Source organism: Pseudomonas entomophila (assembly GCF_013523125.1).
GTDB lineage: Bacteria > Pseudomonadota > Gammaproteobacteria > Pseudomonadales > Pseudomonadaceae > Aquipseudomonas > Aquipseudomonas entomophila_B.
Window position 1 is genome coordinate 1 of record NZ_JAAMQJ010000017.1, and the last position, 57,671, is coordinate 57,671.

At 57.6% G+C, this 57,671-nt stretch carries 42 protein-coding genes, 1 rRNA gene and 5 pseudogenes (1 of these 48 running past the window's edge); 27 read left to right on the top strand and 21 right to left on the bottom strand.

Going from position 1 to position 57,671, the window contains the following annotated elements:
- The first annotated feature begins 152 nt into the window (after positions 1-152).
- The 5 genes from rrf (at position 153) to G7007_RS10980 (ending at position 9,951) form a co-directional block, all read left to right on the top strand.
- Positions 153-268 (top strand): 5S ribosomal RNA (rrf, locus tag G7007_RS10960).
- A gap of 126 nt (positions 269-394) precedes the next feature.
- Positions 395-3,874, top strand: a complete 3,480-nt coding sequence (recC, locus tag G7007_RS10965) for an exodeoxyribonuclease V subunit gamma (protein ID WP_258198551.1) — start codon at positions 395-397, stop codon at positions 3,872-3,874.
- Positions 3,871-7,551 carry an exodeoxyribonuclease V subunit beta gene (gene recB, locus G7007_RS10970; RefSeq protein ID WP_181101730.1) on the top strand — a complete coding sequence of 1,227 codons (3,681 nt, stop codon included), beginning with the start codon at positions 3,871-3,873 and terminating at the stop codon, positions 7,549-7,551. Before recC ends, recB begins: the two co-directional genes overlap by 4 nt.
- A complete protein-coding gene (gene recD / locus G7007_RS10975; protein ID WP_181101733.1) occupies positions 7,548-9,623 on the top strand; it encodes an exodeoxyribonuclease V subunit alpha in 2,076 nt (691 codons plus the stop codon). The genes recB and recD overlap by 4 nt, the downstream gene beginning before the upstream one ends.
- Before the next feature lie 25 nt (positions 9,624-9,648).
- Positions 9,649-9,951 (top strand): transcriptional regulator, encoded by a 303-nt coding sequence (locus G7007_RS10980; protein ID WP_181101735.1) that lies wholly within the window; start codon positions 9,649-9,651, stop codon positions 9,949-9,951.
- 48 nt (positions 9,952-9,999) lie between these two features.
- On the opposite strand, the gene G7007_RS10985 is transcribed toward G7007_RS10980, so the two are convergent.
- Complete coding sequence (locus tag G7007_RS10985) at positions 10,000-10,950, bottom strand: LysR family transcriptional regulator (RefSeq protein ID WP_181101736.1); 951 nt, start codon at positions 10,948-10,950, stop codon at positions 10,000-10,002.
- Between the two features lie 134 nt (positions 10,951-11,084).
- On the opposite strand from G7007_RS10985, the gene G7007_RS10990 reads away from it, so the two are divergent.
- Both G7007_RS10990 and mmsB read left to right on the top strand, forming a co-directional pair.
- Positions 11,085-12,608, top strand: a complete 1,524-nt coding sequence (locus tag G7007_RS10990; protein ID WP_181101739.1) for a CoA-acylating methylmalonate-semialdehyde dehydrogenase — start codon at positions 11,085-11,087, stop codon at positions 12,606-12,608.
- Between the two features lie 10 nt (positions 12,609-12,618).
- Positions 12,619-13,506 carry a 3-hydroxyisobutyrate dehydrogenase gene (gene mmsB, locus G7007_RS10995; protein ID WP_181101741.1) on the top strand — a complete coding sequence of 296 codons (888 nt, stop codon included), beginning with the start codon at positions 12,619-12,621 and terminating at the stop codon, positions 13,504-13,506.
- Positions 13,507-13,546: 40 nt separating this feature from the next.
- Here mmsB and G7007_RS11000 read toward each other — a convergent pair.
- Positions 13,547-13,690 (bottom strand): annotated as a pseudogene (locus G7007_RS11000) (cupin domain-containing protein); the annotation flags it as partial.
- Positions 13,691-13,804: 114 nt separating this feature from the next.
- Here G7007_RS11000 and gmtY point away from each other — a divergent pair.
- Positions 13,805-15,166: a gamma-mobile-trio recombinase GmtY gene (gmtY, locus tag G7007_RS11005; protein ID WP_128611063.1), complete on the top strand. Its 1,362-nt coding sequence runs from the start codon at positions 13,805-13,807 to the stop codon at positions 15,164-15,166.
- Positions 15,167-15,240: 74 nt separating this feature from the next.
- Here the strand turns inward: gmtY and G7007_RS22510 are convergent.
- The 4 genes and pseudogenes from G7007_RS22510 to G7007_RS11020 form a co-directional block, all read right to left on the bottom strand.
- A pseudogene (locus G7007_RS22510) lies at positions 15,241-15,390 on the bottom strand (IS3 family transposase); the annotation flags it as partial.
- On the bottom strand, positions 15,391-15,990 hold the full coding sequence (locus G7007_RS11010) for a DUF6088 family protein (protein ID WP_080992912.1): 600 nt from the start codon (positions 15,988-15,990) through the stop codon (positions 15,391-15,393). It abuts the pseudogene before it with no gap.
- Between the two features lie 58 nt (positions 15,991-16,048).
- On the bottom strand, positions 16,049-16,315 hold the full coding sequence (locus G7007_RS22515) for an antitoxin Xre/MbcA/ParS toxin-binding domain-containing protein (protein ID WP_080992911.1): 267 nt from the start codon (positions 16,313-16,315) through the stop codon (positions 16,049-16,051).
- A 321-nt stretch (positions 16,316-16,636) separates the two neighbouring features.
- A complete protein-coding gene (locus tag G7007_RS11020; RefSeq protein WP_049696551.1) occupies positions 16,637-16,924 on the bottom strand; it encodes a helix-turn-helix domain-containing protein in 288 nt (95 codons plus the stop codon).
- A gap of 85 nt (positions 16,925-17,009) precedes the next feature.
- Here G7007_RS11020 and G7007_RS11025 point away from each other — a divergent pair, with 85 nt between their 5' ends.
- Positions 17,010-17,462: a hypothetical protein gene (locus G7007_RS11025; protein WP_049696550.1), complete on the top strand. Its 453-nt coding sequence runs from the start codon at positions 17,010-17,012 to the stop codon at positions 17,460-17,462.
- 268 nt (positions 17,463-17,730) lie between these two features.
- Here the strand turns inward: G7007_RS11025 and G7007_RS11030 are convergent.
- The 3 genes and pseudogenes from G7007_RS11030 to G7007_RS11040 all read right to left on the bottom strand — a co-directional run.
- Positions 17,731-18,129: pseudogene (locus G7007_RS11030) on the bottom strand (IS66 family transposase); the annotation flags it as partial.
- A gap of 170 nt (positions 18,130-18,299) precedes the next feature.
- A complete protein-coding gene (locus tag G7007_RS11035; protein WP_128611064.1) occupies positions 18,300-20,774 on the bottom strand; it encodes a S8 family peptidase in 2,475 nt (824 codons plus the stop codon).
- The gene (locus G7007_RS11040) at positions 20,738-21,781 is read right to left on the bottom strand and encodes an AAA family ATPase (RefSeq protein WP_049696548.1); all 1,044 of its coding nucleotides are present in this window, start codon (positions 21,779-21,781) and stop codon (positions 20,738-20,740) included. The genes G7007_RS11035 and G7007_RS11040 overlap by 37 nt, the downstream gene beginning before the upstream one ends.
- Before the next feature lie 314 nt (positions 21,782-22,095).
- On the opposite strand from G7007_RS11040, the gene G7007_RS11045 reads away from it, so the two are divergent.
- The 3 genes from G7007_RS11045 to G7007_RS11055 all read left to right on the top strand — a co-directional run bounded on the left by G7007_RS11045 (position 22,096) and on the right by G7007_RS11055 (position 24,705).
- Positions 22,096-22,497, top strand: coding sequence for a hypothetical protein (locus tag G7007_RS11045; RefSeq protein WP_177413055.1), 402 nt, complete (start codon positions 22,096-22,098; stop codon positions 22,495-22,497).
- An 80-nt stretch (positions 22,498-22,577) separates the two neighbouring features.
- Positions 22,578-23,975: a hypothetical protein gene (locus G7007_RS11050; RefSeq protein WP_165919289.1), complete on the top strand. Its 1,398-nt coding sequence runs from the start codon at positions 22,578-22,580 to the stop codon at positions 23,973-23,975.
- A gap of 187 nt (positions 23,976-24,162) precedes the next feature.
- Positions 24,163-24,705, top strand: a complete 543-nt coding sequence (locus G7007_RS11055; RefSeq protein WP_049696546.1) for a hypothetical protein — start codon at positions 24,163-24,165, stop codon at positions 24,703-24,705.
- Between the two features lie 236 nt (positions 24,706-24,941).
- Here the strand turns inward: G7007_RS11055 and G7007_RS11060 are convergent, their stop codons facing one another.
- Both G7007_RS11060 and G7007_RS11065 read right to left on the bottom strand, forming a co-directional pair.
- The gene (locus tag G7007_RS11060; RefSeq protein ID WP_003253420.1) at positions 24,942-25,616 is read right to left on the bottom strand and encodes a heavy metal response regulator transcription factor; all 675 of its coding nucleotides are present in this window, start codon (positions 25,614-25,616) and stop codon (positions 24,942-24,944) included.
- A gap of 488 nt (positions 25,617-26,104) precedes the next feature.
- Complete coding sequence (locus G7007_RS11065; RefSeq protein WP_049696545.1) at positions 26,105-27,448, bottom strand: OprD family porin; 1,344 nt, start codon at positions 27,446-27,448, stop codon at positions 26,105-26,107.
- 404 nt (positions 27,449-27,852) lie between these two features.
- Between G7007_RS11065 and G7007_RS11070 the strand changes: the two genes are divergently transcribed.
- The 5 genes from G7007_RS11070 to G7007_RS11090 all read left to right on the top strand — a co-directional run bounded on the left by G7007_RS11070 (position 27,853) and on the right by G7007_RS11090 (position 36,315).
- The gene (locus G7007_RS11070; RefSeq protein WP_132579171.1) at positions 27,853-29,124 is read left to right on the top strand and encodes a TolC family protein; all 1,272 of its coding nucleotides are present in this window, start codon (positions 27,853-27,855) and stop codon (positions 29,122-29,124) included.
- Between the two features lie 68 nt (positions 29,125-29,192).
- A complete protein-coding gene (locus tag G7007_RS11075; RefSeq protein ID WP_049696543.1) occupies positions 29,193-30,443 on the top strand; it encodes an efflux RND transporter periplasmic adaptor subunit in 1,251 nt (416 codons plus the stop codon).
- Positions 30,444-30,467: 24 nt separating this feature from the next.
- Complete coding sequence (locus G7007_RS11080; protein ID WP_049696542.1) at positions 30,468-33,629, top strand: CusA/CzcA family heavy metal efflux RND transporter; 3,162 nt, start codon at positions 30,468-30,470, stop codon at positions 33,627-33,629.
- A gap of 162 nt (positions 33,630-33,791) precedes the next feature.
- Entirely contained in the window at positions 33,792-34,115 is a 324-nt protein-coding gene (locus G7007_RS11085; RefSeq protein WP_049696541.1) for a DUF2790 domain-containing protein, read from the top strand.
- A gap of 202 nt (positions 34,116-34,317) precedes the next feature.
- Complete coding sequence (locus G7007_RS11090) at positions 34,318-36,315, top strand: heavy metal translocating P-type ATPase (RefSeq protein WP_049696540.1); 1,998 nt, start codon at positions 34,318-34,320, stop codon at positions 36,313-36,315.
- A 155-nt stretch (positions 36,316-36,470) separates the two neighbouring features.
- Here the strand turns inward: G7007_RS11090 and G7007_RS11095 are convergent, their stop codons facing one another.
- The gene (locus G7007_RS11095) at positions 36,471-38,591 is read right to left on the bottom strand and encodes an aconitate hydratase (RefSeq protein ID WP_230382524.1); all 2,121 of its coding nucleotides are present in this window, start codon (positions 38,589-38,591) and stop codon (positions 36,471-36,473) included.
- 33 nt (positions 38,592-38,624) lie between these two features.
- Here G7007_RS11095 and G7007_RS11100 point away from each other — a divergent pair.
- Positions 38,625-39,431 (top strand): annotated as a pseudogene (locus G7007_RS11100) (phospholipid carrier-dependent glycosyltransferase); the annotation flags it as partial.
- A gap of 82 nt (positions 39,432-39,513) precedes the next feature.
- Here the strand turns inward: G7007_RS11100 and G7007_RS11105 are convergent.
- Positions 39,514-39,735 (bottom strand): hypothetical protein, encoded by a 222-nt coding sequence (locus G7007_RS11105; protein WP_003253450.1) that lies wholly within the window; start codon positions 39,733-39,735, stop codon positions 39,514-39,516.
- Positions 39,736-40,001: 266 nt separating this feature from the next.
- Between G7007_RS11105 and G7007_RS11110 the strand changes: the two genes are divergently transcribed.
- A complete protein-coding gene (locus G7007_RS11110; RefSeq protein ID WP_049696539.1) occupies positions 40,002-40,589 on the top strand; it encodes a hypothetical protein in 588 nt (195 codons plus the stop codon).
- 58 nt (positions 40,590-40,647) lie between these two features.
- On the opposite strand, the gene G7007_RS11115 is transcribed toward G7007_RS11110, so the two are convergent.
- Together G7007_RS11115 and G7007_RS11120 are read right to left on the bottom strand one after the other, a co-directional pair.
- Positions 40,648-42,066 (bottom strand): heavy metal sensor histidine kinase, encoded by a 1,419-nt coding sequence (locus G7007_RS11115; RefSeq protein WP_049696538.1) that lies wholly within the window; start codon positions 42,064-42,066, stop codon positions 40,648-40,650.
- Entirely contained in the window at positions 42,063-42,737 is a 675-nt protein-coding gene (locus G7007_RS11120) for a heavy metal response regulator transcription factor (protein ID WP_128611065.1), read from the bottom strand. The genes G7007_RS11115 and G7007_RS11120 overlap by 4 nt, the downstream gene beginning before the upstream one ends.
- A gap of 689 nt (positions 42,738-43,426) precedes the next feature.
- Between G7007_RS11120 and G7007_RS11125 the strand changes: the two genes are divergently transcribed.
- Complete coding sequence (locus G7007_RS11125) at positions 43,427-43,753, top strand: DUF2790 domain-containing protein (protein WP_049696537.1); 327 nt, start codon at positions 43,427-43,429, stop codon at positions 43,751-43,753.
- A 32-nt stretch (positions 43,754-43,785) separates the two neighbouring features.
- On the opposite strand, the gene G7007_RS11130 is transcribed toward G7007_RS11125, so the two are convergent.
- The 3 genes from G7007_RS11130 to G7007_RS11140 form a co-directional block, all read right to left on the bottom strand.
- Positions 43,786-44,136 (bottom strand): DUF3147 family protein, encoded by a 351-nt coding sequence (locus G7007_RS11130; protein WP_049696536.1) that lies wholly within the window; start codon positions 44,134-44,136, stop codon positions 43,786-43,788.
- 158 nt (positions 44,137-44,294) lie between these two features.
- On the bottom strand, positions 44,295-45,200 hold the full coding sequence (locus G7007_RS11135; RefSeq protein ID WP_049696535.1) for a cation diffusion facilitator family transporter: 906 nt from the start codon (positions 45,198-45,200) through the stop codon (positions 44,295-44,297).
- Between the two features lie 54 nt (positions 45,201-45,254).
- Positions 45,255-45,593 (bottom strand): zinc ribbon domain-containing protein, encoded by a 339-nt coding sequence (locus G7007_RS11140; RefSeq protein ID WP_080992907.1) that lies wholly within the window; start codon positions 45,591-45,593, stop codon positions 45,255-45,257.
- Between the two features lie 490 nt (positions 45,594-46,083).
- On the opposite strand from G7007_RS11140, the gene G7007_RS11145 reads away from it, so the two are divergent.
- The 3 genes from G7007_RS11145 to G7007_RS22210 all read left to right on the top strand — a co-directional run bounded on the left by G7007_RS11145 (position 46,084) and on the right by G7007_RS22210 (position 48,548).
- The gene (locus G7007_RS11145) at positions 46,084-47,781 is read left to right on the top strand and encodes a phosphoethanolamine transferase (RefSeq protein ID WP_049696533.1); all 1,698 of its coding nucleotides are present in this window, start codon (positions 46,084-46,086) and stop codon (positions 47,779-47,781) included.
- Between the two features lie 122 nt (positions 47,782-47,903).
- Positions 47,904-48,032 carry a hypothetical protein gene (locus tag G7007_RS22205; RefSeq protein WP_003253468.1) on the top strand — a complete coding sequence of 43 codons (129 nt, stop codon included), beginning with the start codon at positions 47,904-47,906 and terminating at the stop codon, positions 48,030-48,032.
- 252 nt (positions 48,033-48,284) lie between these two features.
- Positions 48,285-48,548: a hypothetical protein gene (locus tag G7007_RS22210; protein WP_049696532.1), complete on the top strand. Its 264-nt coding sequence runs from the start codon at positions 48,285-48,287 to the stop codon at positions 48,546-48,548.
- Between the two features lie 273 nt (positions 48,549-48,821).
- Here the strand turns inward: G7007_RS22210 and G7007_RS11150 are convergent, their stop codons facing one another.
- Positions 48,822-49,166, bottom strand: coding sequence for a cupin domain-containing protein (locus G7007_RS11150; RefSeq protein ID WP_080992906.1), 345 nt, complete (start codon positions 49,164-49,166; stop codon positions 48,822-48,824).
- A gap of 280 nt (positions 49,167-49,446) precedes the next feature.
- On the opposite strand from G7007_RS11150, the gene G7007_RS11155 reads away from it, so the two are divergent.
- Positions 49,447-53,091 carry a VPA1269 family protein gene (locus G7007_RS11155; protein ID WP_165919227.1) on the top strand — a complete coding sequence of 1,215 codons (3,645 nt, stop codon included), beginning with the start codon at positions 49,447-49,449 and terminating at the stop codon, positions 53,089-53,091.
- Positions 53,081-53,713 carry a gamma-mobile-trio protein GmtX gene (gmtX, locus tag G7007_RS11160; protein WP_049696531.1) on the top strand — a complete coding sequence of 211 codons (633 nt, stop codon included), beginning with the start codon at positions 53,081-53,083 and terminating at the stop codon, positions 53,711-53,713. The genes G7007_RS11155 and gmtX overlap by 11 nt, the downstream gene beginning before the upstream one ends.
- 136 nt (positions 53,714-53,849) lie before the next feature.
- Here gmtX and G7007_RS11165 read toward each other — a convergent pair.
- A pseudogene (locus tag G7007_RS11165) lies at positions 53,850-54,056 on the bottom strand (cupin domain-containing protein); the annotation flags it as partial.
- A gap of 170 nt (positions 54,057-54,226) precedes the next feature.
- Here G7007_RS11165 and G7007_RS11170 point away from each other — a divergent pair.
- Both G7007_RS11170 and ggt read left to right on the top strand, forming a co-directional pair.
- Positions 54,227-54,991 (top strand): sulfite exporter TauE/SafE family protein, encoded by a 765-nt coding sequence (locus tag G7007_RS11170; protein ID WP_181101743.1) that lies wholly within the window; start codon positions 54,227-54,229, stop codon positions 54,989-54,991.
- Between the two features lie 129 nt (positions 54,992-55,120).
- The gene (ggt, locus tag G7007_RS11175) at positions 55,121-56,788 is read left to right on the top strand and encodes a gamma-glutamyltransferase (RefSeq protein WP_181101793.1); all 1,668 of its coding nucleotides are present in this window, start codon (positions 55,121-55,123) and stop codon (positions 56,786-56,788) included.
- Between the two features lie 271 nt (positions 56,789-57,059).
- On the opposite strand, the gene G7007_RS11180 is transcribed toward ggt, so the two are convergent.
- A protein-coding gene (locus tag G7007_RS11180; RefSeq protein ID WP_181101744.1) for a methyl-accepting chemotaxis protein crosses the window boundary here: on the bottom strand, positions 57,060-57,671 show its 3' end. The gene runs 1,308 nt beyond the window's last position; the window shows 612 of its 1,920 coding nt (coding positions 1,309-1,920); the start codon falls outside the window, past its right edge — the gene reads right to left on this strand; it ends in the stop codon at positions 57,060-57,062.

Genomic DNA, 57,671 nt, shown 5'->3' on the forward strand with positions numbered 1-57,671 from the left:
TAATTGCCCGTGAGGCTTGACCATATAACACCCAAGCAATCTGCCAGGCGCAGGTTGGGTGTGAAGACACACGAACCGAAAGTTCGCGAACACACAAAGATCACATATCCGAATCTGCTGGCCTGTCATACGACGGTCCGGCTACCGAATTTCTTGGCGACCATAGAGCATTGGAACCACCTGATCCCTTCCCGAACTCAGCAGTGAAACGATGCATCGCCGATGGTAGTGTGGGGTTTCCCCATGTGAGAGTAGGTCATCGCCAAGATTCATTTCGCAAAACCCCTATCTGCGCATGCAGGTAGGGGTTTTGTCTTTGCGCGTGTAGAAAAAATGCACGCTGTCCCCATGGTAAGGTTTCTCTTTCGCCCGTCTGCTTCACCAGGATGACCCGATGCCCACCACCGTCCGCCCGCAACCTGGCTTCATGATCGTCCACGGCAACCGGCTGGACGACTTGCGCAGCCTGGTCGTCAGCTGGATGCGCCGGATGCCGCTCGCTCCCCTGGAAAACGAAATTGCCCTGGTGCAAAGCAACGGCATCGCCCAGTGGCTGAAGCTGGCCCTGGCCGAAGACCCCTTGGACGACGACCAGGGCGGCTGTGGCATCGCTGCCGCCATCGATGTTCAACTGCCGGGCAGCTTCATCTGGCAGTTGTACCGCAAGGTCATGGGTCGCGAAGAGATCCCGGAGGTGTCGCTGCTCGACAAGGGACCGCTCACCTGGCGGCTCATGCGCCTGTTGCCCGCCTTGATCGAGCGCCCGCATTTCGAGCCGCTGCGGCGTTTCCTGACCGACGACGATGACCTGCGCAAGCGTTATCAACTGGCCGAACGGCTGGCCGACCTGTTCGACCAGTACCAGGTCTACCGGGCCGACTGGCTCGACGATTGGTCTCAAGGCAAACACGTTCTGCACTCCGCACGTGACGAGCGCAAACCGCTGCCGCCGGGTAATTGCTGGCAAGCCGAACTGTGGAAGGCGCTGCTCGACGATGTGGGCGAGCAGGGCATGGCGCAGAGCCGTGCCGGGGTGCATCTGCGGTTCATGCGGCGCATGGAGGCTCTGGAGGCCCCCCCCAAGGGGTTGCCGTCACGGGTCATCGTGTTCGGCATCTCTTCCTTGCCCGCCCAGGTACTCGAAGCGCTCGCGGCGCTCTCGCGGTTCAGCCAGGTGCTGCTGTGCGTGCACAATCCCTGCCGCCACCACTGGGCCGACATCGTCGCCGACAAGGACCTGCTACGGCATCACTACAAACGCCAACAGCGCAAGCAGGGCATGCCCCAGGATCTCGACCCCGAGGCCATGCACCAGCATGCGCATCCTTTGCTCGCGGCCTGGGGCAAGCAAGGGCGCGACTACATCAGCCTGCTCGACAGCCACGATGATCCCAGCGTCTATCAGGGCATCTTCAGCGAAGGTCGCATCGATCTGTTCAGCGAGGCAGGCACCCAGACGTTGTTGAATCAATTGCAGGACGACATCCTCGAACTGCGCCCCCTGACGGAGACCCGGGACCTCTGGCCAGCCGTCGACCCGCGCACGGATGCCTCCATCCGCTTTCACGTGGCCCACAGCCCCCAGCGCGAAGTGGAGATCCTGCATGATCAACTGCTGGATGCCTTCAGTCACGACCCCACACTGCGCCCGCGCGACATCATCGTCATGCTGCCGGACATCAACACCTACGCGCCCCACGTACGCGCAGTCTTCGGCCAGATCGACCGTACGGATCCGCGCTACATCCCCTTCACCCTGACCGACCAGGGCCAGCGCGGCCGCGACCCGTTGCTGATCGCCCTCGAACACCTGCTCAAGCTGCCCGACAGCCGCTTTGCGGTCAGCGAAGTGCTGGACCTGCTGGACGTACCGGCGCTGCGCGCGCGTTTCGGTATCCAGGAGGGCGACCTGCCCACCTTGCATCGCTGGATCGAAGGCGCCGGCATCCGCTGGGGGCTGGACGCCGTACAGCGCGCCTCGCTCGGTCTGCCGGAAGGGTTGGAGCAGAACAGTTGGCGTTTCGGCCTGCGGCGCATGTTGCTGGGTTACGCGGTAGGCAATGGCGAAGGCTGGGACGACATCGAGCCGTTCGATGAAATCGGTGGGCTCGACGCCACCCTGATCGGCCCGCTGGTGGCCTTGCTCGACGCGTTGGATGTCGCCTTGTACAGCCTCTCGCAACCTGCCACCGCCACCGAGTGGGGCGAGCGCTTGAACGCCTTGCTGCAGGTGTTCTTCCTGGCCCAGGACGAACACGACGATTACCTGCTGGTGCAGTTGCAGACCCTGCGCGAAACCTGGCTGCAGACCTGCGAATCGGTCGGCCTGCAGGATGAGCTGCCCTTGACCGTCGTGCGCGAAGCCTGGTTGGCCGGGCTCGACGACGGCAAGCTGTCGCAGCGGTTCCTGGCCGGCTCGGTGAATTTCTGCACGCTCATGCCCATGCGCGCGATTCCGTTCCGTATCGTCTGCCTGTTGGGCATGAACGATGGCGATTACCCACGTGCACAACCGCCGCTGGATTTCGACCTGATGGCCTCGGACTACCGACCCGGTGACCGTTCGCGCCGCGAGGACGATCGCTACCTGCTGCTCGAAGCCTTGCTCTCGGCTCAGGAGCGCTTGTACGTCAGTTGGGTCGGGCGCAGCATCCGCGACAACAGCGAGCGGCCGTCCTCGGTATTGATCGGCCAGCTGCGTGACCACCTGGCCAGCGGCTGGCGACTGGCATCGTCCGCGCCGGACGCGCTCGAGGACAGCGGCACCCAACTGGTCGAGGCGTTGACCCAGGAACATCCGTTGCAGCCGTTCAGTCGGCGCTACTACCAGAAGGACGGCGCGCTGTTCAGCTTCGCCCAGGAATGGCACGCGCTGCATCAGGCCGAGACCGTCGCCTTGCCCAGGGCGGACGCACTCCAGGCCCACGTCAGCGACGAACCCTTGAGCCTGGCGCAACTGCAGGATTTCCTGCGCCACCCGGTCCGGCACTTCTTCAGTCAACGGCTGAAGGTGTTCTTCGAGACCTTCGAGGATCCCATCGCCGACGAGGAACCCTTCACCCTGGACGGTCTGCAACGCTATGTGCTCAGCGAAACCCTCCTGAACGCGGCGCTGGTCGAGCCGGCGCGCGCCGAGCAGGTCCTCGAGCGCGGTGCCAAGCGGCTGCAAGCCAGCGGTCTGCTGCCCCTGGCCGGTTTCGGCGAATGCCTGCAAGCCGAACTGGTCGAGCCGCTGCCGGGTATCCTGCACCGCTACCGGCAGTTGCTGCAGCGTTGGCCCGACGACCTCCAGCAGGCCTTGCCGCTGCGCTTCGCCCACGCCGGGCTGCGTCTCGAGGGCTGGCTGGGACGTGCCTACCAAGCCATGGACGGCAGCCTGCTGAGCATCAGCACGGTGCCCAACACCTTGCAGGCGGGCAAGGCCAGCCTGAAATGGCACCGTCTCATCGCCACCTGGACGCTCCACCTGGCCGCAGCGGCCTCGGGGCTGCGGCTGCACAGCGCCGTGGTGGCCGCCGATGTCACCTTGCTGCTGGCGCCCTTGCCGGTCGACGAAGCGCGCGAGCGGCTCGGCGAACTGTTGCTGGCGCGCCAGGCTGGCATGAGCGCGCCGCTGCCGGTCGCGGCCAAGACCGCCTTCGCCTGGCTGTCCCAGGACGACCCGGACAAGGCTTGGGCGGCGGCCGCCAAGGCGTACGAAGGCGATGGTCAGAACAGTGCGGGCGAGCGCGCCGAGCACCTGGCGCTGTCACGGCAGTTCCCGGATTTTGCCGCGCTGGCTGAGGACGAGACCTTCACCGGCTGGTGCGAAACCTTGTACCGACCGCTCTACACCGCGGATTGGCAGACCTTCGGCAAGGACGACATGGCATGACTCAGGTGCGTCCCCTGGCCCTGCGCTTTCCTCTGCACGGCAGCCAACTGATCGAAGCGAGCGCCGGGACCGGCAAGACCTTCACCATTTCCGCGCTCTACCTGCGCCTGGTCCTGGGTCATGGTGGCGAGCAAGGGTTCACTGGCGAGCTATTGCCGCCGCAGATCCTCGTGGTGACCTTCACCGATGCGGCGACCAAGGAGTTGCGCGAGCGCATCCGCACCCGGCTGGCCGAAGCGGCGCGGTTCTTCCGCGGCGATGTGCAAGAGGCCGACCCGCTGCTGCGCCAGTTGCGCGACGACTACCCGGCCGAGGCCTGGCCGCGCTGCGCCAGCCGCCTGGATATCGCCGTGCAGTGGATGGACGAAGCGGCCATCTCGACGATCCATGGCTGGTGCCAACGCATGCTGCGCGAGCATGCCTTCGACAGCGGCAGCCTGTTCACCCAGAACCTGGAGACCGACCACAGCGAACTGCTGGCCCAGGTGATGCGCGATTACTGGCGTCGCTTCTGCTATGCCATGAGCGGCGAGGCCCTGGCCTGGGTGCGCGGCCATTGGGGCAGCCCGGATGCGCTGCTGGGCAAGGTCCGCCCGCTGTTCGGCCGACGCAGCATCGACAGCCGCGAGGAGGAACCGCAGCAACTGATCGACGCCGTCCTGCGCCAGCGTGCCGAACAACTGGCGGCGCTCAAGGCACCGTGGCGGCAATGGGCCGACGAACTGCTGCAGATCTGCCGCGACGCCACCGCCGCCAAGCAGGTCAACGGCAAGCTGCTGCAGGCCCGCTACTTCGAGCCCTGGTTCGAGAGGCTCAAGCAGTGGGCTGGCGACGAGCACGCCGTGGAGCTGGACCTCAAGACCGGTTTCACCCGGCTGACCCGCGACGGCCTGGCCGAAGCCTGGAAGAGCGGCATGCCGCCGGAGCACCCTGGCCTGGAGGCCATGGAGACCCTGGCCGCCCAGCTCGAACGTCTGCCGGCGCCCGATGCCTGTCTGCTGGAGCATGCCGCCGCCTGGGTGATCCAGCGCTTCGAGGCGGAGAAGCGCCGACGTGCCGAAATGGGCTTCGACGACATGCTGCTGCGCCTGCGCCAGGCCTTGCAGGGCGAGGCCGGCGAGCGCCTGGCGACGCTGATCCGCGAGCAGTTCCCGGTGGCCATGATCGACGAGTTCCAGGACACCGATCCGGTGCAGTACGGCATCTTCGAGCGCATCTACCACATCGCCGACAACCGCCCGGCCACCGGCCTGTTCATGATCGGCGACCCCAAGCAGGCGATCTACGCCTTTCGCGGTGCCGACATCCACACCTACCTGGCCGCGCGCCTGGCCACGGCCGGCCGGTTGCACAGCCTGGACACCAACTTTCGCTCCAGCCAGGCGATGGTCAGCGCGGTCAATCGGGTGTTCCAGCAAGCCGAGCAGCGCGAGCAGGGGCGCGGCGCCTTCCTGTTCCGCCGCGGCGCGTACAACCCGCTGCCCTTCCTCGAGGTCAACGCCAAGGGGCGCGACGAGCGCCTGCTGATCGACGGGGAGGGCACGCCCGCCCTGCAGGTGTGGCACCTCGGCAGCGACGAGCCGGTGTCGGGCACCCAGTACCGTCAGGCCATGGCGGCCAGCTGCGCCAGCCATGTGGTGTCGCTGCTGACCGGCGCCCTGGCCGGACGTACCGGCTTCGAGACGGCCGATGGCACGCTCAGGCCCTGTCAGCCGTCGGACATCGCCATCCTGGTGCGCGACGGGCGCGAAGCGCAGATCGTGCGCGAACACCTGGCCGCGCGCGATGTGCGCAGCGTCTACCTGTCGGACAAGGATTCGGTGTTCGCCGCCCAGGAGGCGCGTGACCTGCTGGCCTGGCTCAAGGCCTGCGCCGAGCCGGACGTGGAGCGCCTGCTCAAGGCCGCCCTCGCCAGCCCGACCCTGAACCTGGGCCTGGACGCCCTGGAAGCGCTCAACCGTGACGAACGGATCTGGGAGCGCTGGGTCATGCAGTTCCGCCAGTACCGTCACCTGTGGCGCCTGCAAGGCGTGCTGCCGATGCTGCGCCGGCTGTTGCACGACTTCGCCCTGCCGCGCACGCTGTTCGGGCGCAGCGACGGCGAGCGGGTGTTGACCAACCTGCTGCACCTGGCCGAGCTGCTGCAGCAGGCGGCCACCGAGCTGGACGGCGAGCAGGCGTTGATTCGTCATCTTGCCGAGCAGCTGGTCAACTCGGGCCAGGCCGGCGAAGAGCAGATCCTGCGGCTGGAAAGCGACGAGCACCTAGTCAAGGTGGTGACCATCCACAAGTCCAAAGGGCTGGAGTACCCGCTGGTCTACCTGCCTTTCGTCTGCACCAGCAAGCCGGTGGACGGCCAGCGCCTGCCGCTGATCTGGCATGACGACGAAGGTCAGGCGCACCTGACCCTGACCCCGGATCGCGAACAGATCGCCCGCGCCGACGACGAGCGTCTGGCCGAAGACCTGCGCCTGCTCTACGTGGCGCTGACCCGTGCCCAGCATGCCTGCTGGCTGGGGGTCGCCGACCTCAAGCGCGGCGCCAGCAAGGCGTCGCGCCTGCACCTATCGGGGGTCGGCTACCTGCTGGGTGGCGGCGAGCCTTTGCCATCCTCCGCGGCGTTGGGCGACTGGCTGGCAAACCTGCGCGGCGAGACCGAGGCGCTCGCCGTCATGGCACCGCCCGAGGCCGATGCCCGGCGCTATGCCGGTCGGGCCGAACGCAGCGAGGTGAGCGCCGCCCGCCGTCCGCGCCGGTCTGCGGCCGAGGCCTGGTGGATCGCCTCCTACAGCGCCTTGCGCGTCGGCACCCAGGCGCTCGAGCTGACCGCCGACACCTCGCTCGCCCAGCAACTGCTCGACGATGAACGCGCCGACGTGCAGCCGCGCAGCGTGGCGGCTGACAGTGGCGACATTCACCGTTTCCCGCGAGGGCCCAACCCTGGCACCTTCCTCCACGGCTTGCTGGAGTGGGCCGGCCGCCAGGGCTTCGCCGAGGTCAGTGCCGATCCCGAGCAGATCGGGCGCACCGTCGGCCAGCGCTGCAACCGCCGCGACTGGACCGGCTGGATCCCGACCCTGACCCAGTGGTTGCAGCGCCTACTGGTCCAGCCCATGCCGCTGGCGCCCGACCAGCCGCCCGTGGCCCTGAGCGCGCTGAGTCAGTACCAGATCGAGATGGAATTCTGGTTCGCCAGCCACCAGGTCGAGGTGTCCACCCTCGATTACCTGGTCGGCCAGCACGTGCATGCCGGCAGGCCGCGCCTGGCCATCGAGTCGTCACGGCTCAACGGCATGTTCAAAGGCTTCATCGACCTGGCCTTCGAGCACGAGGGCCAGTACTACGTGGTCGACTACAAGTCCAACTGGCTCGGCCCCGACGACGCCGCCTACAGCCAGGCGGCCATGGAGCAGGTCGTGCTCGAGCACCGCTACGACCTGCAGTACGTGCTCTACCTGCTGGCCCTGCACCGTCAGCTGCGCGCGCGATTGCCGGATTACGACTACGACCGGGACGTCGGCGGTGCGATCTTCCTGTTCCTGCGCGGCCTGGACGCGCCAAGCCAGGGCGTGTATTTCGTCAAGCCGCCGCGCGCGCTGATCGAGCAGCTGGACGCCTTGTTCCAGGGGATCTATCGCCCGCACCAGACCGATCTGTTCCAGGATGACCTGCCATGAAGCGCACCTTGAGTGACCTGCTCCCCACGCCGCTGCAGGCCTCGCACCTGGCCGCCCTGGCGCCCTTGCAGCGCAGCGAAGACCTGCAGGTGCTGCTCGATCGCTGGGTCGAGCGCGGCTGGCTGCGGCCCCTGGACCGTGCCTTCGTCGGCTTTCTGGCCACCCTGGAGCCCGGCTGCGACCCGCTGGTGCTGCTGGCCGCTGCCCTGGCCAGCCACCAGCTGGGCCATGGGCATGTCTGCCTGGACCTGCCCCAGACCCTCGAAGAGCCGGACTTCGCCCTGTCGCTGCCACCGGAAGGTGATGCCTTGGCCGGGCCCCTGCTGCTGCCGTCGCAACTGCTCGGCACGCTGGATGCAGCGACCTGGCTGCAGCGCTTGCGCGACAGCACCCTGGTGGCCGACGGCGACGCCCCCACGCACCGCGAGCGTCCGCTGGTGGTGCGTCACCAGCGCTTGTACCTGCGCCGTTACTGGCATTACGAGCGGCGTATCGACCAGGCCCTGCGCGAGCGCCTGCGTGTGGAGGAGCACCTGCCACCGGGGCTGGCGACGGACCTGGCGCGGCTGTTCGCCGACGGCGCGCCCTCCGGGCAGATCGACTGGCAGAAACTGGCCTGCGCCCTGGCTACCCGGGCCGCGTTCAGCATCATCACCGGCGGCCCCGGTACTGGCAAGACCACCACGGTGGTGCGTCTGCTGGCGCTGCTGCAAGCCCCGGCGGTGGAGCAGGGCCGCCCGCTGCGCATCCGCCTGGCCGCACCGACCGGCAAGGCGGCCGCCCGCCTGACCGAGTCCATCGGCCAGCAGGTCGAACGCCTGGACGTGGACGCCGCGGTGCGCGAGCACATTCCCACCGACGTCAGCACCGTGCACCGGTTGCTCGGCAGTCGACCAGGGTCGCGGCATTTCCGGCACCACGCCGGCAACCGTCTGCCGCTGGACGTGCTGGTGGTCGACGAAGCCTCGATGATCGACCTGGAAATGATGGCCAACCTGCTCGACGCCATGCCGCCCCAGGCTCGCCTGGTGCTGCTCGGGGACAAGGACCAGCTCGCTTCGGTGGAAGCCGGCGCGGTGCTGGGCGATCTGTGCCGGGAGGCCGAGGAGGGCTTCTATTCGCCCGCGACCCTCGACTGGCTGCACCGGGTCAGTGGCGAGGCCCTGAGTGAAGCCGGCTTGCAGGTCGGTAGCGCCGAGCGGCATCCGCTGGCGCAGCAGTTGGTCATGCTGCGCCATTCCCGGCGCTTCGGCGAAGGCAGCGGCATCGGCCAACTGGCCCGGTGCGTCAACCGCCAGCAGGCCGGGCCGGCACGCGCGCTGCTCACCCAGGGCGCACACGACCTGTTCTGCCTGACCGTGCGCGGCGAACAGGACCGCGCCTTCGACCGCTTGCTGCTCGACGGGCTCGAGCAAGGCCCGGACGGGCCGCAGGGTTACCGGCTGTACCTGAACCAGCTGGGCCGCCGTCGCCCGCCGCCGCACACGCCCTGGGACGATCCCCGCTGGACCGCCTGGGCCGGCGAAGTGCTGCGCCAGTTCGAGAGCTTCCAGTTGCTGTGCGCGGTCAGGCGCGGCCCCTGGGGTGTCGAAGGCCTCAACCAGCGCGTCGCGGCGGTGCTGCACCGCGCCGGCCTGATCGACAACCAGCAGCTCTGGTACGAAGGGCGGCCCGTGCTGGTGACCCGCAACGACTACGGCCTGGGCCTGATGAACGGCGACATCGGCATCGCCCTGCGCCTGCCCGATGAGCAGGGCGAACCCATCCTGCGCGTGGCCTTCGCCCGCAACGACGGGCAGGGCGGCATCCGCTTCGTGCTGCCCAGCCGCCTCAACGACGTCGAGACCGTGTTCGCCATGACCGTGCACAAGTCCCAGGGCTCGGAGTTCGTCCACACCGCCCTGGTGCTGCCCGACGTGCTCAACCCGGTGCTGACCAAGGAACTGGTCTATACCGGTATCACCCGGGCCAAGCAGTGCTTCAGCTTGATCGAACCGCGCCAGGGCATCTTCGAAGAGGCCGTGACCCGCAAGGTCAGGCGCATTTCCGGACTGATGCTGGAGCAGTGCTGACGCCATGACGCAGGAGTCTCAGACGATGACCGAACGCCTTCACCCGTACGACCCTGCCGAAGCGCTGGAGACCCCCGAGGCCCTGGCTGCATTTCTGTCCGATGCGTTGGAGACCGAGGACATCGGCCACCTGATCCAGGCCCTGGACGTGGCGGCGCGGGCCAAGGCCCGCCAGAGCGACCCGTCGGCGGCCGAGGCCGTGACCGCAGCCCTGGCGCATGTGCCGGCTCACGCCGAGCTACCGTTGGACACCTTCCTGGCCGTGCTGCGTCGCCTGGGCATGACCTTGACGGTCTCTACCGGCAAGCAAGCACAGGGTCTGACGTAAGAGGGCGCCCGTCGCCCGGTGATCGGAACAGCGAGCGATCCGGCAGGCTTACCCCTCGGCAACGCGCATCTCACGCGTCTCCCCCCGCAACAGCGGCGCATTCAACTCCGTCACCTGCCGGATGTAGTCCCACAGCAGCGTGATCCGCTTGAGCTTCCTCAAGTCCTCCCGGCAATACATCCAGAACTGCCGGTCGATCACCACCTCGTCCGGCAACAGCGCCACCAGCCGTGGATCCTGCGCCGCCAGGAAGCACGGCAGGATCGCCAGGCCGTGCCCCTGCAGCGTCGCGGTGTACTGGGCCACCACGCTGGTGCTGCGCAGGTGCACGTTGGCATCGGGAATCAGGTGGTTCAGGTACAGCAGCTCGGCACTGAAGGCCAGGTCATCGACGTAGCTGATGAAGCGGTGCCGGGCCAGGTCCGCGACGCAAGTGATCGGTGCATGGGCGTCCAAGTAGGCCTGGGTCGCGTACAGCCGCAGCCGGTAGTCGCACAACCGACAGCAGACGTAAGGACCATGCTCCGGGCGTTCGAGGGCGATGACCAGGTCGGCCTCGCGCTTGGACAGGCTGATGAAGTGCGGCAGCGGCAGGATGTCCACCGAAATGGCCGGATACTGCTCGACGAAATGGCTCAGTTGCGGGGTGACGAAGAAACTGCCGAAGCCTTCGGTGCAGCCCATGCGAATGTGGCCGGACAACGCCATGCCGGACCCTGAGACTTGCTCGCAGGCCGCATGCAGCGTGCTTTCCAGGGTTTCGGCGAAGCCCAGCAGGCGTTGCCCTTCGGCGGTGAGGGTAAAGCCGTTGGCGCGGGACTTCTCGTACAGCAAGGTGCCCAGGCTGCGCTCCAGCGAGGCGATGCGCCGGGAGACGGTGGTGTAGTCGACCCCCAGGCGCTGCGCGGCGCGGCTGGCCTTGCGGGTGCGCGCCACCTCGAGGAAGAACTTCAGGTCGTCCCAGTTCAAGGTGCCGAGGGCAGTAGGGTCTTTTTGCATGATCGACCGGCTTTTTTGTCAGGGCATGTCGGATATTTGCCTATCTATACTCCAATCCACCCCAGGCCCCAAGCGTTCGTGCACTGCCCGACGCCGGCCATCACGCGCCCAGAACAACACCAAGGAGAGCGCCCATGAATGCACCCCTGACCGCCGAGCGGACCCAGGTCCACCAGGCCCGTCTGCTGATCGAAGGCCGCTGGGTCGAGTCCCAGGCGAGCGAATGGCACGACGTGGTCAACCCGGCCACCCAGCAGGTCCTGGCCCGCGTGCCGTTCGCCACGCCCGACGAAGTCGACGCGGCCATCGATGCGGCCCAGCGCGCCTATGCCGGCTGGCGCGACACGCCGATCGGCGCGCGCACGCGCATCATGCTCAAGCTGCAGGCGCTGATCCGCGAGCACAGCCCGCGCATCGCCGCGACCCTCAGTGCCGAGCAGGGCAAGACCCTGGCCGATGCCGAAGGCGACATCTTCCGCGGGCTGGAGGTGGTGGAACATGCCGCCTCGATCGGCTCGCTGCAGATGGGCGAATTCGCCGAGAACGTCGCCGGTGGCGTGGACACCTACACGCTGCGTCAGCCCATCGGCGTCTGTGTCGGCATCACGCCGTTCAACTTTCCGGCGATGATCCCGCTGTGGATGTTTCCGATGGCGATCGTCTGCGGCAACACCTTCGTGCTCAAGCCTTCCGAGCAGGACCCGCTGTCCACGCTGATGCTGGTCGAGCTGGCGCTGGAGGCCGGTGTGCCGCCAGGGGTGCTCAACGTGGTGCACGGTGGCAAGCAGGTGGTGGACCGGTTGTGCACCCACCCAAGCGTCAAGGCGGTGTCGTTCGTCGGCTCCACGGCCGTCGGCACCCACGTGTACGATCTGGCGGGCCGTCACGGCAAGCGGGTGCAGTCGATGATGGGCGCGAAGAACCACGCCGTGGTGTTGCCCGACGCCAACCGCCAGCAGACTGTCAATGCACTGGTCGGTGCGGCCTTCGGCGCTGCCGGGCAGCGCTGCATGGCCACCTCGGTGGTGGTACTGGTCGGCTCGGCTCGCGACTGGCTGCCGGACCTGGTCGCGGCGGCGCGCCAGCTCACGGTCAATGCCGGCAGCGAGCCGGGCACCGATGTCGGCCCGCTGATCTCGCGCAAGGCCAAGGCCCGTGTGCTGAGCCTGATCGAAAGCGGCCTGGACGAGGGCGCCGTGCTCGAACTCGACGGTCGCCACGTCGAGGTGCCAGGCTACGAGGACGGCAACTTCGTCGGCCCGACGCTGTTCTCTGGCGTGACCACCGACATGCGCATCTACACCGAAGAAATCTTCGGCCCGGTGCTGGTGGTGCTGGAGGTCGACACCCTCAAGGAGGCCATCGCGCTGGTCAACCGCAACCCGTTCGGCAACGGCACCGGGCTGTTCACCCAGAGCGGCGCGGCGGCGCGGACGTTCCAGAACCGTATCGACGTCGGCCAGGTGGGCATCAACATCCCGATTCCGGTCCCCGTGCCGTTCTTCAGTTTCACCGGCTCGCGCGGCTCGAAGCTGGGCGACCTGGGGCCGTATGGCAAGCAGGTGGTGCAGTTCTACACCCAGACCAAGACGGTCACCGCCCGCTGGTTCGACGACGACAGCGTGAGCGGCGTCAACACCACCATCAGCCTGCGTTGAGGAGTTCATCATGCGTATCGCATTCATCGGCTTGGGCAACATGGGCGCGCCCATGGCCCGCAACCTGCTGGCCGCGGGGCACGCGCTGATGCTGTTCGACCTCAATCGGCAGGTGCTGGACGCATTGGCCGAATTCGGCGGCCAGGTAAGCGCCTCGCCCAAGGCGGCGGCCTCGACCGCCGAGCTGGTCATCACCATGCTGCCGGCCGCGGCGCATGTGCGCAGCGTCTACCTGGGCGAAGACGGCGTGCTGGCCGGCATCCGTCCGGGCACACCGGCGCTCGATTGCAGCACCATCGACCCGCAGACCGCGCGCGAAGTGTCCAAGGCCGCTGCTGCCCAAGGCGTCGAGCTGGGCGATGCGCCCGTGTCCGGCGGTACCGGCGGGGCTGCGGCGGGCACCTTGACCTTCATGGTCGGTGCCAGTCCGGCCTTGTTCGACACCCTCAAGCCAGTGCTGGCGGTAATGGGGCGCAACGTGGTGCACTGTGGCGAGGTCGGCACTGGGCAGATCGCCAAGATCTGCAACAACCTGCTGCTGGGCATTTCCATGATCGGCGTGTCGGAAGCCATGGCGCTGGGCAGCGCGCTGGGGATCGACCTGCAGGTGCTGGCCGGGATCATCAACAGCTCCACCGGGCGCTGCTGGAGTTCCGAGGCGTACAACCCGTGGCCCGGCATCGTCGAGACCGCGCCGGCATCGCGTGGCTATACCGGTGGCTTCGGCGCCGACCTGATGCTCAAGGACCTGGGCCTGGCGACCGAGGCGGCCCGGCAGGCCCGGCAACCGGTGATGATGGGCGCGCTGGCGCAGCAGCTGTACCAGGCCATGAGCCAGCGCGGGGAGGGCGGCAAGGACTTCTCCGCGATCATCGAAAGCTATCGCGCGTCGTCCTGAGGCCGAGCGGGTCGCTCGTGCGTACGACCCGCCGACTCGATCAGGCGAAGACGAAGTACTTGCGCACGGTCTCGACCACTTCCCAGGTGCCTTTCATCCCCGGCTCGATGACGAACACGTCACCGGCCTTGAGGTGCTTGGGCGCCTCGCCTTCGGGCGTGATGATGCAGTAGCCGTCGAGGAAGGTTAACCCAAGCTATAGTCCCAAAAAAATTTGGCCTACCTCTCTGCTGGACCGAGCTCAGCTATGCTGTGAAAACGAAAGTCGCCAACTGCATTGATCTCCGGAGTCAGCAAAATGCCTGTTTTCTTCGAACGATCCCATCGTGAGTACAGAGTGCTGAGATTGGATGCAACTGGTTTTCGACCGGTGTTGCCTGTAATCATTACAGACGAAGGGATACTTAAGGATTTTGCTCACTATATGTACTTGAATGGGCGTAAGAGCAGGTCATGGCAAGATAGTGCGACCTTTGCTGTGCAGCTGTTGTTGGAATATGTAGAAGCTAATCATCAGTTTTTTGATTCTCCCCAAATGCTGTTTAGATCGTTTTCCAATTCACTGTATAGTGGTACCGTGGAGCGGGGGTGCGATCCGTCTGAGTTGTGGTGGGAGCCAAGACAGCCAGATGATGCCTCCAAGATTATTTCCGCGATTACTCAATTTTCAGACTGGCTGGCTGCGCTAAATGAAGATTCTGGACTGGTTTTAAATACTTGGCGCAAAGCGAATCGTGCTGAGGAAAAACTTAATTGGGCAGCTTACGTCCATCGGAAGAATAATGCTTTTCTTTCGCATCTTTGGATAAAGCCACCTGATTTTTCAATGAGTAGGGAGGTCAGGTCTACTTCAATGATAGGCTTTGATCTAGAGCCTGCAAAAGATTTTCCCGAAGAATCGATTGATGCCTTTCTTGCGCAGGGGTTCAAGCTTCGGAAAAATGTATACAGTATTAGAGATATCTTAATCACTATGCTCATGCATTATGGCGGGCTAAGGTTATCTGAGGCGTTGAGCTTGTGGTGCGATGATGTCACAGTTGAGAAAGGTGAAGTTGTCGTTCGAATTTATCATCCTCAACTCGGATTAGCGCCTGGAAAAAAACGGATGAAGCGTCAAGCATTTCTGCGTGACAAGTATGGGCTGATTCCTAGAAATCTACTGGTCAAATCGCAGGATTCTTTGTTTTTGGGTGCGAAGGGTAGGGCGTTTACTGATCGTCAGCGCATGAGTTTTGAAGTTTTCTTTCATCCCGCATTCAAGGCAGAAGTATTTGCGAAGTTGTGGAGTGAATATCATTGCATGCACAGAGTGAAACCTGCATTAGGTCAAGAGCATCCTTATGCATTCACTAACAAGCTTGGGCAGCCGTATTCACATACCGCCTACAGGAAAGCACATAGAGCGGCTGTAAAGCGCATTGGGTTGATCAGTGAGAAAATGTTAGGTACTACCCCTCATGGACACAGGCATTCCTATGGGCAGCGACTTGCCGCAGACGGAGCCACGGATCTTACGATTAAGTCAGCTATGCATCACTCGTCTATTGAATCAAGTGGAGTATATACTCAGCCAAAATCAACGCAGGTTCGCGCAACTCTGGCTGCTCTTGAATCGAAAATGGCATACAAGTATCTCGATGCAGATAGTGGCGATTAAGGTATGCGGAGTCTACTGGAGTAATTTAGGTTAGAGTCGCCACTGGTTTCCTCGGTGCTCTCTAAGTTCATGATCTAGCGTTTCTCGTGCTCTACTGGCAACAGTTGCATAATATATGCCGCACCGGCGTTTATGAGTATCTCCATGTAATCGAAAATACAACTCCGGCCTTCGTAATGCGTTGCGTAGATTTTTCGTCGGATTCGCTCCCGGTTCAGAATTTTTCAGTTCACATTTCGAGCGTAGTTGGCCAGTGCTGAGCGCATCCACTTAGGCATTTTGCATTCCATGAGCCTTTTGAACTCTTCAGCGCTGAGCGAGCTGACAATCTTGCTCGCGACCTGCTCATCCACCCCATTTTCTCCGAGATACCAAAAAGCGGTCAGGGCCGTCCCTATTGGCGTTCCAGCTTGCTGGAGTCGTTGGCGAGACGCATGGCGCAGCCTAACAACCGCGTTACCGATCTTGATCTCACGTGTCGTCCCGCTGGTGTAGTAAGTAGGCAGGACCTGCATCTGAACACTCAGCCCCAGTCGACGAACAGCTTCTGCACCATGGATCTGGATAGTCTCGCCTCTTGCCCTAGCGACGGCTTCCAATACAGAAAGCGGGTTGGCTCGAACCCTTTTACCCGTGTATTGGCTGTGCTTGGGACGCATGTAAACGCCGCGGGCAACGCGCTCCAGGGAACCCCTGAGCACCATTCGAGAAAGAGCTTTGTTTACCGCGGAGCGAGAGCCGGCTCGCTCGAATACGGCTCTAACAAAGGGCCTTCCCTTAGGCATACGCTTGATTCGGTTCGATATAGACTCTGCGATAGACACAGCTAAACCTATGTCAGACGAGTAGTGGACAGGTCCTCTGGCATGGAACCTTGCGGCGTTAAGCGTAGACGCCGTGTTCAATTCGTTCTAGAAGTGTCACCACTTGCTGATAGCCCGATCGACTTATCAGGATGATGCAAGGTACCTGATGACTTAGCCCGATCGCTGGTTTGTATAGCCATTGCGCGGCGAGCACTCGACTGCCAAGCACTCGCGTCGCCAGGTGCAAGATTTGCTCGCACCTTCCTTTGTAGCATCGGTGGACGATGCTCCAGCATCCCAGCGGTGAACTGGGGCAAAGCGCTAGTATCTGAGGATCGTTCATTTGCACACCTCAAATGTGAAAGCGTATCTCTCAACCGGCTAGTCGGCCAACGGGTTCCATTCTCTTGCCGGCTTGTGCGGCTATATCGAGGAACCTTCCTCGCGTCTGTGCCCGCCCTCGCAGAAGCTCTTGGGCGCTGCCTTCCTGTTCCGACTTGATACGCCACTTCTCAGTCTTTACCTTCCGCCGGCCTTTCAATGTCTCTCCTTTCCCTCATAGGTAGGGCCCAGGCGCAACCCAGCCAATGGGTCAGGAAGCGCAGAATTTGGTTGCATCAGACAGGACATCTCAGCCCATGCTGAAGGGTGCAGATGCCCATCCTCATCGGTCCGATGGCGTCACGCTGAGCTCCTCACGAACGCGCTGAATGATTGAATCCAGAGTGGCATCCTTGTCCATAAAAAGGTAGCACTGGGTCAAGATCGTCAAAGGATGGACATTCATGGCAGAGGCGAGCCCATGCACCATTTCGAGGGTAGGGCCTTTTCCTCCGGCTTCCAGTTGGCTGAGGTAGGTTTGGCTGCTGTGGCCACCGAAATCTTCTTGGTTAAGGTTGCGGGATTTTCTGAGCTGCCTCATTGCTTTCCCAAATGCCTGTTTCAGTTCCATTTTTTCATTCCTACAAAAGGAATGATGAAGCCGTCTTGAACGTCGGACATCCATTAACTATTGTTAATATTTTGAGGATTTTTCGATGTTCAAGACCTACAGGCACGCTGAACTCAGCTCAGCCGACATTTTCGGAGAACCTTCCAGTCGCCGCTGGAAATTTATTGAGCTGGAGCTGCACTACCCATGGTTTTACGTGGAGCTCGTGCGCGATTATGGTGATGACATCGTGGGCAGCATGCTGATGATCCCTACGGTACCGATACTTAAACAGATGCTTTCGGAGCTTGATGACTGCTCATGGATCGCGCAGGCACATCTGATGTCTCCTGGCCACATGAGAGGTGGGAAAGACTGGGTGATGGAACCGCTTCAGGAAGTGAGCATTGCTGAAGACGCCTCAGGGACGGAAGAGGGCTATATCTATAAGGTAGTAGGCGGGGCCTGCTACAGCATTCATCACTCGCCTCATCGAGAGAACCTCAAGGTCACAGAGATTATTTTTTCGGCTGATCGCGATCTGCGCGTGGGTGGATGAGTTAAGGGGCGTGCATTTTATTTGTCGTTACGATTCTTACGACTGCTTTGAAGGCAAAGCGAGTGCTTTAGCGTCATTCCCCTAGCTAAGAGTATATGGTACCTCTAAGCAGTATCATCATAACGGAGACGAGTTTCTGTATTTTTCGTCCTCACTCTTTGATCTCCTGTCGCTAAGCTACGGAGGTTTTCGCTCAGCAGTCAACTGGTTGCGTGAATCGCCCATGGGCTTTGGCCGTGGCTGACCCAATGGGCACCAGGTCGCGCTAGGCCAACATCCAGTTATGCATTGTTTTGAGGATCGGCGTCGCCATTTCCTGACGTATTCGCCCGCGATCCTCATCACTCATGTCACGCGCTTGGCGCTCGACCTCTTACAAGTCGCTGATCGAGTACAGCGCTTGTTCGGCCAGCTGACTTTTGTTAGCTACGTGCAGATCGAAAAACTTGCGACGTGCATGAGCCATGCAGCCGGTTTCAGCGATGCCTTGCTCAAAACCAGCTTTGTAACCAGCGAAATCATCGCAAACCAGCTTGCCGTTCCAGTCGCCCAGGAAATTGCGTGCATGTTCACCGGCACGGCTTGGGCTGAAGTCGTACACCACGACTTTGAGCGCCGAAAACGGTGTCGTGCTGTAGGCCCAGGCCCAAGCGTAGGCCCTGTAGGTTCACAAAAAAGGTGACATTAGGTGTTCAGTAAACTGGGAAAAACTGCCACTTCCTCTGTGAATCGGCCATGCGAAATTCACAAAATAACTGATAATCGCCTACCGCTCTCTCAGAAAAATTGACCTTATCTCTATTGTGAGGCGGGAGCAGTGAGTCGCTTCAACGATCTTTACACCAGGATTGCTAGCTTGTTTTCGACCGCGGTATACAGATCGACCTCCGCCTCCGGGGTTTTGATAGAGATGATCAGACTGTAACGAGCGGGGAGCGCGTACCGGTTGAGATTAGGCCGGGTTCTCCACCAACCCATTCCAGGAAACACAGCCAGCAAGCCACGGCTTGCGAGATCAGCAGCAGTGCCTTTCCAAATGTCTTGGTGAATGGACCCTTTGTGCCTGTATTGGCCCCCGAGGAGCCAGTCGGGATCCTTCGGCGCCATCCCTTCATTCACTTGCTCAGCAGCCGCATTTACGCGCCCCACAAAATCATCAGGACCTTCCAAAGGCCGCTTAACATCGAATCGTAGGCGGTGCGATGGGTAGTGATATTTGGACGCGGAGCCGCGAGCAGAGGGATTCGGCTCGACGAAATACGAAAGGGTGACCTTCATCTCCACCTCAGCACCTTGTAGAGCTTCAAGCTCGTCCTTTGGCCACGGGATGTTGTGGAGGTTCATCTCCTTCGTATCGATCTTCCCCTTACCTTTCTTATAAGGATAGAGCTGATCTTCCACCACCAAAGTCAGAGAGTTGCTCGCACTCCAAAGAGCACGCTCAAGACTCGGCTCTCCCCAGCCGGCATGTCGAATGAGGTTTACGTAGTCCGATTTCACTGGGCGAGCAGGAAGATAAGCGTCGCGCATAGCTTCCGACCAATCCGCTGAGTGAACAATCAGGGCGCGGACTGTCTCTGGACGCAAGGTCGGATACTGAACCAGAATTTGGGCCGCCATACGAGAGCACAATGCCGACGCTGCGCTCGTAGCGTTAAAGGTACAGAATCGTCTTGCCTCGAACTCATTCTTGGCGGTGAGCAAATTAAGGCTCGCCATCCCGGCTGCGCCATATCGGTCCTTGGCAGCATTGCCCCCCTCAAAAACCACGTCCGGTTTCAATGGCCAGGCACTTTCCCACGTAGCAGAGGTTGTGGTGAAGGGGCTGAGCCCACCCTCTTGCGCTATTGGTTCATAGGCAGTGGGTCTCGTGTCCATTTTACGGGTACAGGCACCCACTGTCAGAGCGTTCCAAGCCTGCCCCGGATCATGGATCAGGTTGGTGCTCAAGCTCGCGGGATAAAGCATCCAAGCGTTGATGTCGCGAATGTTCCCGGCCGATTGGATAAACAGCCTGGGGAACTCACCTTCGTTATCGGCATCCGCAGCCAGGCTATCCAGCTTTGAAGACCAGGAGGATGGGCGACCGCGGTCACGATAGTCCTCGGCGCTAACTGCTGAATTAAAGACCCTGGATCGATCCGCGTGGCTAATTTCTGGTCGCGCCACCCCTTCAGCAAAAAGAGATGCATGAAGCAGTGCGTTCCCCTCGTTCGCCCCATGGCTTGGAAGAAGCTTCACCGACTCAAGCCGATGATGAATGCTCACACGTTCAAGTGATGATAGGCAGTCGGTAAGATCGCCATAGGCTGCGAGGGCTGCCATGCCGGTGCCGTGGTTCTCCTCATCGTGCTTACCCCACTGAGGGTTAACGGTGTGAGTATCCTCTTCCTCGATCAGTCGACTGAGCAAGGGGTGGGCGCGATTGACACCAGAATCCAGCAAACAAATCCTGGGAGCGTGACGATTGACTGCTGGGAAATCAGTTCTCGCAACCAATTCATCCAGCCATTCGATTTGCTCTTCATTGGCCAAGTCATCGAAGCTGTCTGCGGTTTCTTTGGCTCGACGAAGCTCAGCGACACAGTTGAGCCCCATCACCGATTGCGAGAATTGGCGCTGGGAACCTTTCATCAGCACCACAGTTCGTTCGGGAAAATCAGCTCGTGCTTCGCTGACTACGCATCCACTACCTTCGACGATCTTAGTGAAATCGTTAATAACGGCCTGGCGCGCACCTCGTACCGGAAGCCACACCTCCCACCAAAACTCTTTTGATTTGTCGTCCGGCAGCAAATCTGGATCGTCTGTCCATAACGCTTCCAACTCGGCGTTGCGAATCGATTCGATCGTGTTGACTAGGTTACGGTGGTCTCGGGGATTACCATTCTTGTCCTTCTTCTCCTGAAGGTACTCCGTAACGATCCTCTCAAAGTGGTCAAGCTTGCCATCGGGGACGAAGACGTTGGCAATGGTCTGGTCTCCCTCTTGGCGTACGCTGAGGAGTTCGATTTTCTTGCGCTCATCACCAAGGCTTTGGAAAGCCATTTCCACATCGGGCTGACCGACGAACTGGATTTGCAAGCCCAAGCCGCTTTCAACATCTATCCCCTGTTGAAAGTTCTTAGCTGCTTCGGCCATTGGCTTCAATGCGTGCAGTTGATGCTGAAGTGACGCACCATGCTGCTGCCTTGGCAAATCTGGGATCTGCGGTTTTACGCCACCCTTAGAGGCATGTGCCGTGAAATCTCTCGGCTTAGAATTTTTTGGCAGTATTAAGTGTTCACGCTTTGCGTTTCTTTTGTCCGGCATGGCTCGCTGCTACGTTGTTTTGCCAATTTCTGGCTGAGCAGTTGGCGGTCCATCAATGCCTTGCCCAGCGTCTGTCCTTTGACGCGTTCTTCATCGTGCATAACGGCATCTTTGATAGCGTCATCCACCGCCCGCCGGATTTCGGCATAGCTCAAACCTGCAGCCTTTTCCCCAATGGCCTTGGTTGAAAAAGGTTTAGGCGCGAAATGTCCAAGCCGCGAACGAATAAGACTCGATGCTTGTTCAGCAGTCGGTAAGTGATACTCGATGACGTCATCGAAACGACGAAATAAGGCGTAGTCAAGGATCTCGGGGTGATTAGTCGCGGCAATGATTAGGCTATTTGACTGGTCTTCTTCGATCATCATCAAAAAGCTATTGAGTACCCGGCGTATCTCGCCAACATCGTTTGGCATTCCACGCTGGGAACCAATTGCGTCGAACTCATCAAAAAAATAGACACCACGGACTTCAGCTATGGCATCAAAAACCTGCCTCAGCTTCGCCGCAGTTTCACCCATAAACTTGGTAATAAGCGTGTCCAAACGGACAAGAAAGAGCGGTACCCCGAGCTCACCAGCAAGAGCGGATGCAGTCATGGATTTACCCGTTCCTGGGGGGCCTACCAACAGCACCTTCCTGCGAGGAGAAAGCCCATGCTCTCGTAGACGAGAAAACATTCGTTGCTCTTTCAGCACTCGTTGCAACTGAGCTGATGCTGCGTCGTCGAGAACCATTTCAACGAAACGATCTTTTGGGTAGGTAACGCTCAGCAAGCCCGCCATTTCGCCGCGAGGCTTGGCAAGGGGTGTGGGGCTATTGCGTCGACCTTCAAGACTCACGCTGCTTTTAGCAGCATCGATCATGTCGCGCAGATCGGTCGCGAGCTTGCCATGGCCCGATTTAGCTTCGCGTGCGGCAACCTGCATCGCTACGGAATAGAACTGACTGTCATCCCGTTCGATGTGAGATTTCACGAGCGCTTTGAGCTGTTCGGCGCTGGCCATTTCTGTTACCTGATCTCTGCAAAAAAATGCCCAATCCGTGGCTATGGCGACGACGCGGTGCTCAGGATAGGAGGGACTCAATGACTCGCATCCTGCTCGCCAAAGCAGGATTACGTTATGCCACCATGGTAGCAGTTAGAGTCAAGGGAGACGACTCTATTCCTATGAGCGGTGTCCTGATTTGAGTTTGAGGGATCGCCCCCATTCAGACCTCGTCTGAGGATCAGGAGCACCAGGATAGGCGTCAAGGAGGTGGTCATTTTGAGGTGGACTATGCTGACCAGTTGCTCTCAAATCTAATCGTGAGGTCCTCCATGGCAAACCCCAATCTGCTGGCTCGATTCAGAGATGAAGTCCTTTTGGCTGGGCCTGAAAGCACCCTACCTAGCAACCTATCTCAGTTCTGGCTTGAGGAGCTCCAGAATCATCTGGAGAGGTATTTCGACGGTTTGAACTCGGAGTCGGATGCAGAAGAGAAGGATCTCGACATCTCCCTCCCACTCGCAGCGATCATCCACATCTTGTTCGCAAAGAATGGTGGGGAGGAGATATCCGAGAGCTCTGAAAAGCTGTACGAGTATTTCCAAGACTACCGGCTCGAACTGGCCCTCGAAGAGATTACGCGCAAGACTCATGTGGCTGCCGAGGCTGCAACCATTGAGACCATCTTCACCAACCGAGACGTCCTGGTGGAGCAAAGCCCCCTCCTTCAATAGGTACCTCCACCGATGCCATCGCCGGCGGGCACGCTCCGAGGCATTGAAGGAATGCATTTCACGGCTGCCGAGATCAGTGAATGAAAGAAATTGCTGCGCCGATGTTCGATCTAATCGCTTTGTCGCTTCCACGAGGGTTGGGGTTTGGAGACAGCCCGCCAGTAGGGGCATGGCTTAGTGAGGACGGACTTTCTTGTGCCGCTCTAACCCGAAATATCCAGTCCGGCAGCTTCGGAGTAGTCACCTTACGGCGTCGTGTCGATAGCGTGTGGGTGCTCCTCAGCCATGGTGAGTGCACCGCTCGCGAGTCCGAAGCCCGCGCCTCAATTAGCCATTTTCTCAATACCCAAGCCCATCCGCTTCCACTCCCCTCAGGCGAACGACGACGTGCTCCTTTAAGCAGAATGGGTAAGCGCACACCAAGCGTGGTGTTCAAATCACTATTTGATCCAAGCCGCCGTATTGGGGCGTGGGCGCTCAATCAACTGTATCTCGCACTGCCATCTCCAGACAGAAATTGGGTTCCCGATTGCCAGACTGAGAATTTTCACACCCGCCTTTGGGAGGCCCACCTATTAGCGATTTTTCGTGAGCAGGGACTCTTGGTCACCCAGCCTAAAGAATCACCCGATTTTCATATCGAGAATAGGCTGGGAGGTGAGGCCTGGGTTGAAGCAGTGACAGCCAACCCGGAAGAGCGGTATGAGCATTTTGGCGCCTCGCCGGTCCCCCCACCAGCTGACCGACATGAGCGCTTCTTTGGAGCGGCTGCAGAAAGGTTTGCGAGGACCATGCAAAACAAATTGGACAAGCGTTACGAATCCCTACCGCACGTGGAGGGTAAGCCGCTCATTCTGGCCTTAGCCGATTTCCATGCACCCAGTTCAATGCTGTGGAGCAGGGAGTCGCTCATCAGCTATCTCTATGGCTTTTCAGTTCACTCATCTGCGCATCGTGGAATGCAGCTGATAACTGTGGAGGAAGAGACATCTCTGCTATCAGGGCGCCCCAACGGCCTATTTACGCTAAGGGAAAATGCCCATCTTTCAGCGGTCATTTTCACCAATGCCTGCACAGTCCCAAAGCTCAGCCGAGTGCCGATTTCAGGTGGAGCTCATCTAGACGGGTACCGATACTTGCGGTTTGGTGAGTTTTTCGACCGTTCTCCAGGTGCATCACGAGGTATCCCATTTTTGTTGGATGTAGCGTCCAGCGATTACGGTCAGCTCTGGCCGCAGTATGGCTACGAGCCGTGGTCTGCTGAAGTGGAGGTCTTCCATAACCCTATGGCATTACATCCGGTGCCTAACGAGCTGATACCAGAAGTCACCCACTGGAGAGAAGTGAATGGAAGAGTCGAGTGCGAATCTTTCTATGATGTATCAATACTCCGATCCAGGACACTCGTCCTGAGTGCTAACGCTAAGGTTCCGTCACTTGATGAGTTACTGACAGCAGCCAGTCCTCCCGAGCTCTGACGGCGACGGGGTGGATGCATCTTTGCCACGCAGGTAGATGAGGATTACTCAGCAAGCTACCCAGTAAGGGAAGGACATGAGCCCCCTGCGCAATCCACAACCGTTGAAGCGTCAGCTCTCTTCGGGTAAAAGAGTGACCTTCTTACAACGTTACAAAAGTGTCATCCTCGAAAGCATAGGAAGAGAAATGTCGACCCAAGGACTAAACCGATTCATCGGACGCAAGATTCACGCCGTGATAATGATGGCCCCACTAAAGCGGGAAATGATACGCCTCGGCATATGCACCGTCATGGCACTTGTTCTGAATGTGATCTTGTATACCGGCGTTGAAATAGACGGTACCATCAAGCCGTGGGCAGAAACGCCAATAAAACTATTCGCATCATCGATGTTATTCGCCTTCATGATTAAGGCTTTTCTGCCACTTCTTGGGTGGACAATTCTGAAAGCAGTTCTACTGAGTGCGAATAATGCTTTCAGCGGTATCCTGAGTTTTTTGGGAAACCAGTTCACAGGGGTCATGTACTGCACTGGAATCATCCTGGGATCTGTCACGATTAAGCAGTATATGATTTCTGGGGTTTTAGATTCAGAAATGGTTTCCCTGTCCGCAATCGTATTTTCTTCCGGGATTTTATATTTCTATGTGCTGCAATGCGCCATTCAAAAAACAATGAGTCCAGCTCTGCGTACACCAGCAGTACCGCGTTCAACCACTAGGCTGTGACTATTCCGCCTCTGGCGCTCAGTAGACGCTCGATCAGCTGAACTCTTACCCATGCATACGTAGCCATTAATGGCCAGGCTCGCCTTCGACTTTATGAAGAAGGCGAGCATCCGCGTGCTTGATTGCCTACCTCATTTGTTGGGTGAGGAATCAGTGCTGCGGATCGCAAACAGAAACCCCAAGCGCGCATGCGACGAGAGTATTTAGCCCATTTTCGGTATTAGAGAGCTTCGCAATTATCGCTTTTCAAGCACATACCCTACGCCCCGAAGCGTATGTATCAACTTGGTCTCGAAAGGGTCATCTATCTTGGCTCTGAGTCTTCGAATCGACACCTCAACAACGTTCGTGTCGCAGTCAAAATTCATATCCCAAACCTGAGAGATAATCTGCGTACGGCTCAGTACCACCCCGGTGTTACGCATCAAGTAGTGCAATAACGCGAATTCTTTGGTGGTCAAATCAATACGCTGACCGTCCCTGAACGCCCTGTGCCGGCTCTGATCAAGCTCCAGGTCAGCGACGCGAATGACCTCTACGGATGCGGGGTGATCTGACCTACGCATCAAGGCGCGCACCCGAGCCAACAGCTCAGGGAACTCAAATGGCTTGATCAGGTAGTCATCTGCGCCGTTCTCCAGCCCCCTGACCTTATCCGCCAGCCGGCTTCTCGCCGTCAGCATCATGATGCGGGAAGGGCAATTTTTACGGCGCAACAACTCAAGAACCTGCCAACCGTCCATCTCTGGCAGGTTTATATCAAGAATAATCAGCTCGTATTCGTGCTGCTTGGCCAAGAATAATCCATCTGAGCCGGTGTGGACGCAATCTACGACATAGCCACATTCCGTGAGACCCTGACGCACATACTCCGCAGTTTTTACTTCATCCTCAATTACCAGAATTCGCATGGGATTTTGTCTCGATATCACTGAGCAATTAACCGCGCACGCGCGCCGGCATTATTGAAAGGGATGGTAAATCAAAATGAGCGTGCCGGGGGTCAAATGACGGATTTGTAATTTCTAGGTAATACAGTTGATAGTCTGGCGGTATATCTTGTCGCGGTTTGGGTTTGACAGTTGCGGCCCTCTCTCCAGCAGGTGATTTGACCTTATGAAGTATTGGGTTATTTTCTTCTTCGTGCTGGCTTCGTTCCGCTCAGATGACGGCGAGGTCGCTCACATTGAGGAGACTGGTCATTGGTGTAGTCATGAACTTCACCGGCATGCGATGCGTACAATCGAACGCCTACTTGAATTCTAGGCAAAAAAAAGGCGCCCAATGGGCGCCAAATATCCACCTTTTACCAAAGGAGCACTTAAGCCACTCAAGGTGAATGCGTAATGCTCGTTTTACTAATAGGACCAGCCAATGATTAACTGGTCCAGTTAGCGAATTACAGAATCGAAAGCGGGTACTCGATGATTACACGAGTTTCATCCAGATCCGATTCGAAAGCAGTGGCACGCGTGGTTGCCTGGCGCAACCGGAAGGACAAGTCTTTTGCCGGACCGGTTTGCACAACGTATTTGACTTCGACGTCACGCTCCCAACGCTTCTGGTTGTCGAGCGGGTTGCCGTTGTCGTCGGTGCGCATGTAGAACTGGTTAGCGTTCGAGTAATCCGCGCCCGAGCCTCTGGCGTAGCGGGTCATGAACGTCAGGCCTGGAATGCCGTAGCTGGTGAAGTTCAGGTCATAGCGCAGCATCCAGGAACGCTCTTTCGGCGAGTTGAAGTCGCTGTACTGGATGGAGTTGTCGACGAAAATCGAGTCCGACTGACGCAGGTAGTCGAAATCGTCGTCGCCGTTGTTGCGTTGGTGCGACAGGGCCAGGGTGTGGGCACCGTAACGCACGCCGACCTTGGCACTCCAGATGTTGTTGTCGAATTCACCCAGGCGCTTTTTACCTTCATCTACAGCTTTGTAGTAGTTGAAGCCACCGATCAGCGCCAGATCGTCGTTCAGTGGGTAAACAACGCTGGTGCCGGCGTAGTACTGATTCCAGACGTCTTTCAGCTGGCTGGCGTAGACGCTCACAGTCCAGTTATCGTTGATCGAGTAGTCACCACCACCGTAACCGATCCATGGCGAGTTGACCGGGCCGCCATAGAAGGTCACGAAGTTGTCGTTCAGGTTGCTAGAGACCGGTTGGCTCATGGCGTGCAGTCGACCACCCTGAAGGGTGAGGCCTTGGATGCTGGTGTTCTCAACGGTCACGCCGCGGAAGCTTTCTGGCAGCAGGCGTGAGTCGCCGGATGCAACGACCGGAGTCGATGGGAAAACATCACCCACTTTCACGATGGTATCGAACAAGCGGACTTTGGCTGCGCCGCCGACCTTGGTGTATTCGTCGCGAGCTTCACCCTTGTTATCAACGGGCAGCACGTCGAAGGAGCTACGGCCGCCGTTGCGCCCATCACCGGTGTCGAGCTTGAGGCCGATCATGGCGAAGGCGTCAACGCCGAAGCCAACGGTACCCTGGGTAAACCCAGAGTTGAATTTGCTGATGATCGCGTGCGCCCAGGCTTCGGAGTAGCCGTTGGTATTGCCCTTGCCACTGTTGTAAGTGGGAGCGGTGCTGTCGCGGTTATCACGGTTGAAATAGAAGTTGCGGTTCAGCACTGTAAGGCTGCTGCCTTCAATGAAGCCTTCTGGCTTGTCTTCAGCTTGTGCCGAAATAGCATAGCTTCCAGACAGCGCAGAAACTGCCGCCAAATACAGTGGTACTTTGATTTTCATCCGATGCTCCTTTGATTCACGGCAGTTTTTATTATGTTTACCGGCGCGGGTGTCGTTAGTTGTTCTGACCCGGCGGCGCGCCTAGCGTAGCGCGAGCTCATATTTGCAGGCCAAAGATAACGGGAGGGTGATAGGACAATTACAATTTCGTCATCTGTCTGTTATTCGGCACCTTCGCACCGCGTGTTTGCCATCTCCGTTGCTTGTAACGAAATCATAGAGCCGGCTTGGGATTCCCAGTATTTACGGGCATTACAGGGCTTTCTTACGAAATTGTAATTTTCTAGCCACCCCTCTGATAGCTACCGCTCATTAGAGTGCCATCACCTAATCAAGTGGGGCTTGGCAGCTGTTTCGGCGTTCTCGCCAAGCTTTATCGAAGTTTGTGCACGAGGACCATCAAAGTGCCCCGGTATAACCGCAATGTCTTATCCAAGACCTCCATCTCGCCCTGGAAGATCGCAGCACTTTGTGCAGTCATCTCTGGATTGATGGCACCTGCAGCCCTTGCCCAAAGCATCAGCTTGCCCCAAGCGCTTTCGACGGCCATGGATGCCAACCCCAACCTGGCCGCAGCCAGGCAAGAGATTGGGATCGCTGATGGTGCTCGCAAGCAGGCCGGGCTTATCCCCAACCCCACAATCTCGTATGACGTGGAAGACACCCGCCGTAACACCAGCCAGACGACTGTCTCTCTCAGCCAGACCCTTGAACTGGGTGGTAAGCGGGGGGCTCGTGTTGACGTCGCCACATACGGGCAGACCGCCGCACAGCTGGAGTTGGACCGTCGCGTGAACGGTCTGCGTGCTGATGTCGTGCAAGCCTTCTACGCCGCGTTGCGTGCCCAGACTGGCCTCGACTTGGCGAAGCAATCTCTCGAGCTGACTGAGCGCGGTCTTCGCATCGTTGATGGCCGTGTTCGTGCTGGTAAGTCGTCCCCAGTAGAGGCGACCCGCGCCCAGGTACAGCTGGCCGAAGCCAAGCTGCAAGTTCGACGTGCCGAAACGGAAAAGACAACCGCTTATCAGCAGCTCGCTCAAATTACCGGGAGCTCGGTGACCGTCTTTGATCGCCTTGAATCGCCAACCCTCTCCCCGGGACTTCCTCCGCAGACTGAAGAGCTGCTGGCAAAGCTGGATCAGACCGCAGAAATGCGCCAGGCCGTGGTGCAGATCGACAAGAGCGATGCCTCGCTCGGTTCAGAGAAAGCTCAGCGTATCCCGAACCTTACTGTCAGCGTAGGTAGCCAGTACGACCGCTCTGTGCGCGAGCGGGTCAACACTGTGAGCCTGTCCATGCCGCTGCCGCTGTTCGATCGTAACCAGGGCAACATTCTTTCCGCTTCTCGCCGTGCAGATCAGGCCCGAGACCAGCGCAATGCTGTGGAGCTGCGCCTGCGTACCGAAACCCAAACCGCGTTGAACCAGTGGTCCACCGCCATGCAGGAGGTCGAGTCATACGACAAGACCATTCTGCCGTCAGCCCAACAAGCCGTAGAGACCGCAACCCGCGGCTTCGAGATGGGCAAATTCGGCTTCATCGAAGTGCTGGATGCCCAGCGCACCTTGATCGTCGCTCGTGGCCAATACCTCGAATCGTTGGCAGCGGCAACCAATGCACGTGCGCAGGTGGAAAGGGTTTATGGCGAAGTCGGCTCAACTGCCGGCGCTCGCTGAACGGGCCAAACATTTTCTTCGGCACCCAGCCTTGAACAAGCCGGTGCCTACGATCAGCAGGAGTAGCAATGGATAACAAACGCAAGATCGCCCTCGCGGTAGCCGCTGTGGCAGCCCTCGGATTTGGCAGCCTTGCCTGGAACAACAGTTCAGGACAGCAGGCCGCCAGTACCGCCGAACATGGCGCTAACGATGGCCATGGCGACGAAAAGAAAGCCGCATCTTCCGCCAAAGAGGAAGGTGATGAGGGCCATGGCGAAGAAGGCCACAGCGAAGAGGGCGGTGAAGAAGAAGGCAAGCTGACGCTCAGCGCCGAACAGATCAAGGCAGCCGGCGTTGCCCTGGAAGCTGCAGCGCCGCGTGACTTGGGTACAGTCGTGAGCTTCCCGGGCGAAATTCGCTTCGATGAAGACCGTACTGCCCACGTGGTTCCTCGTGTTCCTGGGGTTGTTGAGGCTGTCCAGGCCGACCTGGGTGAGACGGTCAAAAAGGGTCAGGTCCTCGCTGTAATCGCCAGCCAGCAGATCTCTGACCTGCGCAGCGAACAACAGGCCGCACAGCGTCGCGTCGAACTGGCGCGTGTGACCTTCCAGCGTGAGAAAGAGCTGTGGCAGGACAAAATCTCTGCAGAGCAAGACTACCTCCAAGCACGCCAAGCGTTGCAAGAAGCGGAGATCTCCTTGGCCAACGCCAAGCAGAAGGTCGGCGCGATCGGTGCCTCGGTTAACTCCGTTGGCGGTAATCGATACGAGCTCCGAGCTCCCTTCGACGCCGTGGTAGTGGAGAAACACCTGACCGTTGGCGAAGTCGTAAGCGAGGCGACCAACGCCTTCATCCTTTCCGACCTGAACCAGGTTTGGGCAACCTTCGCCGTCCCGCCTACAGATCTGGGCAAGGTCACGACTGGTCGTGCGGTGAAAGTCTCTTCGCCTGACATGAACGTCGAGGTCGAAGGGAAGGTGGGTTATGTCGGCAGCCTGCTGGGCGAGCAAAACCGTGCAGCTACTGTCCGCGTCACCTTGACCAACCCCAACGGCGCCTGGCGTCCAGGCCTGTTCGTGAACATTGCGGTCACTTCCCAGACCGATCGAGTTGCCGTAGCGGTCCCTGAGCACGCAGTGCAGACCGTTGAAGACAAACCTTCGGTATTCGTACGCACCCCAGATGGCTTTGACACCCGCCCGGTAAAACTGGGTCGCCGCGACAATGGGTACGTGGAAATCATCGACGGTATTGAAGCCGGCGCCCAGGTAGCAACCAGTGGCAGCTTCACACTCAAGTCCGAGCTCGGCAAAGCTTCTGCCGAACACGGTCACTGATGCGAACTGACAGGATGATTTCTCATGTTTGAACGTATCATCAGATTCGCCATCGAGCAGCGCATCGTAGTAATGATCGCTGTTCTGATCATGGCGGGTATCGGTATCTACAGCTATCAAAAGCTGCCCATCGATGCGGTACCCGATATCACCAACGTCCAGGTGCAGATCAACACTGCAGCGCCTGGTTACTCGCCCTTGGAAACCGAACAACGGATCACGTTTCCAGTTGAAACGGCCATGGCCGGTCTCCCGGGCCTTCAGCAGACCCGTTCCCTGTCTCGCTCTGGCCTGTCTCAGGTCACCGTGATCTTCAAGGATGGCACTGACATCTTCTTTGCCCGCCAGTTGATCAACGAGCGGCTGCAGGTTGCGAAGGAACAGCTGCCAGAAGGTGTAGAGGCCGTCATGGGGCCGGTATCTACCGGCCTCGGCGAGATCTTCCTGTGGACTGTTGAAGCCGAAGATGGCGCGGTCAAAGAGGACGGTACGCCGTACACCCCGACCGACCTGCGCGTGATCCAGGACTGGATCATCAAGCCTCAGCTGCGTAACGTCCCGGGTGTGGCCGAGATCAATACCATCGGCGGTTATGCCAAGCAGTTCCTGGTTGCGCCGGATCCAAAGCGCCTGGCTACCTACAAGCTGACACTCAATGACCTGGTCGCAGCGTTGGAAAGTAACAACGCCAACGTCGGCGCCGGCTACATCGAGCGTAATGGTGAACAGTTGCTCATCCGTGCACCGGGTCAGGTAGGCAATATCGAAGACATCGCCAACATCGTGATCACCAGTGTGGATGGTGCACCGATTCGCATCAGCAGCGTTGCTGACGTCAGCATCGGTAAAGAGCTCCGTACAGGTGCTGCTACTGAGAACGGCCGCGAAGTCGTGCTCGGTACCGTGTTCATGCTGATTGGTGAAAACAGCCGCACCGTATCTCAAGCTGTCGCCGCCAAATTGGCGGACATCAACCGCACCCTGCCAAAGGGCGTGGTGGCTGTGACTGTTTACGACCGTACCAACCTGGTTGAAAAAGCCATCGCGACGGTGAAGAAGAACCTGGTGGAAGGCGCGATCCTGGTTATCGCCATTCTGTTCCTGTTCCTCGGCAACATTCGTGCGGCTCTGATCACCGCGATGGTGATTCCGCTGTCCATGCTGTTCACCTTCACAGGCATGTTCAACAACAAGGTCAGTGCCAACTTAATGAGTTTGGGGGCACTCGACTTCGGCATCATCGTCGACGGTGCCGTGGTTATTGTAGAAAACGCGATCCGTCGACTGGCTCATGCGCAACATAAGCATGGCCGCATGCTCACCAAAACCGAACGCTTCCACGAGGTCTTTGCCGCGGCACGAGAAGCTCGCCGGCCGCTGATCTTCGGCCAGCTGATCATCATGGTGGTGTACCTGCCGATCTTCGCCCTCACCGGCGTCGAAGGCAAAATGTTCCACCCGATGGCCTTCACCGTCGTGATGGCGCTGCTGGGTGCAATGATCCTGTCCGTTACCTTTGTTCCTGCAGCTATTGCCATGTTCGTCACTGGCAAGGTGAAGGAAGAGGAAGGCGTGGTCATGCGCACAGCTCGACTGCGCTATGAGCCGGTTCTTCAATGGGTGCTGGGACACCGGAACATCGCTTTCTCGGCCGCAGTAGCCTTGGTCGTGCTCAGCGGTGTACTGGCAAGTCGTATGGGTAGCGAGTTCATCCCAAGCCTCAGTGAGGGCGACTTTGCGCTTCAGGCCATGCGTGTGCCTGGAACGAGCCTCACTCAGTCCGTCGAGATGCAGCAGCGTCTGGAGAAAGCGGTTATAGCGCAGGTGCCTGAAGTTGAGCGGATGTTTGCACGCTCGGGTACCGCAGAAATTGCGTCTGACCCAATGCCGCCAAACGCCTCTGACGCCTACATCATGCTCAAGCCTCAGGATCAGTGGCCTAACCCCAAGAAGCCACGCGATGAGCTGATTGCTGAGGTGCAGAAGGCCGCTGCGGGTGTTCCAGGAAGCAACTATGAGTTGTCGCAGCCAATCCAGTTGCGTTTCAACGAGCTGATTTCGGGCGTACGTAGTGACGTCGCTGTGAAGGTCTTCGGCGATGACATGGACGTGCTTAACAACACCGCCAACAAGATCGCGGCAGCGCTCAAAGCGGTACCGGGCTCGTCGGAAGTGAAAGTTGAACAGACATCCGGCCTGCCGGTGCTGACTATCAACATCGACCGCGAAAAAGCAGCACGCTACGGTCTGAACATCGCGGATGTTCAGAATTCGATCGCTATCGCCGTGGGTGGCCGCCAGGCCGGCACGCTGTATGAGGGCGACCGTCGGTTCGACATGGTAGTACGCCTGCCAGAGACCGTTCGCACCGACGTAGCGGGAATGTCCAGCTTGCTGATCCCGGTACCTGCCAATGCGGCTCAGGGTGCCAATCAGATTGGTTTCATCCCACTGTCCCAGGTCGCTAATCTGGATCTGCAACTGGGCCCGAACCAAATCAGCCGCGAAAACGGCAAACGTCTGGTCATCGTTAGTGCCAACGTTCGAGGCCGCGACCTGGGGTCCTTCGTTCAGGAGGCGACCGCTTCGCTGGATAAGAAGGTGCAAATCCCTGCGGGCTACTGGACGACCTGGGGTGGCCAGTTCGAGCAGCTGCAATCGGCAGCCAAACGCCTGCAGATCGTTGTTCCAGTCGCCTTGCTGCTGGTCATGACCTTGTTGTTCCTGATGTTCAACAACCTGAAGGACGGCATGCTGGTCTTCACCGGTATTCCATTCGCACTCACCGGTGGTGTCGTGGCGCTCTGGCTGCGGGATATCCCACTGTCGATCTCGGCAGGTGTTGGCTTCATCGCACTATCCGGCGTTGCAGTACTGAACGGCCTGGTGATGATTGCCTTCATCCGTGGGCTAAGGGAGGAGGGACGAACGCTCAGGCAGGCAGTCGATGAAGGCGCATTGACCCGTCTGCGACCTGTTTTGATGACAGCCTTGGTAGCGTCCCTGGGCTTCATCCCGATGGCCTTGGCCACCGGTACCGGTGCAGAAGTTCAGCGTCCATTGGCAACGGTGGTGATTGGCGGGATCCTGTCCTCCACCGCACTGACCTTGCTGGTATTGCCTGCCCTGTATCACTGGGCACACCGCAAAGATGAAGACGGCGACGAGGCCGAAGTGGTTAGCTAACAGCCTCCGCTAAAGAGAAGCCCACAACACGTGTTGTGGGCTTTTTTGTTTAGAGTGAAGTAGGTGCACTTACCTTTCAAAATTGTAAGTTTCTCGTCATGCCGGTGATGCCTATGCATTGCTAAGGTTACGCCCGAGAAGATTTGAATTTGAGAGGTTTTTATGAAAAAGCTAATTATCGCTGCTGCACTTGTTGTTTTCTCGGTGGCTTCGCAGGCCAACACTTTTTCCGAGAGCAAGCAGCTGCAATACACTAAGGAACACCAGACCGCAGTGGCCAAATACGCGGAGAAAAATGGCAAGCCAATGCCAGAGATCCAGGATTACAAATATGGCATGAAGATAGACGTTGCCAAGTTCGTACGTCAGTCGCAGGACCCCCGTACCTGCCAGGTTTACCCACGGTTGATGACCTTCGAGGACTCCCAGGGCACGCTCAAGACTGTTCGTTACTCAATGTATTCGCAATGTATCAGCAACAAGTAGTAATCGATTTGAACAGAACAATTAGAGAATTCCTAAATGCCAGGCAGTGCCTGGCATTTTTTATTACGCCCGATGCCTCCATAGGTTCGAAATGTTAACGCCTAGGCCCAGGCAAGCCGTGCAATAAATCTTAGCTAACCAACAGCGACGGCTCCCAACTGCAGAGGGCAATTGGAAGCCTTGACTCCAGAAGGGACGAGTTATGAAGAGTTTGCTTGAACGCCCTGATGACCAAGCCGGGCATGAAGGTCATAGCCATGAGCATGGCGGCATTTTTGGCATGAACACCGAGCTGATTTTCGCGCTGATCTGTGGTGCTCTCCTGGGTGCCGGAGCCCTTGCTGGAAAACTTGGCCTGACTGATCGTCTGCCCCTGATTCTGTATGTGTCGGCCTACGTGTTCGGTGGATGGTTCACCACCAAAGAAGCGATCAACAACATCCGCAAGAAACGCTTCGAGATCGACTCGCTGATGCTTCTCGCCGCAGCCGGTGCTGCAAGCATTGGCGCCTGGGCGGAGGGGGCTCTGCTGCTGTTCCTGTTCAGTCTGGGGCATTCCCTGGAAAGCTACGCGATGGGGCGGGCCAAGAAAGCGATTGAGGCACTGTCCAAGCTCGCACCGGCCACCGCGATCGTACGCAGAGCAAATGGCACTGCGGAAATACCCGTGGAGCTGCTGGTTCCCGGTGACGTTGTCATCGTGCGCCCCAATGATCGCCTGCCGGCCGATGGTTTTGTAGTCGTAGGCTCCTCAAGCATCAACCAGGCGCCAGTGACCGGTGAGAGCGTCCCCGTGGACAAGCAGCCTGTCGCTGATGCCGAACTCGCCCGCAGCAAACCAGATGCCGTGGAGGCTACCTCGAAAGTCTTCGCCGGTACCATCAATGGCGAAACGCTCATCGAGGTTGAGGTAACACGGCGCTCCACGGAAAGTACCCTGGCGCGGGTCATCAAGATGGTCAGTGAAGCTGAAGTCAGGAAATCACCGACTCAGCGATTCACGGACCGCTTCCAACGTGTATTCGTCCCGTTAGTTCTGCTGCTGGTGGTGGGGCTGATGTTTGCCGGCATTTTCCTTGACGAGCCGTTCCGTGACTCGTTCTACCGGGCGATGGCCGTACTGGTTGCAGCCAGCCCCTGCGCGCTTGCGATCGCAACACCAAGCGCCATTCTATCGGGCATCGCCAGGGCAGCCCGTGGTGGGGTATTGATCAAGGGCGGTGCGCCGCTTGAAGAGCTTGGTTCCTTGAATGCCATGGCATTCGACAAGACCGGTACCCTGACCGAAGGGCGCCCACGCATCACCGATGTAATACCCGTGGGCGGTACGCAGATTGAGGATTTACTAAACGTCGCCATCGCTGTGGAGTCGATGAGCGACCACCCGCTGGCTGCGGCAATTGTGCGTGACGGTGAAGAAATGATTGGCACACGGCGCCGATTCCAAGCCAAGAACATGAGCAACATGATTGGTCGCGGCGTGCGTGCTGAGCTTGATGGGCAGTTCGTATGGATTGGCAAGGTCGAGATGTTCGGTACTGATGGTGTTCCCGCGCTGAGCAAAGCAGCCTTGGAGGCTGCAGAGCGTCTGCGTCAGTCGGGCCGCACTACCATGGTGGTACGTCGCGCCGACAAGGATCTGGGCGCTATCGGGTTATTGGATACCCCCCGAGAGGGAGCCAAAGAGGCGCTCCAAAAACTCAGAGAGATGGGCATCGGCCGTATGGTCATGATTTCTGGTGACCACAACCGGGTTGCGGAAGCGGTAGCAAGACAAGTTGGCTTGGATGAAGCGTGGGGAGACCTGATGCCGGAGGACAAGGTCAAAGCCATCAAGAACCTCCGCCTTAGCTCCAGTGTCGCTATGGTGGGTGACGGCGTGAATGATGCCCCTGCAATGGCCAACTCAAGCGTGGGCATTGCAATGGGAGCTGCCGGATCCGATGTGGCTCTGGAAACGGCTGATATCGCCCTCATGGCTGACGACATCAGGCAACTCCCCTTTGCGGTGGGGCTGAGCCGTCACACGCGGTCGATCATCCGCCAGAACCTGTTCGTCAGCTTGGGGATTGTGGCCATCTTGGTTCCGTCAACCATCATGGGTTTGAGCATTGGTGCCGCCGTTGCCATCCATGAGGGCTCCACGCTTTTGGTCGTATTCAACGCCTTGCGCCTGTTGGCCTACCGTAAAGTCGCCTGATCACTGGGTTTTGAAATGAGTCTGTGGCAGGGAAGCTGCAGCAGCGCTCAGTGCTGAAACACCTGAATTGATACGCATTGGAGACGTTGGTGCCCAACCGAGCTCGGCAGAAGCTTGGCCGAACTCGGACTTTAGTTTGAAGCTGCCACCAGCTGTTATTGGGGTGGTTGGATCGCACTGCTCTTGTACAAATTAGTGGAGGCAAGCCCGGTCAGGCTGTCGAGTACATAAGGCAGGATGCCGCCATTTTGGAAGTAGACGGCCTCAATGGCTGTATCGATGCGAGCCAGTAGCGACACATTCTGTTGGCTGCCATCGCGACGAGTGATGCGCAGAATCACGTCCTGTCCCGGCTTAACACCTTGCTCAATCTTCAGCAGATCGAACGTCTCCGTGCCATCCAAGTGCAAGCTGCGGGCGTCGTCACCAGCACGGAATTGCAACGGCAGCACTCCTAGGCCTGCCAGGTTGTTGCGATGAATACGCTCGAAGCTCTTAGCGATTACGGCGCGTACGCCCAACAGTCGGGTGCCCTTCGCAGCCCAGTCGCGACTGGAGCCGGTACCATATTCCTCGCCGGCGAAAATCAGTGTTGGTACGTCCTGTTCCAAGTAATGACGAGAGGCATCGAACAGTGTGGTCCGCTCGCCAGTCGGTTGCAGCAATGTGTATGGACCCTCATCAGCACCGCCGTCAGCCTTGACTGACAGCATCAAATTCTTCAGGCGCACATTGGCGAAGGTGCCGCGCACCATCACCTCAAAGTGACCACGTCGGGCGCCGTAGGTATTGAAGTCCTGAGGCTTCACACCATGCTCGGCGAGCCAGCGACCGGCGCTGGAATCCTCAGTAATAGATCCGGCCGGACTGATGTGATCCGTGGTAATGGAGTCTCCCAGAATCGCCAAGGCGCGAGCGTTGCGGATGGGCGTGCCGGCGAGACGGGTATCGAAGAAGTCTGGCTCAGCAGCGTAGGTCGAAGTAGGCCAGTCATAGACGTCACCGGTGGCGGAGACGATGTCATTCCACAAGTCGTGGTCGCGAGTGAGGTCCGCGTACCATTCCTTGTACAGATGCGGATTGGCGGCTTTGACCGACAGCGCTTTGATTTCATCGTTGCTCGGCCATAGCTCGTGAAGCATCACCGGAATGCCATCTGGATCGAAGCCTAATGGCTCGCTCATCAGGTCGCGGCGCGTGCTCCCTACCAATGCAAAGGCGATCACCAAAGGCGGGCTAGCCAAGAAGTTTGCACGTAGGTTGCCGTGGATCCGTGCCTCGAAGTTTCGGTTTCCGGATAGCACGGCACTGCACACAAGATCCTGGCCAACCACGACCTTCTCCAGTGCTGGGTCAAGCGGGCCAATGTTTCCAACGCATGCGCCGCAGCCGTAAGCGGCGATGTCGAAGCCGAGCTGGCTCAACGGCTCAATCAAGCCTGCATCCTGGAGGTAGGCGGTTACCACACGAGAGCCAGGCGTGAAGAGCGTTTTGACCCAGGGCTTGGCCTTAAGGCCGCGGCGTACAGCCTTGCGAGCCAGTAAGCCCGCGGCGATCAGAAGTTCTGGATTGGAGGTATTGGTGCAGGAAGTGATCGCAGCCACCAATACGTCATCATGCCCGATCTCATAGTCGTGGGCGATGCCTGCTGCATCATGAGCACGTACCGAATAACGCTCCTGAAGCTGATCAGCGCTCTTTGCATAGCCACCGCTTTTCGCATCCTGCTGCATTACTTCGTCAAAGCGGTTGCCAAGCGCGCCAAGATCGATCCGATCCTGCGGTCGTTTAGGCCCAGAAACACAAGGTTGAATACCGTCTAGGTCAATTACGATGACCTGGGAGTAGTCGATCGAGCCGTTCGCTGGTGACCCGAACAGCCCTTGCGCCTTGAAGTAACTACCTATGAGCTCGATTTGCTTATCACTACGCCCAGTCTGGGCGTAGTAGTCGAGCGTCTTCTCGTCGACGGGGAAGAAGCCGGTAGTCGCTCCGTACTCAGGAGCCATGTTGGCAATCGTTGCACGGTCGGTAGCGCTCAGCGAGCAAGCACCTTCACCATAGAACTCAACCAACTTACCGACTACCTTTGCGCCGCGCAGCGTCTGGGTAATCAGCAACACCGCATCCGTAGCGGTTACGCCAGGGCGCAGCTGTCCCTTGAGCTCGACCCCCACAACGTCAGGCATCAGCATGTACACGGGCTGGCCGAGCATGCCGGCCTCGGCCTCGATGCCGCCAACGCCCCAACCTAGAACGCCGATACCGTTGATCATGGTGGTGTGACTATCAGTACCAACCAAAGTGTCGGGATATCCGTGCCATGGTATGTCGCGGCCGAGATGAAAACGCCCGGCTTCATGGAGTACTTCTTCGTTGGTGAGCACTGGAGCCGCTACGTCGTCAGTAACTGGGCAGGGGACCTCTATGGTAGTGCACATGCCAAGCCGTACGGCAGCATCTGGATCCAGCTCGGATTGTCGCTACTGCCATGGGCCTTGTTTCTACCACTGTTGATCCGCAAGCGTGGATCGATGCAGCGCTTCGAAGCCTACCTCTGGCTGTGGGCCTTGGCGACACCAGTCTTCTTCACATTTGCAGGCAACATTCTGTGGACCTACCTGCTACCCGCGCTGCCAGCGTGGGCATTGCTGCTGTCTGCACGGGTCAGCGAAGTTGGCCCGAAGACCACCTGGGCTGCCGCTGCGAGCGCATTGGTGTTGCCAATCAGCGGTGCGGGCATCATCTACGCCGGGGTACTAGAGGAGCGCCCTCAGAATCAGCGAGATGTCGTTCAAGCTTGGCTCAATGTGCAGTCTGCTCATTCCGCTCCCTTGATCTATCCTGGCCGCCGCTCTTATTCGTCGGAGTTTTACAGCAGCGGGAAGTCCGAGAACCTCAAGGATTCTGCCAAGTGGCCGCGGGATGGCTCGTTCTACCTGTCCAGGCGCTTGAGAGATAGCAAGGATGGAATGCCTGCTGATCTGGCTTGCACAGCGATCACGGAAGCGAACGCTAGCCAGCTCCTGCTGTGCCATTGGAAACGCACCGAACAAGGTGCCGAGGGTCTGGCTGGAGAAAGCAATGTGGGAACGCCTCGCAAGAACGAAGGCTAAATTCCATGCACAAAAAAACCAGGTTTTACCCTGGCTTTTTTGTCGATTACTTTCGTCATTTGAAGTCCTATTTAACCGCCGATTAATTGTCGGCTTGTTCCTTACCATCCTTGCTTTCTTTCTTTTGCTCTTGAGCGACTTGTTGTTTGTTCTGGTCCGAAGAGTCATCGCTCCATAGGCGAGCCTGTTCGGTTCGGAAGTTCTCGTTGAACTGTTTCGCTCGCTCGAAGCCGCCTTCAGCGTAAGCGGTACCCATGAGACCCAGCAGCAGGCTGCCAATAGCGATAGATTTGACAAATTTCATTGTGAACCTCGGTTCATACTAGGCCTGCCTGAATAGCGGCCTTTGTTGGTTTGTAGTTTAGGAACGCGAAGCTAACGACAAGGTGAGTCAATAATTACAATTCCGTAATTTTGGCTGCAGATAGGATGCGTTAAATCCTCAAATCTGGAAGGATCATGTCTATCTCGGCACTGTCGAGGGCGACTTCGAATTTTATCTTAAATTACAATTTTGATATCTAGCGCGTTAATTCAGCGCGGCGTTGTTGGCCGCCCTAGGAGATAGCCATGAATGACATAGAGCCCTGGGCAGTTGCTATCGGTGACTTTCGCCGCTGCACTGAAAAACTCACTGTCCAGCTCGATGAGCTGACCTCGCAGACGCGCACCTCCAGCGCTGTTCTGGAGAGGTCGAACGAACTGGTGGAGCAGGTGGGCGCTGTCGGCCGGCAGATTCAGGAGGAGGTGCGAAAGGCGGAGAAGGCTTGGTCGAACGCGGAAGAGGTTGCCTTGCGCGCCGCTGCTTCAGCGTATTCAGCTGCATGCCGGGGAGTCGACACCGCCATCCAGCCACTGATCTCGGAGCTTACAGCAGCGACAAAGGCTGCGGATGCCTCTATCCAGGAGCTCAAGCGTGCTCCGGTGCTGGCCAAGCGTTATGTGATGGTGGTCGCCACGGCGTTCTTCATTCTCGCGCTGATCTGTGTCTACTCGACCATGCGCCTGATCGATGCCGCCGGCAGCGTAAGTGCTCAAGAGAAAGTGAATGCTCAGTACTTCTCCCACCTGTGGAAGAATGCCAATCCTGACGAGCAGAAGATCATCAAGTCGGTGATTCTGCGGTCGCCCATGGACCCTGTGGTCCTCCGGCACTGATGCATTGAGGCAAACAAAAAGGCCCGTCGATGGACGGGCCTATTCATGTCTGCGCGGTTTAAGCAGCGTTCATTGCCGGCTGCATCAACTGGGCTGCAGGAAAGTGAAGGTGGAACCAGGTGAAGTTTTCTTCGGTCACCTCCACGCTCGCCGACCCTTGGTGCAGGCTCATGATCGACTGCACGATGGCCAAGCCAAGACCGGTACCGCCTTCGCTCCGTGCTCGGCTCTTGTCCACGCGGTAGAACCGCTCAAACAAGTGCGCATGGTGTTCCTTGGCGATCCCGCGGCCGGGGTTTCCAACACTCAACGTCGTACCGCTCGCACTATGCTGTACCTTCACGTAGACCGTGCGGCCGCGAGGGCAGTAGCGGATCGCATTCGACACGAGGTTCGAGACGGCCCGTTGAACCATCAGACGGTTCCCGCGTACCACATCATCACTACCAGAGATCTGCAACTGGATCTCGCCTTCCTCTGCCGAAATGCTGAAGAGGTCGCACACGCGCTGAACCTCGTCGACCAGGGACACGGGTTCGAATTCCACCATGGATGCTGGGTGACTGACCTGGGCCAAGAACAGCATGTCGGAAACCATGCGGCTCATGCGGTCCAACTCTTCTGTGCACGACTCCAGAACCTCCCGGTACTCGGAAAGTGATCGCTCTCTGGTCAAGGCAACCTGGGCCTTGCCCATCAGGTTGGAGAGCGGTGCCCGTAGTTCGTGAGCGAGGTCGTCAGAGAACTGCGATAGCTGCTGAACCCCATCATCCAGGCGAGCCAGCATGATGTTAATCCCGTCGGCGAGCATTTTGAGTTCTGCCGGCATCCCATCAGTTGGAAGGCGATGGTCGAGGCTCTCGGTTGAGATCTTCGACGCGATCTTGAGGAACTTGGTCAGCGGCAGCAGGCCTCTGCGCACAGTCCACCAGCCAATGGCCAGGATCAGCGCGAGGATGACGGGAGACATCATCAAGGCCCAAGTCAGCAACGCATCAAGCAGTGCCTCACTGGATGACTGGTCCATGGTCATATAGACGCTGACCTCTGTTCCATCTCCCAAGCGCATGATCCGAGAAGCACTTAGCAAAGGACGGTCCTGCGTATCCCGCCATTCGTGCTCTTTGGGCTGGGCTGCCGGCTGAAACTTGTGCACCTCCAGATTGACCTGTTTCGAGCCAATCGAGAGCAGGGGAGTCTGATTCTGTGAGGTGTCGAATATGCTCACATACAGGTTGTTGTGGCCCATGACCAAATCGACAAGCTGATGCGCATCCGCGTTGACGCCGGAGATGTCCGGGATGGTGGACAGGTTGTGCGCCATCCCCGCCATCTTTACTTCCAGATCCGCTCTGGCATTTCTTTCCAGAGCCTTGCCAACCATCAGATAGCCGAAGGTGGCGAACAGAAGCAGCAATGCTGCGCTCATCAACCCAACTTTTAACCCCAGCTTTGCAGCCAGGCTGAATGGCCTCATGCGCGTTCCTCAAAAACGTACCCAACGCCACGAAGCGTGTGAATGAGCTTGGTTTCAAACGGGTCATCGATTTTCGAGCGCAAGCGCCGGATGGCGACATCGATGACATTGGTGTCGCAGTCGAAATTCATATCCCACACCAACGAGATGATTTGGGAACGAGTCAGCGCTTCGCCCGTTCTGCTCATGAGCAGGTGCAGGAGCGCAAACTCCTTGGTAGTGAGATCGATGCGAGTGCCGCCGCGGAAGACCCGGTGGCGCACCGAGTCGAGTTCCAGGTCTGCAATTTTAAGTGAGCTCTTCTCGACTAATTCATCGCCACGGCGCTGCAGCGAGCGGATGCGAGCAAGCAACTCTGGAAATTCGAAGGGCTTCACGAGGTAGTCATCCGCGCCGCCGTCCAAGCCCTTGAGCTTGTCATTGATGCGACCGCGGGCGGTCAGCATGATGATGCGAACCCGGCTGGTTTTCCTGATGGTTTCCAGCAGGTCCCAACCGTCGATACCCGGGAGGTTCACGTCCAGGAGGACCAACGAATAGACATTAGTGTTGAACAAGTGCAGGGCATCTACAGCGTTGTGCACGATATCTACGACATACCCGCTTTCGGATAGGCCCTGCTGAAGATATTCGGCAGTTTTAATTTCGTCTTCCACAACTAGAACGCGCATAACTTATCTCAAGGTGTGAGGAAGGAGTTGGCCTAATCCGCCAAGATTATGGTTGCAGGCTGTTCGAAAGTTTGGCTGAGGGTATGGCATGTGGTAGTCGCTACCTCTGTCCATACGCCGGGTCACCTGAGGACGCTTGAATCTTAACGCGAAGAAGCTGGCCGCGGCGAAATCCTACAAATTTGTAATGTAGCCGCAAGATTTCTGACAGTCATGCAGGCTCCACCCCTAAGCATAGCGGATTCTGGGGCCTGCGGCGGTGTATGACAGATTCGCCTGGCAGGTGGGATCGGCCAGGACAGGCAGCATTTCGGTCGTTAGCTTACAAGGACTGGTACTGGCCTTGGGTCGAGGGCGCCACGCAGGCAGACCCCATGCACGGCCGCAAACCGCAGCGCCTTTCTGCAAATTAGTTCACGTGGCGATTCGATATTCTCTCGAATAATTATCTTACAATCTATTACATGTCCAAATTGTAATTGCGCGATCATCTTGGTGTTAGCCTCCTTTGCTAGTTTAAGGGGAGCGGAAGAGGCATCGCTGCTTTGGAAAATGTCTCATTTCAAAGCAGCTTGGCAAGAGCATCGAGCAGTTGTTCGCGCCAGTGCATTCACCTGTAAACCATACGCTCCTTTGGTAGGTGAATTTTAGCGCCCCCCTACGGGCGCTTTTTTATTAAGGGACTTCTTATGAACACTACTGTATCAGCGATCGCCGTGTTTATGCTCTTAACATCACTAACAGCCAATGCCCAAAGCGGTATGGAGATCAATCAACGCATAGAGCGTTCTGCTAGAGAGGCTACTGCGGATTATGCTCAACGCGTAAAAAAGCCCATGCCTCAACTAGAAGACTACGCCTACGGCATGGACCTGGACGTTGGTAAGTTGGTGTATGTATCACCCAGCGTGCGGTACTGCGGGAATGTAAGAAGCATGATGACCTACGAAGACTCGAAAGGCGAACTGCACATGGTTCGCTACCTGGTGAAGGGCGAGTGCGTTAATAGCCGTTAAGACTCATCAAGATGATCCCTACGGCCACCGGATCATAGAAGCTCAATGCCGAACCGGCGCAGCAGTATGACGAAGCCCCCGAAGCTGGCCATTGTGATGAGGATGCTGCTGATCAGTGTCGGCCAAAAGCCGAGCTTAGGTAGCAGCAACGGAAAAGCGATAAACATCGGCAGGGTCGGAAGCACGTACCAGAACGTGTACCAGGCATGGTTGGAGATCTTCTCCATGCTCTGGTTCTCCAAATAGAGCCAGACCAGCGTCAACACCGTGACCAAGGGTAGGGCGGCGACCAGGCCGCCCAGCTTGTCACTGCGTTTCGCCAGCTCTGATACGAGAATCACTATACCGGCAGTGAGTAGGTACTTCGTGATGATCCAAGCCATCGCTGAGCCTTCTGGAGGTTGTGGAAGGGGGCAGGCGAAGCCATTCACCAACCCCTCTCGAAGCGCTCCTGCCGTTTACGCCATCCCTCACCGCATTTCTATTGCAGCATCACCCTCAGCCAGGAGGGTGATGTGTTTGCATGGTGTTTACCGATCGATCAGTGCGAAGGCGAGGGAACGCTCTCGTGGAAAGCTGCCCGCTCGATCTGGATGGTGCAGTGATGGATTTCAAATGCATCGCTGACAGCTTCCACGACGGCCGCCAACACAGCATCCCCATCTGCAGAATCCCGTATTACAACGTGCGACGTCATCACGTTGCTGCCACTGCTGACGGCCCAGACGTGCAAGTCATGTACGTCCGTGACGCCATCTACCCCGAGGATCGTGGCCTCGATTGCCGTAACGTCGAGCCCCCTCGGCACACCCTCCATGAGGATTTCCAGGCTTTCGCGAAGCAGCTGCCACGTCCGCGGCAGTACCCAAAGGCCGATTGCCACAGCGACAATCGTGTCGACCCAGGTCCAGCCGGTGAAGCGGATGATGAGCGCCGCGATGATTACGCCTAGCGAGCCGAGCATGTCGCTCCAAACTTCGAGGTAGGCTCCTTTGACGTTGAGGCTTTCGTTGCTCGCTGATGCCAGAAGGCGCATCGAGATTAGGTTGATGATCAGGCCGGCGATTGCGATCCACATCATCGCTCCGGTAGCGATCTCCGCCGGCATGAAGAAGCGCTGGTAGGCCTCGTACAAGATGTACATCGCCACGAGAAAGAGCAGCACGGCATTGAACGTCGAAGCCAGAATCTCCAGACGCGCATAGCCGAAGGTTCTTTTTTGATCCGCCGGCCGCTTGGCTATCTGAAGTGCAATCAGTGATATCGCCAAGGCGGCAGTATCTGTGAACATGTGAGATGCGTCCGACAGCAGCGCCAGGCTGCCGGTAATCCACGCACCGATCACTTCTGCAATCATGAAGCTGCCAGTCAAGGCGAGCGCCATGATTAGCTTCTTCTGATGCCCCTCGCGTACTGCAGCGCTGCCATGGTCATGATTTGAACCCACGTATTTCTCCTTGCGCAGGGTTGTGGTCTCGTTGGCCTTCCTGTCTGCCTAGCCTCAGAGCGTCGCTTGGCCACACTGGCTGCAAAATCTTGCTCCTGCACTCAGCAACGAGCCGCAGGCGGTGCAACCACTCGATAGTGGTGTTCCGCAGTTTAGACAAAAGCGTGCTGACGCATCGTTGGCCGTCCGGCACTGTCTGCAGGCCTGCAGATCTTTAATGGGGGCTGGAGTGGCAGGGCGCCCGCCGTCATACACCTGGTTGCCGCCGTCGCAGCCCTGCTGCCGGCCATGGCGGTCATATTGCTCGGCCCCATGTCCTCCGCTGTGGTGCTTGCCTCCGCCGTGGTTTCCACGGCCATGGTGTCCGCCCAGGAAATTTTTGAAAAAGCTCATGGTATTCGCCCCTCATTGATGGGTGACATATTAACGAGCAAAAGTTGAAAATAATGTTCTGCTCGCAAGAAAGACTTATAAGTTCAAGTGAAAGTTCAGAATTAGCCTACGACAAAACAAAGCCGTTTTGTTTGTGAAGTTAAATTTATCTAGCTGAGCGGTGCTCTGCGCTGAATGGGCAGTGCTCCCCTAATTTTGATCATAGCGCGAATCATGGCAATCAAAACAGCAGTTATTGTATTTCTGTCAGCATTGTAATCACGAGGTCATCGTGTCGTTATCAAGTGCCAGAAATAATGCGCTCAGCAAGATTTATTTCTCTTTTATCCCTATGCCTCACACATTCTAAGCGTCTCCAACGCCAAGGGACCTAAGGCCTCTGGCGCTCCGCACATTGCGCAATCGCTCAGCATCTGTCGATGGTTTGCATAGCTGCTCCCGCTAACTCCATAGCGAACGCCATGGATAAGCAGCCTCTCAGAGTTTGATAATGACACATTCAAAATCCATTGTTTACACCCTGTTAAGCAAATGGATATTTGCTATTCGCAATGCCCGGCAGGAAGGAATCAGTACTAATCTGCTAATCGGCCTGGTAACTTTTTGGTTACTGCTATTCGCGAATGCTGAGCTCTGGAATGTGCTCTGGAAGCTGGTATTCAAAACCGACGAAGTGAACTGGCTGCTAGCGGCTAGCCTCCCAGTCATAGTGTTCGCGTGGGTGTTTTCCGTGCTGAGCTTGCTGTCATGGGGGCGGCTGGCCAAACCCTTGCTGTGTCTGGTACTGATCAGCGCGTCTTTCGCGAGTTACTTCATGAATGCCTACGGCATCGTGATCGATTACACAATGTTCACCAACGTTGTGGAGACCGACGTCGCTGAGGCAACCGAGCTGCTGAATTGGAAGCTCGGTCTTTGGGTCGCAATGGTTGGGGTGTTGCCCGTCTACCTGATCGCCCGGGTTCCCCTCCGGCGCAAGTCTTGGGCCAAAGCTTTGGTCAGCAGGTTCATTGCTCTGTCGCTCGCTCTGTTGACCTTATCTGGCATCGCGTTGAGTCAGTACCAGTCGTATGCCTCCTTGCTGCGCAATAATCGGGAGATCCGGCTGATCCTGGTACCTACCAACTTGTTTGCGGCTGGCCATGGATACCTGAAGCGTCAGCTGGCCTCACCTAAAACGCTGACGGCCATTGGTACTGATGCGGTAGTTAATCGACAGGGTGCGGCTCGTAAACCCAGGCTGCTGGTACTGGCAGTAGGAGAGACCGCTCGCTCCGCCAACTTCTCCCTCAACGGCTACTCCCGTGAAACGAATCCGGAACTAGAAAAGCGAAATGTCATTAGCTTCACGAACGTGAGCTCCTGCGGTACCGCTACCGCGGTCTCGCTGCCATGCATGTTCCTGGACGTGGGTAAGGCCCAGTACAAAGATGGCTTGGCCAAGAGCCGAGAAGGGCTGCTCGACGTGCTTCAACGCGCTGGCATCAGTGTCATGTGGACTGACAACAACTCGGGGTGCAAAGGGGTCTGCGACAGGGTTCCCAACCACAAGGCTGCCTCTCACGCGGATTCCCAACTGTGCACCAGCGAGGAGTGTAAGGACGGGGTGCTGCTCACGGAGATGCAAGACTTCATCAAGCGCCAGGAAGGCGATGCTGTCCTGGTGCTCCACTACAAAGGCAGTCACGGCCCGGCCTACTACAAGCGCTACCCCTCGCAATTCAAGAAATTCGCACCGGTGTGCGAGACCAACGAGCTCGACAAATGTAAGCAGGAGGAGGTGGTCAATGCCTACGACAACTCAATCCTCTACACCGATTATGTGACTGCAAATCTCATCGATATCCTGGCGGCCAACACCAAGTTCGACACTGCGCTGATGTACGTTTCGGACCATGGCGAATCGCTGGGGGAGGGTGGGCTCTATCTGCACGGGTTGCCTTACGCGATGGCTCCTGACGAGCAAACAAAGGTGCCGTTGGTACTTTGGATGTCTGACTCGCTCGCGAAGAGCGAAAAGGTCAACGTGGGTTGTTTGAAAGCTCAAACCACGTCACCGCTGAGCCACGACAACCTGTTCCACACCGTGCTCGGCATGATGAACGTCCAGACGTCTTCGTATCGCTCAGCGCTGGATTTCACAGCCCCTTGCAAGCCCGTTGTCGGAGGCTCTTATTCTGGCCTCTGAATGTTCGATGTGGACCGGATCATCGGCCAGGCGGTTCTGCACCAGCCTGCTTTGACAGCTGAGAGAAGCTGGACTAATTACATAGCTGCATTCAACAACCCAAGCGGAAAAGGAAGTTTTGCATGAGCATCAAGCCAGGCCCAAAGCGCACCAATGAAGATGGCACTCCGGACAAAAGGCAGCGAGTCACCCCTGAAAAGCAGAAGGACCATCCGGACCTGAAACCCCACAAGCACAAAAAGGGGGAGTAAGAAAAAAGCAGCTCTCGGGAGCTGCTTTTTTTTGGCTGTGTGCAAACCCTCCCGACCGTCTCGCTGATCAATCGGACCGCGTCGTGAGTCTTCTGCTTTGCGTAATCGATTGGGGCTGTTCGAAGTCACTCCAAGGTGGTCACTTGTCGGGCGCGACTCACAAACAGCTTAGATCGGCTTGATTGCCGCCTCGCTTTGGCTAGCTTGGAATCCATCGCTATCCATCGCTATCCATCGGTTGCAGGGGGCTGCATGCGTTTGCGCGGAGATGTTTATTGGAGCTGGGCAGATCCTACGCTTCATCACCGGACCCACGAAGAGATCCTGAATGACGGATCTTATCTCGACGTGCAGGTAAGGCTTTCGCGGATAGGCGCAACGCAGCTGTTTATCGGTGTGTACGCGCCGTCGGGAACCGCGCTGTATGAGGAAGCGTTCGACACCCGGCCGAACGAATCAATGACGAGCGCGTTGGCCTGGGGAGTCGCCAGAGCGCGTGTCGTAGCTACGTTGTAAACCACTTTTTTTCACTGTAAACCACTGTGGTTTACAGTGAAAAAAAGTGGTTTACAACAGGCCTCCTCAGGCTTGAGTCAGCTCCAGAAGATCGCCCTGTTCCTCCCGGGCCATCTTCACTCAACACTGAGCCAGTCGTGAGGTTGCACCGCACAAAGTCTTCCGCATCTATGTCCCGCTTGGCAGAATTCGAAGGCGTGACGTCTGTTCGTCCTTCAGATCCGCGATCATGGTCATGCGCCGACGCGATGGCGCGGCGCTGCCATTTGACATTTAAGAGAATACAAAATATTTGCGTACGGTCTCTACTACTTCCCAAGTTCCGGAAAAGCCAGGCTCAATAATAAATTTGTCGCCTGCTTTGAGGTGAAGTGGCTGCTTACCATCGGGGGTAATCACGCAATAACCTTCTTGGAAGTCGCAGTACTCCCATTTGGTATAGGCCACGCGCCATTTACCGGGCGTGCATATCCATGTGCCCATTATCTTCGATCCATCTTCCGATGTGTACGAGTTCAGATTGACAGTGTGAGGTTCGCCTGATAGCCGTTCCCAGGTGCATGCGTCAAGAACTGGTAAAGGGGAGGTGTCGCGCAGTACAACGATTAGGTCTTTCATAGAATATGTTCGTGTGGTGATGATGTTTTAGTAGCATCACAAAATACGTCAGATGAGAGATGTCTGTGCCCGACATTAATATGCCTGTTTGCGAATCTCTGTCTGGGGCTATCCAAATGAAGGTGAACATTAAGCTGTATTTTTATCTGGTTATCAGCTCAGATGGTCGATGTTTCTAGCCTGCCATTTACAAATGGTCTGAGAGTGGTGGAAAGTGGCGATATATTGAACTACGCTTTACGTTCACCGCCGCAATAAACTAAAGTGCATGAGAGTAAAGATGCCAAAAGAATCTTATTGTAGCTATGATGAGGCTTGTCAAATAATTGCCGCGCTTGACATATGTACTGCCGGTCAATATAGGAGTCGATACAAGGAGCATCCGGGATTGCCATCAAATCCCCCAGTTTTCTTTGCGGGGAAAGGATGGGATTGTTGGTATGTGTTTCTGAATAAGGCAAAGCCAGACTTATACGAATCGTTGTCGCAAGCTCAGGCTGCAGCGAGGTTTCTAGGTGTTTCAACTCAGCAAGAATACGTGGCTCGTTATAAGGAAGACTCACGCCTGCCTTCAGATCCCGTACGGTATTACGATGAATGCAAATCTTGGAGGCATTTCTTCCAGGACGATTATGAGAAAGCTTATCCAACCTATGAAGAAGCAAAAAGCGCAGCTAGAAGGCTAGGCGTACACAACAGGAAAGAATATAAAAACCGTTACTTAGCCGATAAAAAACTGAGGTGTAATCCAAATGAAGTCTACGCGAAAACAGGTTGGGAAGGGTGGGGGGCGTTCCTTTCAGATGAGCTGGTTGCTATATACGCGAGCTATGAAGAGGCTAAGCAAGCGACAAAAAAGCTGGGGATTGTGAGTGTTCCGGATTATCGGAAAAGATATTACGAAGATCCCCGGCTCCCATCTAGCCCTGAAAAGGCTTATTCTGGCCGCGGCTGGACTAATTGGTATGATTTTTTTGATAGGCAGAAGTCTAAATTTTATCCGACCTATTCAGAGATGGAGCAGGCGGTGCATAAATTGGGAATTACGAGTAAAAAAGAGTATTTGGTTAGGCGTAAGGAAGACAAAAAATTACCCTGTGCGCCTTGGTCGGAGTACGCTTCTAAAGGCTGGGTCAGTTGGAAGTTTTTGTTTCGTTTCTTTAAGCCGCTTTTTTATAGTGATTTGGCCGAGGCTAGCGCCGCTGCTAAGCGGTTGGGGATAATAAGTGCGTCTGACTATAGAGCTAAATATAAACTGGATACTCGTCTTCCGTGCGATCCTAAGAGTCACTTTCTTCCATGGCCAGGATGGCCAAATTTCCTTGGGGTTGAGCGCGACAGGAATTACAAAACATATGAAGAAGCAAAAAAAGCTGTCGCAAATTTTGGATTTAAGTCATATGCCGAGTATAGAGACGGATATAAGCAGGATCCTCGGCTGCCGAGTGCTCCCTATCGAGCCTTCAAGCACAAAGGCTGGATCAGTATACAAGACTTTCTTTCGCTGGAAATAGCTCCTGATTATTCAGATAGCTACCCATGCTTGTGCGATGTATATGAGAAATATTTGAGATTTCAAACAAATTATGCAATACGTCGCATGGCGTTGAGGGTGCTGATAAACGGATATTTCCACGAATTAAATTTACCTGATGATCCAAAATTTTTATTATTAAGGGCTAATAAGTTTAATGCTGCGCTGTATATATCATTGATTGAGTCTCAGGCAGAGTCGCTGAGGCAGCAGATACACACGTCAATTTCGACATTTTTTCAGTGGGTTCTCGACGAAGAATGTACAGATGTCGATGGGTATGAGAGCGTCGTACTAAACGACTTCAGAAATCCGTTTTCTAGCATCCTAGCCGGATTTGCCAAAGGTTTGGGCTATTCTAAACTAGGTCAGACGAATAAACCCTCGCTTGGTTACGAGTATATTTTGAGAGCTAGAAACTACCTCGTTCCTGATTATGAGATGTCCCTATCACGACGCGTGTCCCTAAGCCAGTTAGAGCATCTCCAAGAGTTCTTCGATAGCCGCGGAGATTGGCTTGATGTCCAATTTTCGAAAATTGATGTCGATGATCCTCATACGGTATGGCGAAAGCTTGAGCGAATTGAGCGGGTTGTTGATGGGAAACGGCGTAGAGTAGTTGTGTATCAGGTATGGTCTCCGGTTCGATTTGTAGCGCTTTATACCTTGCTAAGGTTTCCCTTACGGGGGCAACAGATTCTGTGGCTGGATAGCGGAGAGGCTGACCGAGAGGTAGGAGTTGTTGACATGGAAACTGGTACAATTGAGTGGAGGAAGAATACTGGGCATCTTGCTTCGCGTGGCACCAGGAACAGTACACCTCAGGCGGCAGTTCAAAAAGGAGTAAATGGATATCCGAAGTTCTATTGCACAACCAATAAAACTGGTGCTCGTGATAAAGGATACGAAGTCGAATGGATTCCAGAGGATTTGGCGTATTGGTTGTTGGTATTGAGGGACTGGCAGGAAAGATATGCACCGCTTGATTACCCAACGCCATGGACTTCGATAAAAACACACACAGAGGTCAATAGTGAGATTTTGAAATCTCGGGGTAGCCAATGCTTTCTTTTTCGACAAGATAAAACGGGTCAGCCTATTACAACGGCAACGGCCTTCCAGACCACATTGCCTAAGCTACTTTATCTCATTCAACGGGGTGGGGAAGATCTAGCCAGGAAAAACAGTCAGTACGGACCTCGTTACCTAAGTGACTACACTCCTCACTGCTTGAGGGTTAGCCTCATCACCGCCTATATAGCGGACGGGGATGCGCCGATACATATAGTGTCGAAGCTGGTTGGGCATGCAGCGCTCGTCATGACCATTCACTATGTGAGTCTTAAGGAACACCAAATGCGGAGGCCTATGCAAGAGGCCGAGAAGCGTGCTGAATATACCGCCTGTGATGATTTGGTGCGAAACGTGCTTGCCAATGGCTTGCAATCGCAAGCTAGGAATTTGATTGCAACTGACGGGAGTAGAATTTTTTTCGAAAAATCATCGACAAAATCTGCAAACGTAATTTTTGATTGGGGAATATGCCCGATGTCGGCTGCCGCCTGCAATATAGGTGGTGATCTCATTGAGAATGTATATGCCGCAGTTGAAGCTGGGTATTTAGGACAGAAAAATTGTCCTCGTTGCCGTTTCTTTGTTTCAGGGATAGCATTCTTAGGAGGATTGGTTTCATTGGCGAATGAGATGGCTCTTGAAATTCATGATGAAAGCGGTAGATATCAAGCTTATACAGCTGAACTGGATGAGTTGGAAAGCGCCTGGTACGATGCGAGCATCAAAGATCTATCTTTTGATCGGGAGCTGGACCGTAAACGTTCAGTCGCTCAACAGCAACAAAGTGCAGCAAAGCTCGAAGTGTTGTTACGTGACTATGGGGCTGTTAATCGCTACGTAATGGATTGCGTAAAAGCAATAGATCACACTGAGTCAGAAAATAGTGAGGCAGAGCTTAAGTTAGTTGTCTCGGAAGACCTGAAGGAGATGAGCTTCAGGGCCTCAGAGTCGACCTACCATCTGCTATCCGAAATCTGTCAAAATGCAACTATTTACAGATCTGCGAACCCATCTCGTGCCTTACCATTGATTTCAGAAATGATCGACAGGATGGCAGCTAATAACGGGTTGCGGCCAGCAATGTATAAGCTTACAAATGCGCAAAAGCTTGCTGCATGCAATCAGTTAAATTCGTTGCTGATGAGTCGTCTGCATTCTTGGGAAAGAATCGATAATTTGATCTCAGGGAAGTTAATGATATTGGATGTTGATGAATATCAAGCTGGTTTGACTCCCATAACATCCGAAATCAAGGCGATTTTTTCGAATTACGTATCGCTTACCTCTGGTGCGCATGGAGACGAGAATGACGAGTGAGCTTCCAGAAGTGGTATTTGAAAGGTTGATATTCGAAGCAAGTGACTCTCGACGTCGTCGAAGTCTGGAGGCGATCAACGAAGCTTGTAAGATTGCTGCGAGCCTTGAGGTAAAGGACTTCTCATACAGAGCTCTGCTGGCTATGGGACAAGCTCGCGGGTTGGCAGTACCCAGTGAAAAATCGATTGTGAATCCGACAGGGGAACATTACAGATTGCTAATCCATGCTTGGAAACAAGCATCGATGCCAGCTCCAACGCATCAATTCTCTGATGCATTATCTTGGGTCTTGAGTATCGAAGATCCGGTGCTGAAGTTAAATGTTTCTTTGCTGGTAAAGGAGTTGAAGGCGTTAAAATCAAAGATGCGTCGACAGCTTTCTAGTGGCATGACGCCCATTTTTTTAGGTGCGGTTGAAGGAAAAACACCTGAAACATACTTTCGGCTGAGGGAGGTTGAAATATCGGCGCTGAGGTTTGCAATCGATGAGGATAATCTGCGTCAGATGGGACAGATAATCGGGCCTCGTGGCGAGGTTTCGGACTCCAAGGGCCGCATCATTCAAAAACCGGGATTCAGAGATGCGATTGAAAAAGTGTTGACCTTGGAGAGGGGAGAGTAGCAAAGGGCCTTACCGGTGGCTTCGATTTAGGAAAAGGACGTTTGGGTATCCTAGAATTCTTCCCAAAAAAAGCTCAAGAAAAACAAGTTGATAACGTATTTTTGGTGGTTTTGGGATATTTTTGGTTTAACTAAGCGAGGAAGTGGCAGAACTCCCACTTGTCGTAGTTGACTTCGAACGTGCCTGGCGTGCAGATCCAGGTGCCCATGATCTTGCTGCCGTCCTGGGACTGGTAGGCGTTGAGGTTGACGGTGTGTGGGTCGCCGCCGATGCGCTTCCACTTGGTGGCGTCGACCACGGGCGTCGGGCAGGTTTCACGCAGAACGGTGATGAAGTCGGACATGCAAAGCTCCAGGGAAAGGTTCGAAGAAGCCGCCACCATAGGCCGAACCTGCTCGCCGCGATTGTCCAGGCTCGACCCTAAGCTGTCTGTACGCGCTAAGCGCCCAGTCGCTTCGACGTTCAGGAACTGCCACCATGGAGGTCTCTCACTGCCCGAGGCAACGGATGGCCATGTCGACGTTCACACTGATGTACCAGAACCTGGGCGTTGCCCTGACGTTGTTGGTGGTCGGCACGTTTCTGCTGGCCGGCATGGTCAAGGGCGTGATCGGGCTCGGCCTGCCCACCGTCGCCATGGGGCTGCTGGGCCTGGCCATGCCACCGGCTCAGGCCGCAGCGCTGCTGATCGTGCCTGCTACCCTGACCAACTTGTGGCAACTCGCCCTGGGCGGGCACCTTCGTGCGTTGCTGGGCCGGCTCTGGCCCATGCTGGCGATGATCTTTTTCGGCACCTTGCTCGGCAGCGTCTGGCTGGGCATCGACAGCGGTCCCTGGGCGGCGCATGCCTTGGGTGGTGCGTTGCTGGTGTACGCGCTGTATGGCTTGCTGGGTCCGGCCTTGCACATCGCCCCACGGCATCAAGGATGGGCCGGGCCCGTGGTGGGTGGGGTCACCGGACTGATCACCGCGGCGACCGGGGTGTTCGTGATGCCGGCCGTGCCCTACCTGCAGGCGCTGAACCTGCAGCGGGACGAACTGGTACAGGCGCTGGGGCTGTCGTTCACCGTCTCGACCGTGGCGCTGGCCCTCGGGTTGGCCGGGCAGTCGGCGCTCGACGTCCAGGCCCTGAGCGCTTCGACGCTGCTGCTGGCGCCTGCCGTGCTGGGCCTGTTCGTCGGGCAGTGGTTGCGCCAGCGCATCCGTCCCACCGTGTTCCGACGGTGCTTCTTCGTCGGCCTGGGGCTGCTGGGGCTGCACCTGCTGGTCAACGGCTGACCGCCCGATGACGGGCACCGAAAGAATCCTTTGTCATAGCCCTCGGAAATTTCCTACGCTGTAGATCGGTGCTGGCCGATGCCTGCGCCGACACAATGGTCCAACAAGAACGAGAACAAGGAAACCCAGATGCGAATCGTCATGTTCCAGTCCTTGGCCTTCGGTGCCGCGATCCTGGCCAGCCCGGGCGTGTTCGCCGCGACGCTGGAAGGCGGTGCGGTCGCCGCGCCCGATGAGTATGCGGCCAAGGTCGCCGCCGAGATCCTCAAGAAGGGCGGTAACGCGGTGGATGCCGCGGTCGCCACGGCCTTCACCCTTGCCGTCACCTACCCGGAGGCCGGTAACATCGGCGGCGGTGGCTTCATGACCCTCTATGTCGACGGCAAGCCCTATTTCCTCGATTACCGTGAGGTCGCTCCCAAGGCTGCCACGCGTGACATGTACCTGGACGACAAGGGCGAGGTGGTCGAGAACCTGAGCCTGGTCGGCCCACGCGCGGCAGGCGTACCGGGCACGGTCATGGGGCTGTGGGAGGCGCATCAGAAATTCGGCAAGCTGCCCTGGAGCGAGCTGCTCACACCGGCCATCGGCTATGCCAAGGGCGGTTTCACCATCGCCGCCAAGCAGTACCAGTACCGCGACGACGTGCAGTCGCTGTTCAAGGGTGCGACCAATTTCAACGACTATTTCGGCAGCATGAAAGTCGGGCAGCGCTTCACGCAGCCCGAGCTGGCGCAGACGCTGGAGCGTATCGCCGACAAGGGCGTGAGCGAGTTCTACCAGGGCAAGACCGCCGATCTGCTGGTGGCCCAGATGCAGGCCGACAACGGCCTGATCACCAAGCAGGACCTGGCCGACTACACGGCCGTGTGGCGCAACCCGATCGCCATCGCCTGGCGTGGCAACACCGTCTATACCGCGCCGCCGCCCAGCTCGGGCGGGGTCGCGCTGGCGCAGCTGCTGGGCATCAAGGAAGACCGCGCCGCCGACTTCAAGGGCGTGGCGCACAACTCCGCGCGCTACATCCACCTGCTGGCCGAGATCGAGAAGCGCGTGTTCGCCGACCGCGCCGACTACCTGGGCGATCCGGGCTTCACCAAGGTGCCGGTGGACAAGCTGATCGACAAGACCTACCTGGCCAGCCGTGCCGCCCAGGTCAACCCGACCGCCATCTCGGCGACCGACGGCGTTCGCCCAGGCCTGGAGTCGCACCAGACCACGCATTTCTCGATCGTCGACAAGGACGGCAACGCGGTGAGCAACACCTACACCCTGAACCTCGACTATGGCAACGGCGTGGTGGTCAAAGGGGCCGGGTTCCTGCTCAACAACGAGATGGACGACTTCAGCGCCAAGCCCGGCATGGCCAACGCCTTCGGCGTGGTGGGCGGCAATGCCAACGCCATCGCGCCGGGCAAGCGCATGCTGTCGTCCATGAGCCCGACCCTGGTGACCCGTGACGGCAAGGTGACCCTGGTACTCGGCACGCCGGGCGGCTCGCGGATCTTCACCTCGATCTTCCAGGTGATGAACAACCTGTACGACTATGACATGCCGCTGGAGAAGGCCGTGGGTGCGCAGCGTGTGCATCACCAGTTGCTGCCCAAGGACACGATCTACTTCGACAGCTACGCGCCGCTGACCGGTGAGGTGGCGGATGAGTTGAAGGCGATGGGGTATGTGCTGGAGGATCAGGGCTGGGAAATGGGGGATGTCCAGGCCATCCGCGTGAGCGGGGAGACGCTGGAAACGGCCTCCGACCCCCGTGGTCGCGGAGTGGGGATGGTGGTCAAGTAACCGGCAGTCGGGTGTGAGGTCCGCAGGGCGGTGAAGGCGGGGTGGTCGATGCAACCGCCATCGCCGGCAAGCCGGCTCCCACACCCGTAGTTACACCGCAGCGATGTCAGGACATCGCGGTCCCTGTGGGCGGCCCCTGCCGGGGCGCCGGACCGGCCGCGATCGGGCCCGTAGGGCCTGCATGACCGGCACCTTCAACCTGTCAGGACCCCGCTACTTGTGGGAGCCGGCTTGCCGGCGATGGCGACGGCACCGGCCCAGCCGAGGGCGACTAGACCCGGAACTCGCTGACCAACGTCTGCAGCCGCGCGCCCAGTCGGGCCAGTTCGATGCTCGACGCGGCCGTCTCGTTGCTGGCCGTGGCAGTCTGCTCCGACACGTCGCGTACGTTCAGCACGCTGCGGCTGATTTCTTCCGCCACCACGCCCTGCTGCTCGGCAGCAGCGGCGATCTGCTGGTTCATCGCCTGGATGCTGGCCACGGTCCCGGTGATGCTGCTCAGGGAGACACCGGCCTTGCGCGCCAGCTCGACGCTGCTGTCGGTCAGGCGCGTGCTGTCGAGCATCACCGTGGCCACTTCCTGGGTACCGTCCTGCAAACTGGCGATCAGCGCTTCGATCTCTTCGGTCGATTGCTGGGTGCGCTGGGCCAGCCCACGGACTTCATCGGCCACCACCGCGAACCCACGCCCGGCCTCGCCCGCACGGGCGGCCTCGATGGCTGCGTTGAGGGCCAGCAGGTTGGTCTGCTGGGCCACCGACTTGATCACGTCCATCACGCTGCCGATGCGCTGGCTCTCCTGCTGCAGGTTGCCCATGGCGGCGCTGGAGCGGTGCACTTCTTCGGCCAGGCGCTCGATCTGGGCGATGGCCTCGTTGACCAC

Bases quoted from the DNA above. Each gene is read 5' to 3' on its own strand.
- recC (WP_258198551.1), top strand. From the start codon at position 395: ATGCCCACCACCGTCCGCCCGCAACCTGGCTTCATGATCGTCCACGGC.
- recB (WP_181101730.1), top strand. From the start codon at position 3,871: ATGACTCAGGTGCGTCCCCTGGCCCTGCGCTTTCCTCTGCACGGCAGC.
- recD (WP_181101733.1), top strand. From the start codon at position 7,548: ATGAAGCGCACCTTGAGTGACCTGCTCCCCACGCCGCTGCAGGCCTCG.
- G7007_RS10980 (WP_181101735.1), top strand. From the start codon at position 9,649: ATGACCGAACGCCTTCACCCGTACGACCCTGCCGAAGCGCTGGAGACC.
- G7007_RS10985 (WP_181101736.1), bottom strand. From the start codon at position 10,950: ATGCAAAAAGACCCTACTGCCCTCGGCACCTTGAACTGGGACGACCTG.
- G7007_RS10990 (WP_181101739.1), top strand. From the start codon at position 11,085: ATGAATGCACCCCTGACCGCCGAGCGGACCCAGGTCCACCAGGCCCGT.
- mmsB (WP_181101741.1), top strand. From the start codon at position 12,619: ATGCGTATCGCATTCATCGGCTTGGGCAACATGGGCGCGCCCATGGCC.
- gmtY (WP_128611063.1), top strand. From the start codon at position 13,805: ATGCCTGTTTTCTTCGAACGATCCCATCGTGAGTACAGAGTGCTGAGA.
- G7007_RS22515 (WP_080992911.1), bottom strand. From the start codon at position 16,315: ATGAACGATCCTCAGATACTAGCGCTTTGCCCCAGTTCACCGCTGGGA.
- G7007_RS11020 (WP_049696551.1), bottom strand. From the start codon at position 16,924: ATGGAACTGAAACAGGCATTTGGGAAAGCAATGAGGCAGCTCAGAAAA.
- G7007_RS11025 (WP_049696550.1), top strand. From the start codon at position 17,010: ATGTTCAAGACCTACAGGCACGCTGAACTCAGCTCAGCCGACATTTTC.
- G7007_RS11035 (WP_128611064.1), bottom strand. From the start codon at position 20,774: ATGCCGGACAAAAGAAACGCAAAGCGTGAACACTTAATACTGCCAAAA.
- G7007_RS11040 (WP_049696548.1), bottom strand. From the start codon at position 21,781: ATGGCCAGCGCCGAACAGCTCAAAGCGCTCGTGAAATCTCACATCGAA.
- G7007_RS11045 (WP_177413055.1), top strand. From the start codon at position 22,096: ATGGCAAACCCCAATCTGCTGGCTCGATTCAGAGATGAAGTCCTTTTG.
- G7007_RS11050 (WP_165919289.1), top strand. From the start codon at position 22,578: ATGAAAGAAATTGCTGCGCCGATGTTCGATCTAATCGCTTTGTCGCTT.
- G7007_RS11055 (WP_049696546.1), top strand. From the start codon at position 24,163: ATGTCGACCCAAGGACTAAACCGATTCATCGGACGCAAGATTCACGCC.
- G7007_RS11060 (WP_003253420.1), bottom strand. From the start codon at position 25,616: ATGCGAATTCTGGTAATTGAGGATGAAGTAAAAACTGCGGAGTATGTG.
- G7007_RS11065 (WP_049696545.1), bottom strand. From the start codon at position 27,448: ATGAAAATCAAAGTACCACTGTATTTGGCGGCAGTTTCTGCGCTGTCT.
- G7007_RS11075 (WP_049696543.1), top strand. From the start codon at position 29,193: ATGGATAACAAACGCAAGATCGCCCTCGCGGTAGCCGCTGTGGCAGCC.
- G7007_RS11080 (WP_049696542.1), top strand. From the start codon at position 30,468: ATGTTTGAACGTATCATCAGATTCGCCATCGAGCAGCGCATCGTAGTA.
- G7007_RS11085 (WP_049696541.1), top strand. From the start codon at position 33,792: ATGAAAAAGCTAATTATCGCTGCTGCACTTGTTGTTTTCTCGGTGGCT.
- G7007_RS11090 (WP_049696540.1), top strand. From the start codon at position 34,318: ATGAAGAGTTTGCTTGAACGCCCTGATGACCAAGCCGGGCATGAAGGT.
- G7007_RS11095 (WP_230382524.1), bottom strand. From the start codon at position 38,591: ATGATCAACGGTATCGGCGTTCTAGGTTGGGGCGTTGGCGGCATCGAG.
- G7007_RS11105 (WP_003253450.1), bottom strand. From the start codon at position 39,735: ATGAAATTTGTCAAATCTATCGCTATTGGCAGCCTGCTGCTGGGTCTC.
- G7007_RS11110 (WP_049696539.1), top strand. From the start codon at position 40,002: ATGAATGACATAGAGCCCTGGGCAGTTGCTATCGGTGACTTTCGCCGC.
- G7007_RS11115 (WP_049696538.1), bottom strand. From the start codon at position 42,066: ATGAGGCCATTCAGCCTGGCTGCAAAGCTGGGGTTAAAAGTTGGGTTG.
- G7007_RS11120 (WP_128611065.1), bottom strand. From the start codon at position 42,737: ATGCGCGTTCTAGTTGTGGAAGACGAAATTAAAACTGCCGAATATCTT.
- G7007_RS11125 (WP_049696537.1), top strand. From the start codon at position 43,427: ATGAACACTACTGTATCAGCGATCGCCGTGTTTATGCTCTTAACATCA.
- G7007_RS11130 (WP_049696536.1), bottom strand. From the start codon at position 44,136: ATGGCTTGGATCATCACGAAGTACCTACTCACTGCCGGTATAGTGATT.
- G7007_RS11140 (WP_080992907.1), bottom strand. From the start codon at position 45,593: ATGAGCTTTTTCAAAAATTTCCTGGGCGGACACCATGGCCGTGGAAAC.
- G7007_RS11145 (WP_049696533.1), top strand. From the start codon at position 46,084: ATGACACATTCAAAATCCATTGTTTACACCCTGTTAAGCAAATGGATA.
- G7007_RS22205 (WP_003253468.1), top strand. From the start codon at position 47,904: ATGAGCATCAAGCCAGGCCCAAAGCGCACCAATGAAGATGGCACTCCG.
- G7007_RS22210 (WP_049696532.1), top strand. From the start codon at position 48,285: ATGCGTTTGCGCGGAGATGTTTATTGGAGCTGGGCAGATCCTACGCTT.
- G7007_RS11150 (WP_080992906.1), bottom strand. From the start codon at position 49,166: ATGAAAGACCTAATCGTTGTACTGCGCGACACCTCCCCTTTACCAGTT.
- G7007_RS11155 (WP_165919227.1), top strand. From the start codon at position 49,447: ATGCCAAAAGAATCTTATTGTAGCTATGATGAGGCTTGTCAAATAATT.
- gmtX (WP_049696531.1), top strand. From the start codon at position 53,081: ATGACGAGTGAGCTTCCAGAAGTGGTATTTGAAAGGTTGATATTCGAA.
- G7007_RS11170 (WP_181101743.1), top strand. From the start codon at position 54,227: ATGTCGACGTTCACACTGATGTACCAGAACCTGGGCGTTGCCCTGACG.
- ggt (WP_181101793.1), top strand. From the start codon at position 55,121: ATGCGAATCGTCATGTTCCAGTCCTTGGCCTTCGGTGCCGCGATCCTG.